We start from the raw sequence: 56,836 nt of genomic DNA on the forward strand, positions 1-56,836 counted from the left end.
CGCAACCGTTCGCTGTTAACGTCGCGCTCGTCAATCCCCTGACTACGCTCCCACAAAATGCGGCCAAATTTGCCAAAGCGTTTAAGCAGAATCACCAGATCACACTTTTGTACATCACCGCAGGTCCGCAGCCCCATCGCTTCCAGTTTTGCCGCCGAGACTTTGCCGACGCCGGGAATTTTTGCCAGCGGTAAGGTTTGCAGAAATGCCGGAACTTCTGCCGGAGTAATCACAAACTGGCCGTTGGGTTTATTCATGTCGGAGGCGATTTTGGCGAGAAACTTGACCGGCGCAACGCCCGCAGATGCCGTCAGTTGCAGCTCGTTGAAGATCGTCTGGCGGATTTCCTGGGCGATGAGGGTCGCAGAACCGTGGCAATGGACGCTATCGGTGACATCGAGATAAGCCTCATCGAGTGACAACGGTTCAATGCGCGAGGTGTAGCGCGAGAAGATTTCACGGATATGATTTGAGGCTTCTTTGTAGGCGTCAAAGCGCCCCGGGAGCAAGGTGAGATGTGGGCATAATTTGAGCGCCATCCCTGTCGGCATAGCGCTGCGTACGCCAAATTTACGCGCGGGATAATTGGCGGTGCTGATCACCCCCCGACGTTCGCGGCTGCCGCCAATAGCAATAGGGATATCGCGCAGGGCGGGATTGTCGCGCATCTCCACCGCTGCGAAAAAGCAGTCCATATCCACATGAATGATTTTACGCATTGCTCACCTCTCAACACTGGTAAAGTATACAGTGATTTCAGGGTTTGAGAAATGCGTAAAGATTCAGCATTTAACGCGTTCGCTGCGAAAGCACCTGCTGCTTATCCAGCTTTTGTACCAGCGGCTGCACCACTTTATCCCCATGCTGACCAAAGTATTGATACAGCGTATCGGACGCACTTTTGGTCAGCACCATAATCTCAATGCGCCGATTACCCGCGCTTTGCGGATTTTTGGCGTCCAGCAGCATCTGGTCCGCCATTGCGCTCACCTGCATCACTTTATCTTTCGGCATTCCGGCCTCTTCCAGCACCCGACGAGCCGAAAGCGCGCGATCGCCCGAAAGGTTCCAATTGTTGTAGATATTGTTTTTGTAGGCCATCGCGTCGGTATGCCCGGTAATAATAATTTTGTTATCGAGCGAGTCGAAAACTGGCGCGAGTTCCACCAGCAGCGTTTTAAAGAACGGCATAATCTTCGCGCTGCCACGTTCAAACATATTGCGGTTCTGGTCGTCTTTAATCAGCACGCGTAATCCCTGGGGAACAATCTCCATCTCCAGATTCGCTTCCATATGCGCATCACGGGCGATGGTGTTAATACTGGTTGCCAGCTCGCCAAGCTCGGTGGCAGATTTCTTTTTCAGCAGCGCCGTTTTCTCGTTAACGTCGCGCACTTTTTTCTCCGTCTCTTCCGGCACCGCCACGGTGGCAGGTTTTGGCGGATGAGACGGGCTGATTTTATTTAACGGCGACAGCCCGCCACCGTTAAAAATCGACTGCCCGTGCAGCGCGGCGATAATGCTTTCACGCTCGGATTTACTGACGCTGTTGACAATCCACAGCGTCATAAACAGCGCCATCATTGCCAAAGTAAAGTCGGCGAACGCCACCTTCCACGCCCCGCCGTGATGCCCGGCATGATTCTTTTTGATCTGCCGCCGGACGATGGTGGTTTTTGCCCCTCGATCGCGGCGGTTACCCGTCTTTCTCATGCTTATTCTTGCTCCAGCATCGCATTCACCCACGCGTCGAGGTTGGCGAAGGTCGGTTTGGACGCCAGATGCAGCAGCTTACGCCCGGCGTCCACCGCCAGCAGCGTCGGTTTGCCGCCTGCCTGCGCCACCAGCACGGTACGCACACATTCCAGCAAAGAATGTTCCGCCCGCGCCTGTTGTTCCATCGCGTTAGCGAGCGGGTCCATCAGGCAGTAGCAGATAAACACGCCTAAAAACGTCCCCACCAGAGCCGCCGCCACTTTCAGGCCAATCAGGGCGATAGATCCGTCAATTGACTGCATGGTAATGATGATGCCCAACACCGCCGCGCAAATACCAAATCCCGGCATCGCTTCGGCGGTACGTTGCAGCGAGCGCGATGGCGTTAACAGCGACTCTTCCGCGGTGTCCAGTTCCTGATCGAGAATGCCTTCCAGTTCATGGGCGTCAATCTTGCCCATCGCCATCAGGCGAAAGTTATCGGCAATAAAGGTCACCAGCCGCTTCTGGGTTAATACCAACGGGTATTTCTGGAAAACGGTGCTCTCTTCCGGCTGCTCAATATGCTGATCCAACATCCGCAGACCGCCGTTTTGTACCATTTCAAGCAACTCATACAGGCACATTAATAGCTGGCGCTGAAACTCCGGCCCGAGCTGTTTTTTACTGATCACGCCTTTAATTTGATGGGCAATCTCTTTCAGCACATGCTTCGGGTTCCCAATAATCATCGCCCCGAAACCAGCACCTAAAATAATAACTATCTCTGCAGGCTGCCAGATAGCAATTAATTGGCCGCCCGCTTCAAAATACCCGCCGAATACGCAGCCGAGCACCACCAGTAAACCTAATATTTTTTGCATGATTTTTTCACTTTAATTCGGATAGACAAAATCACGAATTTTCTGCGCGATCTGTTTATTCAATTGACAAATTCGGGCCTCGGTTAGCCCTAATACCAGCGCAATCTCTTTGAGATTCATCTCATGCTGGTAATACATAGAGAGGATCAGTTGCTCTTTTTCGCTTAATTGTGAAAGCGCCTGTTGCAACATTTGCTGGGTGACAAACTGATCTTCCAGCTCCCTGCCAGCAAGCGGAATGCCAGGCCCTTCACCGTTCAGTAATTCGTCGAGACTGGCGAGCGTTTCCGCCCCTTCCAGTTGCTGATATTCGAGGTAATCTCCATGCGAGATCCCTTCCACGGCCAGTTCTGACCACTCCGGCTCGTGTCCCAGTTTTTTACGCGTTTCGCGAATCAGGTCTTTCATCTGATGATATTTCTGTCGCAGCTGGCGCGGTCGCCAGTCGAGAGCGCGCAGCTCATCAAGGATCGCGCCGCGAATACGGTGCACGGCATAGCCCGCAAAACCTTCGTCCGGCAGCCCATAGCGACGAATGGCGTTGAGCAGCCCTATTAACGCCGTTTGTTCCATATCCTGACGATCAATAATGCAGTTGCACTGCGGCGCAAGGTGCCGCACCACTTTACGCACCAACGGTAAATAGGCCTGCAAGTAGTGGCTCTCCTGCTGCGGGGTTAATACCGGCGCGGCAGCAAATTCTTCTGACTCGAATACGTCCTGTAGCATGTTTATATCCGCCTGGTGATTACTGGAAGACCACTTTTTTCACCAGCAAATCCTTATACGGTGCACTCATTTTGCGACGCTGAAGATCTTTCTTTAACGCGTCAGAAATCAGTTTGCGGATGGCTGATATTTTCATGCCGCGCAAATCTTCAAATTTCATTTCCGTCAGGCATTCAACCGCAATACTTTGATACAGCGGTTCCTGATGTTTTATTTTTTCCGCTTCTTTGTCACTGGCGACCACCATCACTAATTCCGCCGACAAATAATGGTCCGCGCCGTTGTTGTCATGCAGCGTGACAATGGTTTCCGGCAACGTCACAAACACGCTTTTGCTTTCATCCAGGGTTTCCACCGCTTCCGCCCGTGCAACGGCCGTCGGTTTTCCTTTTCCGGCATAATGATGCCAGACACTCCATCCAGCTCCGGCCCCCACCACCAACGCCAGAACGGCGCTGACCACGCCCGCCACCACGATTTTCTTCATATTGCCTTTACACTTTGATCAAAACGGATTCGTTCTGTTGAAATTGAGGCGCATCATCAAGCTGTAAGGCGGCACTCACCTCTTCCTGCTGATGGCCCGACTGTTGTTGCTGCTGCGACTGCCCTTCGGAGGAAACCTGTACGTTCACCTCCATAAAATTTTGCGCCGTCAGATGCTGGCGGAGATCGTCGCTAAACTGCTGTAACGCGCGGCAAACTTCACTTTGGTTCGCGCCGATGTGCACCATCAGTTTGCCGTTGTCGAGTTGTACGGCGATCTCGAGCTTGCCAAGCGACGGTGGATCGAGACGGATGGTGGAGATCTGCTGTTGTTTGTTGAGCTGAAAGTGGATCTGATCTTTCAAAAGCATCGTCAGTTTTTCGCCCAGTTCGTCCATCGAAAGCGTGGCTGGTTTGGCGACAATCTCCTGATGATCGCTGATCAGCTCCGGCGTTTTAACCTGCAACACCGCACGCGCAATAACCGGTTCGCTGTCTGCTACTTTTTCCGTTTTACGCTCGACCTGCGGTCGCGCGGTCACTCGGGTTAGTTCAGGTTTCGGGCTAGCTGGCTGTGTTGAGACGCGCGGCTGCGTCGGCGCAATGGCATGTAAATCTTCACTGGCGTAAGTCGCCAGTCTGGCCTGCTGTTCGGGTTTCGCCTGCGGCAACTGACTGATCAGTTCCTGCAACTGCGGCGGTAACGGCGTGAGTTCCTGCTGTTGCGTCGGGCGTTGCGCCGCGTTTTGCACCACCGCTTTCGTCAATTGCTGGATAACCGGCGATGTTGCGACGTTTCGCGGCTGCGGCGTGTCCTGGTGCGGCGCGGCAGGTTGCGGAAGTAACAGCGCCATTAGCGCCTGCATTGCCACCGGATCGTTCTCCTGCGGGCGCGTCGCCTGTTGCTGACTGGTTTTAGCGCTATGAACGCGCTCCGCCACCGCCGCGACCGCCATTTTCGGCAGGGTAAACACGGGCGCGTTTTCACCGCTCACCGGCGGTAAAATATCCGCCTTCAACGAAGCGGTTTCCGCAAGCGTTCCGAGCGTGGCAAGCAATGCCGGATTCATGACTTCTCCGAAAGTAAATTAACAATTGAGTAGGCCAGTACGCCTTCCTGATGCCGCTGATGCTGTTCCATACGCGCTTTCAGCACGTCGGCACGCTGCTCGCGGCGGGCAATTAATGCGCTAAACGCGGCATGAAGTTGCGATTTCACCGCACCAAGCTGTTGCGCGTCGGTTTCCGCCGCCGCGTAATCGTGAAACTGGCGTATCAACTGCTGATGCAGTGCCGGAAGGCGTCGCCAGCGTTGCTTGTCGAGGGCTTCATTCATCGCCTCGACCAGTGCGAAAAGTTGCCTGCGTTGTTTTTCCATCGTCTTAACCCAGCTTGCCCGAAAGCCCTTCCCAGCCTTCGCGCAGGTTGCTTAAGATCAGCATCACTTCATCGATTTTCTCTGCCGACAGTTCGCCGCTGGCTTCATACAATCGGTAAACGCAGTGGTCATAGAGTCGCGAAAGGTTGACCACCAGCTCGCCGCCAGTTTCAAACTCCAGCGAACTGGTGAGCGCATTGAGAATGTCGATGCATTTATTGATGCTCTGGGCTTTCTTCTCGAAACGCCGCCCTTCAATGTGGCTTTTGGCGCGTTCCAGCTCATCCATCAGGCCAGAAAACAGCACCAGCACCAGTTCAAGCGGAGATGCCGCCGCAGTACGCGCCGCGAGATCGATCTCTTTATATTGCGAATAGCCGTCCTGTACTTGGTACATCTTTAGGGATATTCCTTCTGAGTTACGCGAATGCCGCCATGCTGGCTTTCATGGTGTATACCTCGACCAACGTGTTGGTGTACTCCTCCAGATAACGGTCGTAGTTGGCGTTATAGGTATCGGTAAGCTGATCGCCTTCGTCCTGAATTTTGCTCATCTGATCGTCAATGTTCTGCTGGCGCAGGGTGATGATGCCGTTGCTGGAGTCCGTGTAGGTGTTAATCAGGTCGTCCATCTGCGCCACCATGCTGTTGTCGCCAACGAAAATAGACGTCAGGCCGTCAGGATTTTTCTTCATTTCGTCGTTGAACTGGTCGGAATCAATCTGTAAGTGGCCGTGAGAATCAAGCGTGATGCCATAGTCAACAATCGACACACCGTTGTAGCTGGCATGGGCGATGTCATCGAGCTGGTTCGCCAGTGAACTGAGTCCGGCGTCGCCCGCAAATACCCCGGCGCTGGTACTGTCATCACCGTGAGTAGTCAGCGAATCAACCATATCAATCAAGGTGTTATAGGCATCGACAAAGGTCTGTACTTTCTCCTGGCTGGCGCTGGAATCTTCGCTGATGTTAAAGGTGGTGAGATCGCTGTCAGAATCGCTGACTTCGGTGAAAGTCATGGTGACGCCGGGGATCACATCATCAAACGTATTGCTGCTGTTGGTGATCTCTGGCCCTGTGGCGCTACCGAGATGAATAATCGCGTCCTGAGCGGAGGAAACATCCGTGGCAACGGGCGCGCTGGCGCTATCGTTGCTGGCGTCATGCCCCGTTACACTCACCGAAAACGCGCTCTGCGCCCCGGTGCTATCCGAGGTGAGCATAATGGTGGTGGTGCCGTCGGTTTTTACCAGCGCAGCCGACACGCCCGGATTGTCATCGGAGTCGTTAATCGCATTCACCAGTTCGCTGGCGTCGATAAAACCGTCGCCGTCACCGTTCTGATCCGCCGCCGCCAGGTCGATATCCATGGTGCTGTCGCCCATGGTCATTTCAAACGTCCCCGTCGCAGAAAAGGCGTCGTCGCCCATACTGAACGTGGTTTGCTGCCCCTGCGCCAGTTGCTCAACAAAAAATGAGTAGCTTCCCGCCTGTGCCTGGGAATTGGCGGAAACGGTCGCCGAGTCATTATTGCTGGTGGCGGCGAAAGTCACCGGGCCGTCGGTATCGCTGTTCAGCGCATCGACGGCGCTCTGGAAATCGCTCAACGCCGAGCTGAGCGAGTCCAGGCCGCTGCTTTCAGCGTCCAGCTCCGTTTGCTTCTCCTGCAAATTGGCTGCCTGAGTGGCGACATCTGCATAAGCGATTTCTTGCGCAATGGTTCTTGGGTTAATCATTGATGACTCCGGATAACGATGTCTGGTTATTGGCAAAAGGCGTGCCAATATTTTTTATGTGAATAATCAAGAGATTGAAAAACAGGCGGAAATGGCGTTTCCGGTCTGGCGGAAGAGTGTCTGCCGCAGAAAGCACAACACCGCCCGCAGGCGGTGTTGTTCGTGGCCGGATAAGGCATTTACGCCGCATCCGGCAATCGGTGCACGATGCCTGATGCGACGCTGACGCGTCTTATCAGGTTTACGAGTCCGCACATATTTTTATGCTTGTGCCCGTTCGTAGGCCGGATAAGGCATTTACGCCGCATCCGGCAATCGGTGCACGATGCCTGATGCGACGCTAGCGCGTCTTATCAGGCCTACGAGTCCGCACATATTTTTATGCTTGTGCCCGTTCGTAGGCCGGATAAGGCGTTCACGCTGCATCCGGCAATCGGTGCACAATGCCTGATGCGACGCTAGCGCGTCTTATCAGGCCTACGAGTCCGCACATATTTTTATGCTTGTACCCGTTTGTAGGCCCGAACTTACTGCAGCAGGCTGGAAACCATGCTGGACATGCTGTTGGACTGTTTCAGCATGGTGATGCCAGTCTGCATCAGCACTTGCTGTTTGGTCATATTGGACGCTTCCGTCGCGTAGTCGGTATCCATGATGTTACCGATAGCAACTTCGGTGTTGTCCTGCATGCTGGTCAGGTTATTAGCCGTGTCGTTCAGACGGTTGATAGACGCACCCAGCTTGGACTGGATCTGCGAAACATCATCCATCGCGGTAGAAATGCTGGTGATCATCTGGTTAGCCGAGCCAGACGCGGTAAGCTCAGTACCGCCAGACACGCCTGCGGTGCCGGTGGTGTCTGCCTGATCCGCACTAAAGGAGTTGCTGATAGCAGAAAGGTCAGTCACCAGCGTGTTCAGTTGGCTTGAAATGTTCACAGTCATGGTGTCGGAAGATTCCGCGCCCACCTGGAAGGTTACCGCGCTCTGGAACAGACCGTCAGTACCGGTGTTGCTGGTGCCGGAAACACCGAACAGGTTGGTGCCGCCGTAAGTGGTGTTTTGCAGCATGTCAGACATCTGCTGGCCCAGTTCGTCGTATTCGTCCTGCATCGCCTGCAGATCGTCGTCGCTGTAGGTGCCGTTCGCAGCCTGAGTTGACAGGTCTTTCATACGACCCAGCACGTCAGACATTTCATCGAACATGCTGTCGGCGGTTTGCAGCATCGCGGTGGCATCATTAATGTTGCTCAGCGCCACGCCCATACCGCTGGACTGTGCAGTCAGACGGTTAGCAATTTGTTTGCCCGCGGCGTCATCGGCAGAAGAGTTAATCCGGTTACCTGTCGCCAGGCGTTCCATAGATGTAGACAGAGAAGAGCTGCTTTTGCTGATTGCATTAACGGCGGCCATTGAGGCGTTATTGGTGTTAATAGATAACATGATACTGCTCCTTGGGATTAATCGTTTTCATTTCGATACCCTGTAAAAACGACACCTAAGGAGCAAACTTAAAATCGCCGTTAAAATTTTTTCGCCACATATTATCCGATGCCACTTTTAGCTAAAAAAAGCAGAAGTTAAATTCAGATAAAAAGATTATTAGCAATATCTGCCACATGGCCAGGTGTCAAAATATGTCGTTATCAATTGCTTGATATGATTAAGATTACTTTCAGTAAAATCGTTTTTTTCTCAATGTACTGATGCCAAAACTTACATTGCGTTGCAAATAGTACACATTTTACTATTGTGACGGACCCGCCATTTCGTTACATTCCACCACATAGTGATTAGGAATAATCCTATTACCATAAAATATTAATTATCACGTAAACAAATCATCTTCTCAGGGACGCATAAAACACTGTTCTATGCAGTGTGCTATCAGGAAACATTTATCCCTTGCTAAGGTAAACTCAACTATGAGTATTATTATCAACAACTGGCGGATGGACCCGTCGCTTAATGCCTTAATACATTGCGAAACGGGTGAAACACGTCGTCTCGGCGAATACCATTTTATTTTGCTGGAAACATTAGCAAAAAATGCCGATGTGGTTTTATCGCGATCTTATTTATGTGCCGAAGTATGGAAGAACCGCATTGTCGGCGGTAACAGTCTGCCGACGGCGATCCATGCGTTGCGCGTTGCTATCGATGATGATGGCAAACAACAGAACATTATCAAAACCATCCCGAAAAAAGGTTACTTGTGCAATAAAGAGTATGTGTCTTTGCCGGAGTCATCGCCTGCGGAAGAGATGATTATTACCGATCACGTACAGGAAACTGTGCCGCCTGTTCCGGAAGAAATACAGCCAACAGCACCACCTGTGACGGGAAGAAAAAAACATAAAGGACTGATGGGGTTAGCGTTAATTGCGGCAGTTATATTTGTTGGTTCGACCGTGGGCTATTCTCATATAAAAAATACGCCTGACGCCCCGCAACTGGTAAAAGAATCCGTTAATAGCCCAAGAATAAAAATATTTCATCTTAGTTCTGGAAAAGAAAATAATTCCATACCGTTACTGTCACAAACCCTCGCACCAGGGAAAGACAAACTCGATAATTTATTGTCAGCGCATAATATGACCATGACAACCTATTATAAATATGTTCGTAACCGACTGGAGAGTGATATTGTTCTGCGCAACCAGTGCAACGGTAGCTGGCAATTAACCTTTAATGTGGAAGGTTGGCAGAACAGCGATATTAATAGCGCGATGTATCAGAATTTAGAGAAGTTGTTAAATACTGTGCAGAAATGCTGACAAGTGCCAATATATGCCGGATGCGACGCTAAAGGCGTCTTATCCGGCCAACCGATAATTACCCCAATAAATTCCTCACCGTCTGGCTGGAAATTCGCGCCTGACCGTTCACCGCCTGCAATAAAATCTGATAGTTATGATTGGCGCTATCGAGCACGCCGCCGAGGTTTTCCGATGCCTGCACGGCGTTTTCCGTTTGCGGGAAGCGGGACATGCCGTCGATCAACTGCCGCGCCTTTTCCTGCTGTACCGCCATCTGCGCACGCTGCTGATTAATGTTTTCCAGCATTTGAGAAATCCCCGCCCCGCCTTGTTGCAGGCTTTGCGCAAAGCGGTCCGCCTGTGATGGTTCGGCAAAGGTTTTCAGCGGCATAAATGCTGATTTATCGCCATCGGTGCGCACGTTTAAGGTACGTTCGATGTCAGGCCACTGTTTTTCAGTGGTGGAGAAACTGATGCCATCCGCTTGCTGATGCAGCTGCACGCCCACGCGGCGCAGGGCGTTGGTCAGCCGCGTCTGGTACTGTGCGGCGCTGTCATCCTCAGACAGCATCACCGCTGAAAGCTGGGTCTGCCGCCCGTCAGAGACGCTGAACATACGCGTTCCCGGCGTGGGATTGTGCACGAGATTCGCCAGATCCGGCGAGTGAAAAGTCACCCGCGCTTCGCCCTGCAACACCGGCTGCAACTGGCGGTCCACCGCACCGCCGGAAAGCGCGGTGCGTTTGTCCAGCATCTGCATCAGCGCTGAACTCTGCGCCTGCCCGCCCTTACGCTGGCTATGACGATAATCGAGCAACTGCTGCTCCAGTTGCCCGAGGTAGTGATCCGCCTGCTGCAACGTGGTGAGCTGGTCGTTAAGCTGCACGCTGTAACGCTGCGGGCGAGTGGTAATCAGCGGCGAGGCCGGATATTCACTCGCCGTCGCCGGGAGTTTTTGCCGCACCGCCTGAGTGGGCGCAACGGTTGACGACGATACCGCAGCGCTATGCGCGCCGCCGGTGGCGAGTGACGAAGATGTAAGTCCGACCTGCATACTGTTCCTGAAAGAGTTAGAGAACGCTGAACAAATTCAACTCACTCACTTTCGAGTAAGTCTTGAGGGTAGCTTCCATTGCCACTTCCAGTCCGGTAAAGGTGATCGACGCCGGGCCGTAATCGAGATCCTGTAAAGAACCAATCAACTCATCATTAGAGGTAGAAATATCGGTCTGCGCATCGCTCAGCATCGACATGGTGTTCTGCGTCTCGCCGAGCGACGCAATCGAGGCGTTGAGATCGTCTGAGGCGATGTCCACCACATCAACGGCATTCTGAATATCGCTCTGCACTTGTGGATCTGCCGGGTCAACGTCCGGGTCTTGCAACTCCTGAGAGAGCGAATTGAGCGTGTTGAGCACGTCTAAATTGCTACCGAAGAAATCGCTCGCCGCCACGTTGGTGTCCACTTCCACGCCGTTCGACACCGTGGTCTGGCGGTGGTCGCTGTTGCCCTGATAGCTGTAGCTATCGGTCACGCCGTCGCCGTCGTCGTCCACCGCCACAATCGGCGGCTGATCGTTGATGGTGCCGCCAAACACGTAGTGCCCGTCTTCGTCCTGATAATTGAGCGCCGCCACCATTGATTCAGTGAGCGACTCAATATCCTGGCCGAGGCTTGCGAGCGAATCGGCGGTATTGGTGCCATTCGCCGCTTCCAGCAGGTCGTCGCGCACCGCCAGCAGGCTGTTGTTGACGCCATCGAGAATCGATTCCTGCTGGCTTAAGCCCGCCGACGCGGAGTCGATATTGCTCTGATACTGTTCAATCGCCGACTGCTGGCGGTTTAACTGGGTGATACGCGTGGCGGCGATCGGGTCATCCGACGGCTGCAAAATCTGCTTGCCAGTTGCCATCTGCTCGACCACATGCGCCAGATCGCCGGAGAGATTATTAAAACTTTGCGTCATCGAGACGTAGGTTTGTTGGGTGGTTACTCGCATTTTCGCGCTCCCGCTTAGCTGCACATTTCCAGCACCGAATCGAAAATCTCGGCCCCGGCGGAAATGACTTTCAGATTGGCTTCATAAATTTGTTGATAGGTGATCAGGTTCACCGCCTCTTCGTCCATGCTGACGCCGCTGACGCTACTCTGCTGGTTTTGCGCTGCGGAATAGACATTGGACGCGGCATCGACTTCTGTCTGATTTTGCTGACTGTAAATGCCGATATTGCTGATGATTGACGAGCACGCCTGCCCTACCGTCACGCTGCCAAGGTTGGCTATCTCCAGCGGTTCGGTGGAGATATTGATCAGCGCCTGCAGGTTGTCGCTGTTACCGCTTTCGTCCGGCGAACTGGAAAATGCCAGCTCGTCGGCGGTGATATCCGGGTTGACGGTCAGCGGGCCATCAGCATCGCTGGCATCATAAATAAACAGCGGCTCGCCGGGGTTACCGTTGAGATCGTAGCCCTGCGCCAGCTGGTTGTTGACCGCATCGGCGAACTGCGACGCTATGCTGTTGATGGTGTCGGTCAGCGGCGTCAACACGTCGTTTTGATAATCAAACAGTGCGCCTAATGAACCGCCGGTGTCGGTGGTCATCGTCGAGGTGGTGCCAGCGAAGGTCAGCGACATGGTTGGCGTGCCGTCGGCGTTGGTTTCCAGCGCGATGGTCGAGCTTTGCTGCCCGCTCACCAGCGGCTGGCCGTTTTGCAGCGTAACGTTGTAGTTGCCCTGGTCGTCGATATTGACCTGCACATCCATCATCCCGCTCAGTTCTTCCACCATCTGGTCGCGGGCGTCGTACAGCGCGGAGGCATTATCGCCGTTGGCTTCGGCCTGAGCGATTTGCTGGTTATAGCTGGCGATGCCGCTGGTGAGCGTGTTGATTTGCGACACCATCGCCTGCTGCTGGCTGATGATTTCCGTGCTTTGCGAGTCGACGTAATCCAGCGTGTTATCAATACGCAACGACAGCGCCCCGGCTTCGCTGATCACCTGCTCGCGCAGGGCGGAATCGTCCGGGCTGGTGGTCGCTTCGTTAAGGGCGGCGAAGAAGTTATCGAAGCCGCCGCTCAGGCTGCTGTTATCGTCGCTCAATACCGCTTCCAGTTGCGTGAGATACCCCTGCTGGGTGCTGTAATAGCCGTAATCGCTGGCGGCATACCACACCTGATTCACCTGATACTGGTTGGAGACGCGGCGAATGCTGTCGACCTGCACGCCGTTACCGGCGCTGTTCGGCGAACCGCCGCTGGCACCGATGGTGCTGATTTCCGCCACCTGGCGGGTGTAGCCCGTGGTCATGGCGTTAGCGGTGTTTTGCGCCGTGACGTTCAGCTCCACCTGCGCGGTTGATGCGCCGCTGTAGCCGATGTTAATCATGTCCATGTTGGATCCTTACCGGTAAATCGTGCCGGTTAAAAGCGGCGTTAGGTTGGGGATTCTTAAGTTCCGTAAACCGGGTGCCGAACGCCGGATACGGCGTACATACGGGCGCAAACATAAAAATATGTGCGGACTCGTAGGCCAGATAAGACGCGTCAGCGTCGCATCAGGCACCGAACGCCGGATGCGGCGTAAACGCCTTATCCGGCCTACAAACAGGCGCAAACATAAAAATATGCGCGGACTCGTAGGCCTGATAAGACGCGACAGCGTCGCATCAGGCACCAAACGCCAGAGCCTCATTTATGCTTCGGCGACAACTGCTTCACAATCATCGCCGCAATGCCAATCCCATGCTGCTGCGCCAGGGTGTTACACAACTCATCGTCATAAAACCCCTGCATCATGCGCACCGAATCGCTGTTAAACGGGTTATCTTTCGAATCGAACAGCTCGTTGGTTTTGCGCATCTCTTTGAGCATGTTGCGTAAAAAAATCGCCTCAAACTGCTCCGCGGCCTGCTTGATATCATTGGCCTGAACCTTCGGCCCCATTAACGCATCGCTGCCGTCAATCCCGCCGCTGACGTTGACTTTCATCAGATCACCTCCAGGTCGGCATCCAGCGCGCCCGCCTCATGCAGCGCCTGCAAAATCGACATAATGTCATCCGGCGTCGCGCCTAAACTGTTCAACGCATTGACCAGCGTTTTCAGGCTGCTCGACTCCGGCAAACTCACCACGCCAGGGCGCGCATGATTCACCGCGATATTGCTCTGCGGCGTAACCGCCGTGCGCCCGCCCGCAAAGGCATTCGGCTGGCTGACGTTGCTGGTTTCGTTAATCGAAACGGTCAAACTGCCGTGCGACACCGCCGCCGCGTGCAGCGCGATACCATCGCCCATCACTACCGTACCGGTGCGTGAGTTAAACACCACGCGGGCACGGATTTTCTCCGCCTGCACTTGTACATCGTCCAGTTGCGACATAAACGCCACCCGCGCGCCGGGACTGGTGGGCGCGCGCACGGTAACGTTGGTGGAACTCTGCGCCGTAGCAATACCGCCAAACGAAGCGTTAATCGCCGCCGCTATGTTGTTGGCGTCTTTAAACGACGGGCGTTTCAGGTTGAGGGTGATAGTGTCGCCCATCTGAAAATCGCTGGGGATCTCGCGCTCCACCGTTGCGCCATTGGGAATTAACCCGGCAGTCGGCGTATTAACCGTCACGCTGGAACCGCTGGCCCCGGTGGCATTCATCCCACCCACCACCACGCTTCCCTGCGCCAGGGCATAAACTTCGCCATCCGCGCCGTGCAACTGGGTCAGCAACAAAGTGCCGCCACGAATACTTTTGGCATCGCCAATCGACGAGACGGTGACATCAATGGTCTGCCCGCGCGAGTACATCGGCGGCAGCGTGGCGCTCACCGCCACCGCGGCGACGTTTTTCACCTTCGGGTCGATTTTATTCGGCAGCTGCACGCCAAACTGGCGCAGCATATTGGTGATGGTCTGGTTGGTGAATTTGACCTGGTTTTTATCGCCAGTGCCGTCAAGGCCCACCACCAGGCTGTAGCCGACCAGTTGGTTTTCGCGCACGCCCTGTACGTTGACCAGCGACTCCAGCGATTGCGCCAGCGTGACGCCAGGTAGCGCCATACTTATGGCGATAACCACGGTCTTAATCCAGTTTTGCATTGCACTCTCCGGCATTAAATCGGGAACAGAGGATGGTTAAACAGCCGCGTCAGCCAGCCTGCGGCATTGGCGTCGCTTAACGCGCCGCGTCCGGCATAGGAGATACGGGCGTCGGCGATCCGCTGGGAGGAAACCGAGTTGTCGTTCTGGATGTCGTCGGCGCGCACAAGGCCGCTTAAACGGATGTACTCATCGCCCTGGTTGAGGGTGAGCCACTTTTCGCCGCGAATTTCCAGGATGCCGTTAGGCTGCACCGCATGGACGGAAACCGTGATCTCCCCACGCAGGCTGTTCTGCTGCTGGGAAGTGGCGCTGCCGTCAAAGTCGCGATTGGCGTCGATGGAGCCGGAAAGCTTATCTTTGGTGTGACCAAAAATCGTCGGCGCGCCGATATCGACGGTGTTGCTTTTGCCGAAGTTGGTTTTCGCCTGTTTGCTCGACTGGGTCGATTCTTCGAGGATCACCGTCAGAATATCGCCCACGCGATAAGCTCGCCGATCGGCGGTCAGCGACCAGTTGTAGCCGGTTTCAAACACGCCCCCGGCACGCCCGTCTGCCGGAGGCGGCGCTTCGGTGGTTGGTGGCGCAAAGTATGCGTCGTCTTTTTTGACCAGAATGGCCTGCGATTCACACCCGCTAAGCAGGGGAAGCAGTGCCACCAGCCATAGATAATTTTTCACGTTCTGCCTGTTTAAATACAGTGAGTTATGTGCTCTTGTAGGTCGGATAAGACGCGTCAGCGTCGCATCCGACATTTCGCCTTACAGCGTCTGGCTGATGTACTGCAACATATCGTCCGCTGCCGACACCATTTTGGCGTTCATCTCGTACGCGCGTTGCACCGTAATCATCGCCACCATTTCGTTGACGATATCCACGTTCGAGCCTTCCAGCGCGTTGTCCTGCAAGGTGCCAAGCCCATCTTCGCCCGGTACACCTTCGGTCGGCTGACCGCTGGCGGCGGTTTCCAGATAAAGGTTGTCACCCTCGGCAGAAAGCCCCGCCGGGTTAGCGAAGTTAACCAGCGTCAGTTGCCCTAACTCGGTCACGTCGCTGTCACCAGGAAGAATCGCCGTCACCGTACCATCTTCGCCAAACGCAACATTGGTCGCCCCCGCCGGAACATCGATTTCCGGCTGCAACGGCAAGCCCTGCGAGTTGGTCAGTACGCCATCGGCGTTCACCTGCAAATTACCGTCGCGGGTATAAGCGATATCGCCATTGGCCTTTTGCACCTGCAAAAATCCCTGCCCCATAATGGCGACATTCATGGCGTTGTCGGTGGTTTCGACGTTGCCTTCGGTGAAGGTTTTCTGGGTGCCGACAATGCGCACGCCGCTACCGAATTGCAGCCCGGTCGGCATGATGTTGTTCTGGTCGAGCATCGCGCCCGGTGCTTCCTGGGTCTGGTAAAACAGATCCTGAAACATCACCCGGTCGCGCTTGAAGCCGGTGGTGTTAACGTTGGCGATGTTGTTGGCAATCGCGCTCATTTCAGCATCCTGCGCCGAGAGGCCGGTTTTGCTGATCCATAATGCTGCGTTCATAGTGGTAAATTCCGTGTTATTTTGGGGCCGCGGTTGCCGGATGCGGCGTGAACGCCTTATCCGGCCTACGATGTGCGATTACGAGCCGCGCAATAAGCGGTTGCCCGCGTCGCTGATATCTTCGGCGGTTTTCATCATTTTGATCTGCGCTTCAAACTGGCGGTTCATGGCGATGGACGACATCATCTCGCTCACCGCCGAGACGTTGCTGCCTTCGAGAAAACCGCCGCTGACTTTGATATTTTCATCGCGCTGAGCCGGAACGCCGTCTGCCGTTATCAGCATCCCTTCACCGTTTTTCGCCAGGTTAGCCACCGGAATATCCACCAGCTTCAGGCGGTCGATATCCATCGTCGCGGTCACGTCGCCGTCATCAGGCGTCACCGAGAGCGTGCCGTCGCTGCCAAACGAAGCAATGGCGTTCGGCGGCAGAATGATCGGTCCGTTATCCCCCAGCACCAGATTGCCGTCGATAGTCAGTTGCCCCTGGTCGTCCTGCTGAATGTTGCCGTTGCGGGTATACACTTCGTTGCCGTTTTTATCCTGCACCGCAATGTAACCCGCGCCCTGAATCGCCACGTCCAGCGGGCGTTCGGTTTTCTCCGCAACACCTGTGCTGTCGTTCACGCCGCTGGCCCCTTCCTGCGCCATATAGCGCGTGTCGAAGCCGCCGCCTTTCACCTTGTCGTTGGTCGCCATTGCCATATCGGCGCGAAAACCGTTGGTGTTGACGTTCGCCAGGTTGTTGGCGCTAATCTGCTGCTCGTACAGGGTCTGAGAAGCACCGCTCAACGCGGTATAAATCAAGCGGTCCATTACATTGCCTGGAACAGCGCGTCATCGAGCTGCGTGCTGGTGGCGATAACTTTGGTGTTGGCCTGATAGTTACGCTGGGCGGTCATCAGGTTGACTAACTCGCTGGTGATATCGACGTTAGAGCTTTCGAGCACGCCCGACGAAAGCGTGCCGCAGGTGCCGGAGCCGGGAACGCCAATCAGCGGGGTGCCGGATTCGCCGGTTTGTACCCACGCGGTGCCGCTCACCGCTTGCAGGCCGTCATCGTTGGGGAACGTCGCCAGCACCACCTGGCCCTGCAACATGCGCTCGCCGTTGCTGTAGGTGGCGTAAACTTTGCCATCGTCATCAACCTGCACACCGTTCTGAGTCGCGGAGGCGTAGCCGTTGGCGGCGTTGGTGGTGACAGAAAATTCAGAGCCATATTGCGTACAAGTGGAGTAATCAACGGTTAAGTCGATGGGTGCGGCGGCGTCGGTCTGAAACTCAATGGTCTGCGGCGTGGTTGGCGAAGTCAGCTTCCCGGTATTCGGGTCGAAGGTTAACGTCGTCGCCGGAACACCAGTCTGCTGCTGACCGTCGAAGGTGTACTGCACTTCCCAGGTGTTATCGCTGGTTTTGGTGAAGTACTGGCATACCGAGTGTTCGTTGCCTAATGAGTCATATACCGTGGTGGTGTAGCTGTCGGTATAGGAGCTGCTGTTGGTCGCGTCGAACGGTACGGTTGTACGGTCGATAGCCGCGTCGCTGGCATCGAAGTTGGCGGTAAAAGTCAGGCTGCTGCTGGCCTGCGCCGGGATATTGCCGGTTTTGATCTGGATATCTGTGACTGTACCGGTTTGCAGGGTGCCGCTGTCATCGACCGGATAGCCCTGCAAATAAGCGCCCGAGGCGTTGACGATATAGCCGTTTTTGTCGGTTTCAAACGATCCGGCGCGGGTGTAGGAAATGTTGCCCGCACTGTCGCAGGTAACAAAAAAGCCGTCGTCGTTAATCGCCAGATCCAGCGCGTTGCCGGTGGAGACCAGCGAACCGCCGCGCGAAATACTTTGCGCCGTGCCCGCTACGCTGACGCCCATCGCCTGGCTTCCGGCATACATGGCGGAAAACTGGGTGGTCATCGACTTATAGCCCACCGTTCCGGCGTTGGCGATGTTGTTACTGATCCCGTCCAGTTGTTCGTTAACGGCATTCAGCCCCGTCGCGGCAATTTCATAACTCATTGTGTCTTCCTGTTAATTCAAATTTTGACAGCGTGCCCGTTGTTTTGCCGGATGCGGCGTGAACGCCTTATCCGGCCTACAAAACAATGCAGTTTCATGTAGGCCTGATAAGCGAAGCGCATCAGGCAATTTGGCACCGGACATCACGCCACATCACTGTCGGCATCGGGTACACCAAACTGGCTAATCATGGTGAACGGCACTTCGCCTACACCTGCAACATTGAGCACCGGAGAGCTGCCGTCGAGCGGGATGCGCACATCTTCCACTTCGCCGGAGACTTCAATCGGCACCTCTTCTTCCCCGGTGTTGGTGACCACCGAGACGTCGTAATCACCCGGCGGGATACCGTAATCCGCCGGATTAATCGAGAAATCCACCTGCCCTGGCCCGACGGACGAACTGCCCTGCGGGATCAGCGACACCGTATAGTCATCGCCTGCGGCATCGGTAAAGTGGAGATCGGCGGTAGTACAGGCGTCGTCCAGCGTGGCGCGACCGTTAATGGTCTGGTCGCTCACCTGCAAAGCGGTGGTCTGCACCATAATGTCGTCGCCCACCAGGTTGCCGAGCGCCATCACCTGAATGTTGCTCATCAGCACCGCGTTGGTGTTGGCCTGCACGCTCATCTCTTCCATCATCGCCACCTGCGCCATCGACGAAAGCTGGTCGATGTATTCGGTGGCGTCGGTCGGGTCGGTCGGGTCCTGGTTTTGGATCTCGGCGACAAACAGCGTCAGAAAGGTATCGACGGGCGAGCTATCGCTGCTGCTTTGCGTGTCGCTGGCCGCCACATTGTTTCTTTCCGCCGTGGCGGTGGGCTGCGACGATTGCGCATTCAGCGCCAGGGTATTCATCAGGCTTCTCCCAGTTTCAGCAGGCTTTGCTGCATACTTTTCACGTTGTTGAGCACATCGACGTTGGTTTCAAAATCGCGCGAAGCCGACATCATGTCCGCCATCTGTTCCACCACGTTGACGTCGGGATACCAGACATCGCCGTTAGCGTCGGCGAGCGGCGAATGCGGTTCATAGCGTTTCAGCGCCCCGCCGGTTTGCAGCACGTCCTGCACCTGCACGCTGGCACCGTCAATGGCATGACGATGTGTACCCGCCAGCAAGCTGTGGTGATACACCGCCGCAAACACCGGGCTGCGCGCTTTATACGCCTGCGCCTCGCTGCTGGCGGGCGCATTGGCATTCGCCAGGTTACTGGCAACGGTATTCAGACGTAGCGTTTGCGCCGTCATCGCCGAGCCGGAAATCTGATAGATATCAGTAAATGACATGCTTATTTCCCTTCAATGGCCTCTCTGATGCCGCTGATTTGCAGATTCAGAAAGGTCAGACTGCTTTGATAATCCATACTATTTTGTGAAAACCGCGCCTGTTCGCTGTTCAGTTCCACGGTGTTGCCATCTTCCGACGGCTGCATCGGTACGCGGTACTGGACATCCACCGCCGCGTTATTTGCCCGTTGCATCTCCCTGGCAAAATCAATATCTTTAGCCTTGAAATTTGGCGTATCGACGTTCGCCAGATTCGCAGTCAGTAGCTCGGTCCTCTCAAGACGTAACTTCACTGCCTGCGGATGTACTCCCAATGCCTGCTGAAAACCGATCCCCATTTCCTGCGTCACTCCTGCTTCAATCCGCATACGCTAAGCAATTACCGTGCCATCTTTTAAGTGACTGATGAGAAAGGGTTTATGAGTTTTCAATTTTGCAGGCGGAAGTTTTATTTCCTCCTGGCGCTGGCCTTACCGGGCTACGCCGCCGTCCACCCCGTGCAGCACAGCGCGCGGGAACAAGTCAACGCCCAGGTGCTGAATGCCGCCAGCCAGCAGATTAAATCGCTGGCGCAGCAGCGGCATTGGCATGACTATCGCTACACTTTTAACGTCTACATTCCCTCGCAGATTGCGACCGCCGCGCCCTGTGCGACTACACCCGCCGTCACGCTGACTTCGCCTGCGGACATCGCCCTCAACCGGATGAGCTTCACCGTCAGTTGCCCGCAAAGCTGGCAGATGAACGTGGCGGTGCGCCCGGATGTGCGGGTGCCGGTGGTGATGGCAAAGTCAGTGATTGCCCGCGATACGCCGCTCACGGCGAATGATGTGGAACTGAAGCCTTACAACGTCAGCGCCCAGCGCCGCGATGTGTTGATGGATCTCGATGATGCGATTGGTTTAAGCAGTAAGCACGCGCTGCAACCAGGCAGGCCCATCACCAAAGAAGAACTGGTTTCGCCAGTGCTGGTCGGGCGCGATCAGCCGGTGATGATTGTTTACCAGAGCGCGGGGATCACCGCCTCAATGCCCGGCGTGGCGCTGAAAAATGGACGCAAAGGCGAAATGGTGAAAGTGCGTAACGCCAGCAGCCAGCGGGTCATCAGCGCAATGGTGTCTGAAAGCGGCGTGGTAACGACGGTAAGCGCAGAGTAATTTGCGCTGGCGATTAAAGTTTTGCCGCCTGTTAACCGCTTTACCAGAGTAACCCACCCCAATATCGAGACGAGGTTGCGATGAAAATCACCCCGACTATGCCAGGCAATCGCCCGACAGCCACAACGGCAGGCTCCAGCCAGTCGAGCAAAACCACGGCGGCCACCACCACGACGCTGAGCGCCGACGACATTACTCAGGCGGGATTACAGTCCGCCCAGCAAACGCTGAACGACCAGCAAGAGAGCGATATCAACAGCGACAACGTGGCGAAAATGCAGGCGATGCTGGCCTCCGGCAGCCTGCAAGTGGACACCGAACAGCTAGCCAGCGACATGCTGAGCTTTTTCCAGAACTAAGAGGCCGATGAAGTGAGTATCCGGTTACAACAGGTGAAGGCGCTGCTGCAGGGAATTCGTGATGACGACGCGCTGTATGATTGCCTGCGTGAACGTCTCCAGCGTCAGCGGATCTGCATGATTCGCCGCGCCAGCGAGGAGCTGCTGGCAGTAAACGAGGAGATAACGCATCACTATGAGCAGTTGCATAGACATAGCCATCAACGGCACAGCCTGCTGCAAGGGCTGGGTGTTAGAGTAAATCGTGAGGGTCTGGCGCAGGTTTTTGCCTGGCTTCCGGCAGTCCAAAAAGCGGCAGCACAACAGTTGTGGCAACGCCTTGAGCAAAAGGCGGAACGATGCAAAGCCTACAACGATAAAAACGGCGAGCTGTTGATTCGCCAGTATGAATTTATTCAGTCATTTTTAGGCAGCGAAGCAGATTTTCTCTATCAGGAATAACGACAATTCCTTCCCCCATCGCGGAAACGGATTTTCCGCCTGATTCTCAATCCTTTGTTTTTGATTACAAAAATTCCCGGCACGCTTATTGCACATTCCGCGAAGTAATAAAGACTGGAAGCCACCTATGAGTTTTATTGAATGTTACGAACCGGAATATGTGCGCAATTTTTTGGCGCAGCACCCCGGTTCGCCTTTATACGTCCGTAAGGTCTGGAAGAATGAGATTCGTCAGAGCCTGATGCTGACAGAGCCAGAAAGCTGCGAAGCGGTGCTCAACGATGCCAGGGCCTTTGATTTACAGCTCACCTACCGCCCTGTGGAAGAAAATACCGCGGAACTCTCCGCGCGCGATGCGATAGTAAACCAGGTGATTTTGAGCACCCTTACGCTACCCGGTTTAACACCAGAGCTTTCACTGTATGCCGTCGGTATCCTGCTCTCCCGCGCCAGTAAAATGCCAGGCAGGGATGGCGATACTCTTGCCCGACTGACAACGCTGCCACAGGCGCTGGCCGATCATGCGAAAAAAGGCACGCTGCAGGCACAGTTCGCCCAGCTCCCGCCCGTGCCTCAGCTGGCACGGCAGCTGGTGACGCTGCTCGGAAGTTTTGCATTTGACTGGTCGATTCTGCCGGAAAGCCCGCGCAAAGCCTCACTGCCGTTGCAGGTTACCTTACTGACGCTGCATGACGCCAACAGCGAAGCTTTGTTGCAACAGCAGCTTCAGGCGCAGTGGCAAACCACCTGGCAACAGCATTTTGCCGCCGCACCGTGGATGATGCGCAACTGGCTGATTTACCGGGTTTACCACGATGTAATTGGCCAGGCTGACGGGGCGGATTATTTCCTGCTGGTATGTGATTTTTATCTCATCCGCACGTTAATCAGTTTGTGGACGCTGGATGATTCACCGCTACGACAGGAGGATATTTTCGCCCTCTTCGCGGTGTTTGAACGCTGGCGAGAGAGTGAAAATGCGCTGCTGATTCGCCAACAAATTCAGGCTGAATGTTGTGCAGAGCCGCTGCTTTATGCGTTTTCGCTGCTACCTTGCTAACGCTTTCAGGCCGGTTTTTCCCGGCCTTATCTACTTCGTAAACATATCATGCAAACCGTCATCAAAACACTCGCCACCCACCGCGAAAAACCGTTCGTCAGCGTCGTCACGCCAACCTGGAACCGCGGTGCATTCCTGCCGTACCTGCTTTACATGTACCGCTATCAGGATTACCCGGCAGACCGCCGCGAACTGGTCATCCTCGACGACTCGCCGCAAAGCCATCAGCACATCATCGACCGCCTGACCAATGGCACGCCAGAGTCCTTCAACATCCGCTACATCCATCATCAGGAAAGACTGCCGCTGGGCAAAAAACGTAACATGCTCAATGAACTGGCTGTGGGGGAATATATCCTCTGCATGGATGACGACGACTACTACCCGGCAGATAAACTCTCCTGGACTATCGCCATGATGCAAAAACACCGGGCGCTCATCTCCGGCTCCGACCAGATCCCCATCTGGTACAGCCATATCAACCGTATCTTTCAAAGCCGCAGCTTTGGCCCGCATAACATCCTCAACGGCACCTTTTGCTATCACCGTAACTATCTGAAAAAACACCGCTACGACGATGATTGCAACCTCGGCGAAGAGAAAAGTTTCACCGACAATTTCAGCGTAAACCCGCTGCAACTGCCCGGCGAGCGCACGATTCTGTGTATCTCGCATAGTCACAACACCTTTGATAAAGATTTTATTCTCGGGGCCAGCACGCCAGTAAACGCGGCGCTTACAGATATCGTCCGCGATCCGCTGCTGCGCAATGCTTATCTGAGTCTGCATAACGCCACTCATCACCAGGCGATCAATCATCAGGCGATCGATCAGATCGTTCTGCTGAATCTGGATAAACGCCCGGATCGCTTACAGCAGATCCGTGAAGAACTGGCACTGCTGCATGTTCCGCCTGAAAAGATCACCCGCCTTGCCGCCTGTGAAGATGAAAACGGTCAACGGGGCCGCCGCCAGTCACACTTGCAGGCGCTGCGCCTGGCGCAACAGCACGGCTGGCAAAACTATCTGCTGCTGGAAGATGACGCGGTCATTCTCAAGCAGGAGAAACATATTCAGGTGCTGAACACGCTGCTGGCGAGCCTGGCGAAAATTCCCTGGCAGGCGATGATCCTCGGTGGCGAAATTTCGCAGGGAACGATGCTAAAAAGTTTGCCGGGGTTGGTGCACGCGCGGGGCTGCCGCAAAGTGTGCGCTTATCTGGTGAACAGCCGCTACTACCCGCAACTGGCGCAGCAGATGAGCAACGATGAGCACTCGCTGGAAGCCTGCTGGCAACCGCTGCTACGCGCCGACAAATGGCTGGCCTGTTATCCGAGCCTTTGTTACCAGCGACCGGGCTTTAGTGATATCGAGCAAAAAACGACCGACAACATTAGTCACTACTTCAATAAGTTACCCGTAGCCACCAAGCCATCTACATTACCCGTCGCCGACACCATCGGCTTTTTTATGGAAACCTCATTCCACTACGCACTCTACCGCCCAATCATCACCGCCCTACAGGCGCAGGGGCAGAGCTGCACGCTGGTGATCAACGACCGCGTGTTTAAACCGTTTCTTGATGAGATGCTGGAAACGCTAAAAAGCATCGACGATCCGCAGCTCAAAGGTATGCGCTTATCTGAAATGCAGGCACACAGTCAGAGGGTAAAATGCCTGGTCAGCCCCTACCACACGCCCGCGCTCAATGGCCTGGCGGCGGTGAACATCCGCGCTATGTACGGCTTAGCCAAAGAGACGTGGAACCACGCCGACTGGAATCGTTTTTATCAGCGTATTTTATGTTACAGCCACTACAGCCAGCGGGCGCTGGAACATTTCGGCAGCGCAAAAGTGGTCGGCAACCCGCGCTTCGACGCCTGGCATAACGGCACATTCGATCGTTCGTTGCCAGAAAATATCCAACCCGATTACCGTAAACCTACGGTGCTCTATGCCCCTACGTTTGGCGCATTAAGCTCCCTGCCCCACTGGGCAGAAAAATTGGGGCGCTTAAGCGGTGATGTGAACCTGATTTGCAAACTGCATCACGGCACCTGCTCGCGCCCGGAAGAAGCTGCATCGCTGGCCCTGGCGCGCAGGCATTTAAAACAGCGCACCGACTCTGCCCGCCACACGCTGGCGCTACTGACAAAGGCCGATTACGTGCTCACCGATAACAGCGGCTTTATTTTCGATGCTATCCACGTTGATAAGCGGGTGATCCTGCTCGATTTTCCGGGCATGAGTGAATTGCTCGACGGCGAGAAAAGCTACTCCACGCCGGAGAGCGCCGACCAGCAAATCCGCGAAATATTGCCGGTGGCTCATGATGTTGCGGAACTGCGTCATTTGTTGTCAGAGGCGTTTGACTGGGGTGCGATGCAGGCGCAGCTTACGGAAATTCGCCATCACTATTGCGATGCGTTTATGGATGGCAAAGCGGGAGAACGGGCGGCGATGGTGATTGTGGAAGCGCTGGCGGGCAAGGAACCGTCAGGGATATGTCGATAAAATTCGATTTTTTAAACATGTCGTTGGAATACGTTTATGCCATCGACATGTTTTGGCGATATGTCGAAAAAACGCGATTATTTAAACATATTTAACATAGCCAAACGGCAGACGGCATCATCTTCTCTCACTGCGGGAATTAAATCAGTAGGTGGCTTATGTATGTTCCCCCCTAATCACCTCAATAATCCCCGTCGTCGACACCGACGGCGTACGGGGAAAATAGACCACCTCACAGACACACGAGAAATCGTCAAACTTCCCCGCCCAGTCATCGCCCATCACCAAAATATCCGCACTGTAACCCCGCAGATACTCCGCTTTCTGCTCCAGCGATTCCTCCAGAAATACGCCATCCACGCACGCCAGCCCAGCGATAATCGCCATGCGGTCATCCTGATGGTAAACCGGCGCCCTGCCCTTTTTGGCGATATTTAAGGCGTCGGATGATACGCCGACCAGCAGCCTTTCGCCCAGCGAGCGGGCGCGTTGTAAAAGGCGCAGATGACCGACATGGAACACATCAAAGGTGCCGAAGGTGATGACCGTTTTCATGGCTATTCCGCTAATTTATGCCGCAGCCAGCACTGCACGGCAATATCGTCCACCGCTTTTTGCGTTTTCGCGGTGGTGCTTTCCTGTTGCTCGCGGCGTTTGTCGTCCAGCGTCAGGGCCACCACTTTCTCTTCGCACGCCGCCGCCGTCAGGTTTTTCTGCATTCGCGTGGCTTTGATGTTAGCCAGCGTTTTTTCCTGCTCCTGCCAGGCGATTACCTTGCGCAAAGTGCCTTTGTAGCCGCTGACGTTTTTCAGCGATTCCACCGACGCCGCCGCGCCCGCAGATGTTTTCTCCACCAGGTAGCCTAATGCCTTGATATTGTTGTCATAGCCCGCGCAAATCTGTTTTTGCTTTGCCAGCTCGACGGTTTTATCTTTGACCGATTTATCCCGCAGGCGCTGCAACTGCGCCAGGGTGTCGATGATTTGTCGCATAGTTACTGTTCTGCCTTTTTGGCACCAGGAAAGAGAATTTGCAGGCGGCTTTGCACCAGTTCGAGGGAGGCCGGTTCGCGCATCTCCTGGCGCAAAAATCGCTCGATAGCCGGGAACATTTTCACCGCTTTGTCGACGCTGGCGTCCGCGCCTGCCACGTAGCCGCCGAGCGGGATCAGCGGTTTGATCTCCATATAGGCGGCGTAGTTTTGCTTTAACGCGCGGGCGGATTGCTGATGTTCCGGGCGGGTGACCTGGTTCATGCAGCGGCTGATCGACTGGCCGATATCAATGGCCGGATAATGCCCCGCTTCTGCCAGTTTGCGGGTTAATACGATATGCCCGTCCAGCACAGCACGGGCGCAGTCAACGATCGGATCTTGCTGGTCGTCGCCTTCCGCCAGCACGGTGTAGATGGCGGTCATCGATCCTGCGCTTTCGCTGTTGCCTGCGCTCTCGACCAGTTTGGGGATCATGCCGAATGCCGATGGCGGATAGCCTTTGGTGGCGGGCGGCTCACCGAGCGAGAGGGCAATTTCCCGCTGCGCCATCGCGTAGCGGGTCAGGGAATCCACCAGCAGTAAAACGTGATGCCCGCGGTCGCGAAACCAGGCGGCGATGGAGTGACACAGTTCGGTGGCTTTCAGTCGCATCAGCGGCGATTCATCGGCGGGCGCGACGACGACGATAGACTTTGCCAGCCCGTCCTCGCCCAGCGAGTGGTCGATAAACTCTTTCACTTCGCGCCCGCGCTCGCCAATCAGCCCGACCACCACGATGTCGGCTTTGGTCTGGCGGGTGATCATCCCCAGCAGCACGCTTTTCCCGACGCCGCTGCCCGCCATTAGCCCGACGCGCTGGCCTTTGCCGATGGTCAGCAGGCCGTTGATGGCTTTCACGCCCACGTCTAACGGTTCGTCCACCGAACGGCGGGTTAAGGGATTGACCGAGGGCGGCAGCGGCGGCAGAAGGTCGTTGCCGTTCAGGCGGCCTTTGCCATCCAGCGGTTCGCCGAGGCCATTCACCACGCGGCCTAACCAGCTTTCGCCAATCAGGATGTCGTGGGCTTTTTCTTCCGGGAAGACGCGTGCGCCTGCCATCAGGCCGACCGGTTGTTTAAACGGCATTAGGTAGGTGATGTCGCGATTAAAGCCCACGGCCTGCGCGTCTATAAGCGTGTGATTGGCGCTTTCGATGCGGCACAGTTGTCCGGTCATTAGCGGGCAGCCGACACTCTCCAGCAGGATGCCGTTAAGGCGCACCAGCCGCCCGGCGACGCGGGCCAGCGGGATCGACTCCAGCGAGCGCAGCGCGTTATCGAAAGCGGAAAAATCACTCACCCTGCGACTCCGGCGTCAGCGTCTCTTTCAGCGCGGTCATGCACTGTTCAAGGCGGTGCTCGCAGCCGATATCCAGTTCGGATTTGTCGGTAATCACCCGGCATTCGCCCGGCGGCAGATCCGGCGAAGGCGTCAGCCCCCATTCACTGACCTTTTCCGGTACCGCGTCGCGCAGGCGGTTAAACTCTTCCGTGCTCAGCATCACCTGTAATGTTTCCGGCATTGCCGGGAAGGCCGCCAGCGCCTCTTCCACCAGCGCCAGTAACTGCGTGGGTTGCAGCGCCAGTTCACAGCGGATCACCTGGCGAGTGACTTTTTCCACCAGTTGCAGCAAATCTTCCCGCTGTTTACGTTCGATATGGGCGAGGAAGTCGTTCACTTTCCCGGTGATGGCTTCCAGCGGCTGCGCTGCCTCAACAAACTGTTTGCGCCCTTCCTGCTGCCCGACGAGGCTGCCTTCGGTGTAGCCCTGGCGTCGCCCCTCGGCAAAACCTTGCTGATGACCTTCGCTAAAGCCCTGTTCCTGGCCTTCGGTCATTCCCTGAGCAAACCCTTTTTGCAGCCCTTCCTGAAAACCGTCCATCAACTGGCGCTGGTAATCGGCAGCGCTGATGCTGGCGGTGAGCGGTTCTCCGGTCACCGCACGCTGGCGCGGCGGAAAACGGTGCAGGCGATAGCGCCCGCGCAGTGTTTCAATGGTCATGGGTTACTCCGCCGTCTGTTCCGCAAAGAGCTGTAGCTGAAACTCTCCAGCCTCTTCCAGTTCACGGGCGATACCCATGATTTCGCGGCGAATCTGTTCGATACGGCTGACCGGCACCGGCCCCAGACGCGCGGTGATCGCTTCCAGTTGCTGCGCCTGACGTTTTGGCATTACCGCGTAAATGGAGCGGCGCAGCAGGGCTTCGGTGCCTTTCAGCGCCACCGCCCAGTCTTCCATCGGCACTTCGTCGAGCAGGCGCCGACGCACCTCTTCGTTCTGGCGGCTGAGGATAAAGAAGTCGTACATTTCATCCTGGAGTTGCTCCAGCACCTCTTCGTCGCGTTCGCGCATCTGGTCGAGGATCACCTGCTGGTTACCCTGGAAGCGGTTGACGATATCCGCCGCCTGTTTGATGCCTTTTACCTTCGAGCCGTGTTCCGAAAGCACCGACAGGCCACGTTCGATCAGGCGATCCAGTTCATCCACCACATCGCGGTTAACGTCGTTGAGTTTTGCCACCCGGTAGAGAATTTCGTTTTGCACCGATTCGTTGAGATAAGAGAGCACGGTTGCCGAGATTTCCGGCGTCAGAAACGCGAGGAATACCGCCTGCAATTGCAAATGCTCTTCGGAGATCAGCATCGCCAACTGGCGCGGTTCCACCCATTGCAGGCGCGCCATCCGCGAGCGGATCTCATCGCCGTAGATGCCGTTGATCACGCTGCTGGCGATCTCGGTGCCCAGCGCTTTGTTGAGAATACCCTGCAACATGGATCGCGATGCGCCGTTGATCCCGCTCTGTTCGCGGAACTCATCAAAGAAGTTATTGATCACTTTGCGCGCCATGCTGGTTTTGACGCCGGAAAGCCGCGCCATGTTTTCGCTCAGGCGCACCACTTCTTCGCGGCTGAGTTTTTGCATCACCGTCGCCGCTGCCTCTTCGCCCAGACACAGCAGCAGGATCGCCGCCTGTTCCAGGTAGCTGTTGCTCTTATTTATTGTCAATTCGCTCATTGCTGGTAATCCATTGTCTGAGAACTTCGGCAACGCGATCGGTGTCGCTCATGGCCAGTTTTTGCAGGAACTCGAGTTTTACTTCGAGGCCGGAACTCTGGGACGGCAGGCTGTCATCGCCTGGCAGCGACGGCAGATCGACGTTTTTACGCTCCTCTTCCGGCATGGCGATCCACGGTTCGCTGACGGTTTCCGGTTCTGGTGTGATAACCGGCGCACGCACCGCCGTCAGGCGTTTCATTACCGGGCGCACCACAAAGAACAGCAACAACAGCGCCAGCAGGCCGCAGCCAATCAGGCGTACCCAGGCCAGAACGCTGTCATCTTTCCAAAGCGGAATGACGGGTTCGATCGGCACCGCCTGCGGGACAAAGTTAAGCAGTGAAAGCGTCAGGTTGTCCCCACGTTGCGCGTCGATACCGGCAGCATTGTTCAGCAGCGCGGTAAGCTGTGTGGTCTGCTCCGGCTTCCAGTTTTTCAGCGCTGGAGCGTTTTGATTGAGCACCACCGCCACGTTGAGGCGTTTCACCGCAAAGCCGGGATGCTGAATATGCTGGACGCTGCGGTCGTAAGAGTAATCGCGCTTGCTTTCGCTGTGTTTGGATAACGCTTCCGGTGAGCGATTTTCTTCCGTACCGTTGGTCATTTGATTCGCCGCAACGGGCGGGCGGTTGCTGAGCGAACCGGGCACGCCCATCGCCACCTGATTGGTGTCGCTGTCCAGCACGCTCTCTTCGCGGTTGATTTTCGGCGCGTCGCCGTAGTGTTCCTGGGTTTCGTCGATGGTGCTGAGATCGAGATCCGGCATCACGCTGACGCGGTAATTTCCCGTACCAACCAGCGAATCCAGAACGTTCACCACGCTGGCGCGGGTTTTGTCCTGGATATCTTTGAGGATCTGATCGCGTTTACGGGTAGCGGCAGAAACCGCTTCGCCCGCGCCAATGCCGTCGGTCAGCAGATTTCCCACCTGATCGACGACGCTAACTTTGCTGGCGTGCAGCCCCGGAATACTGCCGGACACCAGATGCACGATGGCGTTCACCTGGTCCATATTCAGCTTCGCGCCGTAGTGCAGACGCACCACCACCGAGGCACTGTTTTGCGGCTCATCGCTGACCACAAACGAGCTCTCTTCGTTGAGCGCCAGATGCACCCGCGCGCTCTCTACCGCGTCCAGCGACATAATGCTCTGCGCCAGTTCCCCTTCGAGGCTGCGTTTGTAGCGCACGTTCTGCACGAACTGGCTGCTGCCGAGCACTTCGTCTTTGTCCATTAGCTCGTAGCCGCTGGGCAATATCGCCTGCACGCCTTTCGCGGCAAGGGTCATGCGCGTTTTCGACAGTTCATCTTCCGGCACCAGAATCTGCCCGCTCTGCGGGTCGATGCGGTAGGTGAGCTTTTCGCCGTCCAGCACGGTGACAATCTGCGAAACGGGCAGATTTTCCTGGCGTCCGTAGAGCGAGACATAGCCGCGATTGCCGGTCCACAGCACGCTGACGATAATCGCCGTCGCCGCCACGGCAAGCCCCACTCCCGCCATCAACGCCCAGCGTTTGTTATCTGCAAGACGCAGTCGAAACGCCGGAAACGCCTGGGTCAACTTTTTGATCAGTTCATTCATAGTGTTAGATCGACATACTCATCAGATCGTTAAATCCGGTGGCGATTTTGTTGCGCACCTGCACCAGCGCGGAGAAAGAGAGCGACGCCTGCTGGCTGGCAATCATCGCACCTGCCAGGTCATCACTTTTGCCCGTGTCGATAGCCGTTTGCTGCTGTTCTGCCACCTGCTGGAACTGATCAACGTGCCCAAGCGCACCGTACATAATGCGGTTAAATGAAACGTCCGGGTCGGTGGAACTGAAGGTCATGGCGGGCAGCACCGGTGCCTGGGCGTTGGCCTGCATCCGCTGCACGTCCTGCATGATTTGCGCCTGCATGGTGCTGTTGATTGTGGTAATGCTCATCTTTAACTTCCGGGTCAGGAGAAAACTTCGATACCTTGCTTGCGCATGGAGGCCAGTCGATAGCGCAGTGCGCGCGGGGTAATGCCTAACAGGTCGGCAATTTTGCTGCGGTTGCCCTGATATTTACGCATCAGGTCGGCAATATATTGATACTGCGCGCTTCGTCCGTGCTGACCTAAATCGCTGGTTTCGGCAATGTGTACGGCGGGCTGAACAGGCCATTGCAGCTCGCTGCGGTCGGCAACGTCAGTTTCCGGCAGGCCTAAGGCGTCCGGGTAAATCACGCCGTCGCGATTTAAAATCATTCCCCGCTGAATGGCGTTCTCCAGCTGGCGCACGTTGCCGGGCCAGCGGTAATTCAGCAGCGCACGGCGGGTAGATTCTGAAAGGGTGATATTTTTCACCAGCACCGTGGAGTATTTTTTAATAAATGACTCGGCCAGCGGAATAATATCGTTCAGACGTTCGCGTAGCGGCGGCATGGTAATAGGAATCACCGCCAGACGATAATAGAGATCTTCACGAAAACTCCCGGCGGCGACTTCCTGCTCAAGGTTTTTATTGGTGCAGGCAATCAGGCGAAAATTGAGTTTAATTTGTCGGTTGCTGCCTAATCGCTCAACCTGTTGCTCCTGCAATACGCGTAATATTTTGGCCTGTAACGCCAGCGGCATATCGCCAATTTCATCGAGCAATAAGGTACCGTTATTTGCCAGTTCCATTTTTCCTGGCACACTGGCAATTGCGCCGGTAAATGCGCCTTTGTCGTAGCCAAATAAGGTCGCTTCCAGCATATTTTCCGGGATCGCTGCGCAGTTCACGCCGATATAGGGCGCGCTATCATTTTCACCAAAGGCGACGGTGTGAATATATTTCGCCACGCATTCTTTGCCCGCGCCGGTTTCACCCTGAATCAGGACCGGCACGTTAAATGCGGCGACACGCTTTGCCAGAGTAAAAGCGTTAATGCTGGAAGCGGCAGTTGCAATAAGTTCAGACATAGGGTGAACGATATAAGTAGCGACAGAAAACAGGATGTTCTGAAGCGTATCACCGGCGGGATTAACAAGTTTGAATTAAACGATAATAAAAATATTATTTGTTGATGAACAATGAGTTACCCATGTAGGCCGGATAAGGCGTTTACGCCGCATCCGGCAATCGTGCACCGATGCCTGATGCGACGCTGCGCGTCTTATCAGGCCTACAGTTTGTGCAATGTTTTATGACGATGCCCGATATCTCGCCCTTTAATAATTTAATTATTTTTTCACCCTATTAATAATTTGCCCCTTTCACCCCCCCTCTATTTAATACCTTTCCTTGTGTCACTGCCGGAATTGCGTGCACAAAAACGCCCATACCATTACAGCAGAGAAAGTAAGCCATGCTGAAGTACAGTAAAACGCCAGGCATCTTTAAATTAGAAGGTAATCGGCTCGGACGCCCCTACCATCGCCTGCCGACCCTGTTTACGGGGAATTTTGACGTGATTGATTCGCATCTTGGCAGCTACTTTCTTAAAAAGCATCGCAGCAATATCACCTTAAAAAAGATTGGCTGCGAAATGGATATTATTAATAAAAACGCTGAACTAATGATTTCCCAGGTCGGGCATCTGGCGTTTGATATCGATCGCTCCTTGCTGTTAATGCTGCTGGGCAATTTTTATGGTCTGGAGTCGTCTCTGGAAGAGGCGAAGGCGCATAACGGGCTGCCGACCAAAACCGAAACGCGTTTAAAAAATCGTCTGGCGCTGGATATTTGCACGCTGATTTTTAATCTACAAACCTCCGGTATTGCGCTGAAGTTAAAGCTGGACAGCAGCACGGTGATTACCCACTGGGCGTATCAATTAACCTTTACCCTTGCGGGCGATGAAGAGAGCAGTTTTCGTATTTTGCTCGACGACGCCCACACCGATTTTATTTTGAATCTGATCCGCCACAGCGAGCACAGTAAACCGCAGCAGGTGGCGAAATCGGTTAATAAACCGGCCCTGATTAAAGAAATCATCCGCTCCCTGCCGCTGACCCTGAACGTCAAAATCGCCGAGCTATCGATGAATGTCGCCGATCTGGCGCAGATAAAAGCCGGGGATATTTTACCCATATCACTGGGAGAAACATTCCCGGTGGCGATTGGGCAATCTGAATTATTTAGCGCCCTGATTGTGGAAGACAAAGACAAACTGTTTTTGTCGGAGCTGGCGGGCAAAAATGAGAATAGCCATGAGTAAGCAAGAAGATATTTTAGCTGAGGATTTTGGCCTGACCGATGACGTTGCGCCTGTCGCGAAATCCGCCGACGCCGCAACGCGGATCACCCGCCAGGAAGACCGCTTTTCCGACTCGATGACGCTGCTGAAACGCATTCCGGTGACCTTAACGCTGGAAGTGTCATCGGTGGAAATTATGTTAGCCGACCTGCTTAACATCGACGACGACACGGTGATTGAACTGGATAAACTCGCCGGGGAGCCGCTGGATATCAAAGTGAATAATATCCTGCTGGGCAAAGCGGAAGTGGTGGTGGTTAACGAGAAGTACGGCCTGCGCGTGCTGGAATTTAACACCCGCGACATCAACGAACTGGCACCATGAAACGCCGCATTCAACTGACGCTGGGCCTTGGGCTGCTGGCGCTTGCGCCGCTGGCGTTGGCCCAGGGTGGCGATATTGCGCTGCTTAACGTGGTGACCCACGGCAACACTCAGGAGTACAGCGTCAAAATCCAGGTACTGATTCTGATGACCCTCGTCGGTTTGCTGCCGACGATGGTGCTGATGATGACCTGTTTTACGCGCTTTATTATCGTGCTGTCGCTGCTGCGCCAGGCGCTGGGGCTGCAACAAACGCCGCCAAACCGTATTCTGATTGGCATTGCGCTCTCCCTCACTATGCTGGTGATGCGCCCTATCTGGCTCAATATTTACGACCATGCGGTGGTGCCGTTTGAAAATGATCAGATAACCCTGACCGATGCGTTAAGCACCGCCGCGACGCCGCTCAAACGCTTTATGCTGGCGCAGACTGATAAAAAAGCGATGGCGCAAATCATGACCATCGGCGGCGCGAAGGGCAATGCCGCTGACCAGGATCTCACGATTGTGGTGCCTGCCTATGTGTTGAGCGAGCTGAAAACGGCCTTCCAGATTGGCTTTATGATTTACATCCCGTTTCTGGTTATCGACCTGATTGTCGCCAGCGTACTGATGGCGATGGGGATGATGATGCTGTCGCCGCTGATTGTTTCGCTGCCGTTTAAACTGATGCTGTTTGTGCTGATCGACGGCTGGTCGCTGACCATCGGTACGCTCACCACCAGCATTCGCGGGCTGGGGCTGGGCTGATTATGTTGACCGTAGACGTAGCCGCCGACATTGTCGCCAGCGGCATTAAAGTAGTGATTTTGCTGGTTTCGGTGCTGGTGGTGCCGAGTTTACTGGTCGGCCTGCTGGTGAGCGTGTTCCAGGCGGTGACGCAGATTAACGAACAGACCCTGAGCTTTTTGCCGAGGCTGATTGTCACGCTGGTGGTGCTGGGGGTGTGCGGCAAATGGATGATTATCCAGTTGCATGATCTGTGCATTCATCTGTTTACCCAGGCCGCCCTGCTGGTTCATTAAGATGCGCACAAGCGACGTTACACAACTGACGGATATGGCGCTGGGACTGTGGTTTCCCTTCGTGCGCATTATGGCGTTTCTGCGCTATGTGCCGGTGCTGGATAACAGCGCCCTGACCGTGCGCGTGCGGATTATTTTGTCGCTGGCGCTGGCAATCATCATCACGCCGTTGATCCCCCATCCCATTCCCCACGATCTGCTTTCGCTCAACAGCCTGATCCTGACGGTGGAACAAATTCTATGGGGCATGTTGTTCGGGCTGATGTTTCAGTTTCTGTTTCTGGCGCTGCAGCTGGCCGGGCAAATTCTCTCGTTCAATATGGGGATGAGCATGGCGGTGATGAACGACCCGAGCAGCGGCGCATCGACCACCGTGCTGGCGGAGCTTATCAACGTCTACGCGATCCTGCTGTTTTTTGCCATGGACGGGCATCTGCTGCTGGTAAGCGTGCTGTATAAGGGCTTCACTTACTGGCCGATTGGCAACGCGCTGCATCCACAAACCCTGCGCACTATCACGCTGGCCTTTAGCTGGGTGCTGGCATCCGCATCGCTGTTGGCGCTGCCGACCACTTTTATCATGCTGATTGTGCAGGGCTGCTTTGGCCTGCTCAACCGCATTGCGCCACCGCTGAACCTTTTTTCGCTCGGCTTTCCCATCAACATGCTGGCGGGGCTGGTCTGTTTTGCCACCCTGCTCTACAACCTGCCGGATCACTATCTGCATCTGGCGAATTTCGTCCTGCAACAACTCGACGCGCTGAAAGGTCACTATGGCGGATAGCAGCAGCGAACAAAAAACAGAGAAACCCTCGGCGCAAAAGCTGCGTAAAGCGCGCGAAGAGGGGCAACTGCCGCGCTCGAAGGATATGGGGCTGGCGGCGAGCCTGTTTGCGGCGTTTGTGGTGATTTCCAGCAGCTTCCCGTGGTATGCCGATTTTGTGCGCGAGAGTTTTATCAGCGTGCATCAGTACGCGCAGGAGATTAATAACCAGGAAGTGATCGGCCAGTTTCTGCGCCATCACCTGTTAATTCTTGGCAAGTTTATTCTCACCTTGCTGCCGATGCCCGCCGCCGCGCTGCTCTCTTCGCTGGTGCCGGGCGGCTGGCTGTTTCTGCCGAAAAAAATCCTCCCGGATTTCAGCAAAATCAGTCCGTTAAAAGGCATTGGGCGACTGTTTTCCAGTGAACACCTGGCGGAAACGGGAAAGATGACGGTGAAGTCGGTGGTGGTGCTGGTGATGCTATGGATTAGCCTGCGCAATAACTTTCTCGCCTTTCTTGGCCTGCAGGCACTGCCGTTCAAACTGGCGATGAATGAGGGTTTATCGCTCTACGCCAGCGTGATGCGCAACTTTGTCATCCTGTTTATCTTCTTTGCGCTGATCGACGTGCCGCTGGCGAAAGCCCTGTTTACCAAAGGGCTGAAGATGACTAAGCAGGAGCTGAAAGAAGAGTACAAAAATCAGGAAGGTAAGCCGGAAGTGAAGGCGCGCGTGCGGCGGCTGCAACGGCAGTTGGCGATGGGGCAAATCCGCAAAGTGGTGCCGAAAGCCAACGTGGTGATCACCAACCCGACCCACTACGCCGTGGCGTTGCAGTATGACTCGTCGCGTGCCGCCGCGCCGTTTGTGGTGGCGAAAGGCACCGATGAAATCGCCCTCTATATACGCCAGGTCGCCACGGAGAATCAGGTGGAAGTGGTCGAGTTCCCGCGGCTGGCGCGCTCGGTTTACTACACCACCCAAGTGAACCAGCAAATTCCTTTTCAGCTTTACCGGGCCATCGCCCACGTTCTGACCTACGTCCTGCAAATGAAACACTGGCGCGAGGGCGCGCAGCCGCGTCCGGCCCTGAACAGACATATTTCCATTCCCAAAGAGGTGCTTAAACTGGATGGCGAAAACAACTAAATCGTTCCTCGCGCTACTGCGCGGCGGCAATCTCGGCGTGCCGCTGGTGATCCTGTGTATTCTGGCGATGGTTATTCTGCCGCTGCCGCCTGCGCTGCTGGATATTCTGTTCACCTTCAACATTGTGCTGGCGGTGATGGTGCTGCTGGTGGCGGTGTCGGCGAAACGACCGCTGGAATTCAGCCTGTTCCCGACCATTTTGCTGATCACCACCTTAATGCGCCTGACGCTTAACGTTGCTTCTACGCGCGTGGTGCTGCTGCATGGGCATCTCGGCGCGGGTGCGGCGGGTAAGGTGATTGAATCGTTTGGTCAGGTGGTGATTGGCGGCAACTTTGTCGTCGGCTTTGTGGTGTTTATCATCCTGATGATCATCAACTTTATCGTCGTCACCAAAGGGGCCGAGCGTATTTCCGAGGTTTCTGCCCGCTTTACTCTGGACGCGATGCCCGGCAAACAGATGGCGATTGACGCCGATCTTAACGCCGGATTGATCAACCAGGCGCAGGCGCAAACCCGGCGTAAAGATGTTGCCAGCGAGGCCGATTTCTACGGCGCAATGGACGGGGCATCGAAGTTTGTGCGCGGGGACGCCATCGCCGGGATGATGATTCTGGCGATCAACCTGATCGGCGGTGTCTGCATCGGGATCTTTAAATACAACCTGAGCGCCGATGCCGCCTTCCAGCAGTATGTGCTGATGACCATTGGTGACGGCCTGGTGGCGCAGATCCCTTCCCTGCTGCTCTCCACCGCGGCGGCGATAATCGTCACCCGCGTCAGCGACAACGGCGATATTGCCCATGACGTGCGCCACCAGCTGCTGGCAAGCCCGTCTGTGCTCTTCACCGCTACCGGAATTATGTTCGTGCTGGCGGTGGTGCCGGGAATGCCGCACCTGCCGTTTTTGCTGTTCAGCGCCCTGCTGGGTTTTACCGGCTGGCGGATGAGCAAACAGCCGCAGGCGGCGGAGGCGGAAGAGAAAAGCCTCGAAACGCTGACCCGCACCATCACTGAAACCAGCGAGCAACAGGTCAGTTGGGAAACGATACCGCTGATCGAGCCCATCAGCTTAAGCCTCGGCTACAAGCTGGTGGCACTGGTCGATAAAGCACAGGGCAACCCGCTCACCCAACGGATTCGCGGCGTGCGGCAGGTGATATCCGACGGTAACGGCGTGCTGCTGCCGGAGATCCGCATTCGGGAAAACTTCCGCCTCAAGCCCAGCCAGTACGCCATTTTCATCAACGGTATTAAGGCCGATGAAGCGGATATTCCGGCGGATAAACTGATGGCGCTGCCCTCCAGCGAAACCTACGGCGAGATAGACGGCGTATTGGGGAACGACCCGGCGTACGGGATGCCGGTGACCTGGATTCAGCCCGCGCAGAAGGCGAAGGCGCTGAATATGGGGTATCAGGTGATCGACAGCGCCAGCGTGATTGCTACCCATGTAAATAAGATTGTGCGCAGCTATATTCCTGATTTGTTTAACTATGACGACATCACGCAGTTGCATAACCGTTTGTCGTCGATGGCACCGCGGCTGGCGGAAGATTTGAGCGCGGCGCTGAATTACAGCCAGTTGCTGAAAGTGTACCGTGCGCTGCTGACCGAAGGCGTTTCCCTGCGCGATATCGTCACCATCGCCACCGTGCTGGTCGCCAGTAGCACGGTGACCAAAGATCATATTCTGCTGGCAGCTGATGTGCGCCTGGCGCTGCGGCGCAGCATTACCCATCCGTTCGTTCGCAAGCAGGAGCTGACGGTGTATACGCTGAATAATGAGCTGGAAAATCTGCTCACCAATGTGGTGAATCAGGCGCAACAGGGCGGCAAAGTGATGCTCGACAGCGTGCCGGTAGACCCGAATATGCTCAACCAGTTCCAGAGTACGATGCCGCAGGTGAAGGAGCAGATGAAAGCGGCGGGGAAAGACCCGGTGCTGCTGGTGCCACCGCAGCTGCGCCCTTTGCTGGCGCGTTATGCAAGGTTGTTTGCGCCGGGGCTGCATGTGCTGTCGTATAACGAAGTGCCGGATGAGCTGGAGTTGAAGATTATGGGGGCGTTGATGTAGGCATCCGGCATCGGTGCACAACTGCCGGATGCGGCGTAAACGCCTTATCCGTCCTACTGTTAAGGCACGATTCGTAGGCCGGATAAGCGTAAGCGCATCCGGCACCGGCGCACAATTATAAAATGATACGCTCCCCGGCACTAAAATCCGTTATGTCTCCCGCCCAATCAATGGGATATAACCCTCGCGCCACATCGCGATGGAACGTTGAGAATGGCCAATCACTCACTTGCTTTACCCAGCCATGTTTTACTGGATTTATATAAATATAATCAACATGATGGCGATAGTCTTTGGTATTGCGGATGGCGTGCTCCCAAAAACGTGGTTGCCAGATATTTTTCAATCCACAAGCATGGGTGAATTGCTTTTTAATCTCCCGCCAGCGAGAGGAAAAATCATCATCGCTTTCAGGTAATGTCCAGATACAGTGCATATGCTCCGGCAAAACTACCCAGGCATTAATTTCAAAAGGTCTGGCTCGCTTAACTTTAATAATGGCGTTACGGAGCGTCTGGTACTGGGTAGTCAAAAGTTGGCTTCGACGATTCCGTAAATTCACCGTGAAAAACCATGTTCCCCCCTTGAGGTAATAACGACGATATTCAGACATAGCGACTCCTTTTTCTCAACGGTAAGAAGAAAAGGAAAGGTCGGCAATGAGGTTGTTTTATATCGGGAAAGCGGCTCGCAAAAATGCACAGATTTGTAGGCCGGATAAGCGTAAGCGCATCCGGCATCAGCGCACAACTGCCGGATGCGGCGTGAATGCCTTATCCGTCCTACAAAATCGTCTCTTCCGTCAAAATCCGTCGCGCGCCCAAAAAATGGTCCTGCCAGAAAGGTTCGGCTAATCGGCTTATCCGAATGGTTTCGCCGGTACGTGGCGACTCGATAAATTGCCCATCGCCCAAATACACGCCCATATGATCGGCTATCTCGCGGCTGTGGATATGGAAAAACAGCAAATCTCCCCGGCGCAGGTCGTTATTCGCCACAATCGTTGCCCGATGGTAGTGATACATCTCATTGGCCGTGCGCGGGAGCTTCGCCTCAAGGATCTTGTTGTAGGCATAAAAAACCAACCCGCTACAGTCGAAGCCTTGATCGGGCCGCGTGCCGCCCCAGACGTAAGGCTTGCCAATCTGCTGCTCCAGGCGGTGAATCGCCACTTCGGTGATGTTATGCAGGTGATTGCTGCTTAAAAAGTGGTTGTTTTCCGCCAGCGCCTGCCAGCGTCTGTCACTCGCCTTGAGCGGCGCAGGAAACCATTCTGGATGCTGTTTTATCTGCTCCCGGTTGTGCTGGCGTAGCGCCCTTCTGCTTTCGGTATTGCCTTCCACAATATAGCTGGCCTGCTTTTTCAGATGGGTTTGGTACTGTTTTAATAAACGCGCACGGTTTTGCATCCGCTGGCGGGCGGCGTAGCTGAAAGAGATATGTGATGTGGTGGCGCTGGCAAGTAAAGGAAGCAAAAGGGACAAAGAAAACACGCCCAGGCGCAGCAATCTGTCGTGAGAGAACAAATACATGAAGGATATAAACCGGCTGAATGAAGATGAGAATATTAGAGGAAAGGAAGGAGAAGCGGGATTATTAATTGCTTATTTGCATATTACTATCGAGGTTTCATAACCTTAGGAAATAAGAAATAAACCCGCTTTACATGCGCTTTTCGGACTTTTGAAAATCGCCACTTATGCTAAATTTGTAAACCCAGCGCCGACAGGCTTGCGTAAAACTCTTTTGGTGATAATGTGAGCCTTCCAAATCCAGACTATTCCGATTTGGGATCTATTTTGCCGTCCTGGCGTGTATAACCGTTTTATCAAGGAATAAGCAGTATGCGTAAAATCGCATTAATTCTTGCGATGTTGTTGATCCCGTGCGTTTCATTTGCCGGTTTGCTGGGCAGCAGTAGCTCTACCACGCCAGTGAGCAAAGAGTATAAGCAGCAGTTGATGGGATCCCCTGTCTACATCCAGATCTTCAAGGAAGAACGTACGCTCGATCTCTACGTCAAAATGGGCGAGCAATATCAACTGCTCGACAGTTATAAAATCTGTAAATATTCCGGCGGGTTAGGACCAAAACAGCGTCAGGGCGATTTTAAAAGTCCGGAAGGGTTTTATAGCGTTCAGCGTAATCAGTTAAAACCAGACAGCCGTTACTACAAAGCGATTAATATTGGTTTCCCCAATGCCTATGACCGTGCGCATGGTTATGAAGGGAAATACCTGATGATCCACGGCGATTGTGTTTCCATCGGCTGCTACGCAATGACCAATCAGGGTATTGATGAGATCTTCCAGTTCGTTACTGGTGCACTGGTGTTTGGTCAGTCAAGTGTGCAGGTGAGCATTTACCCATTTCGCATGACCGACGCCAACATGCAGCGTCATAAGTATTCCAATTTTAAGGACTTCTGGGAGCAACTGAAGCCGGGCTATGACTACTTTGAACAGACCCGTAAGCCGCCGACCGTTTCAGTGGTCAATGGTCGTTACGTGGTCAGCAAGCCGTTAAGCCACGAAGTTGTGCAGCCACAACTGGCATCAAACTACACGCTCCCCGAGGCAAAATAAGCGCCATTCGCCTGGCATAATCTTTTGCCAGGTTTCATTGCCCGTCAGCGGCTGTGTCGCAATCACCGTGACCACATCATTCGGTGTGGTCTGCGAGCTGAAGTCGATTTCCACATCCTGATCCAGCAGCGTTGCCACGCCAAACGGCGCGCGGCGGGTGATCCAGTGCAGATTGGTCGAGCAATACGCCATTACATAGCGCCCATCCGAAAGCAGCATGTTGAAAACGCCCTTCTGCCGCAGTTCGTCCGCCAGTGAGGCGATATATTTAAACACTGCTGCCATGTTGCCCGGCGTGCGCGGGTAACGCTGCGTTAATTTATGCAGCAGCCAGCAAAAGGCTTTTTCGCTGTCGGTTTCACCTACCGGGCGGAAGTTGCCGGTTTCCAGTGATTTGTAGCCCGTCAATTGCCCGTTATGGGCGTACGTCCAGTTGCGTCCCCATAACTCGCGGGTAAATGGGTGAGTATTTTCCAGCGCCACCTCGCCCCGATTAGCCTGGCGAATATGAGCCACAACCGAACAGGATTTTATCGGGTAGTCCTGAACAAGTTTGGCGATGGGGGAATTAAAGCTGGGTTGTGGATCTTTAAATGTGCGACAGCCTTTACCTTCGTAAAAGGTAATGCCCCAGCCATCTTTATGTGGCCCGGTTCCACCACCACGCTGCACAAGCCCGGTGAAACTAAAGCAGATATCGGTAGGGACGTTGGCGCTCATCCCGAGCAATTCGCACATCGGTAACCTCCACAACAGCGGGAGCGCATGGCCCCCGGCGAAGATTGATTTAAGAATTTTCAGGTCGGATGCGGCGTAAACGCATTATTCGGCCTACGGTTCGTATACAGATTTGTAGGCATGATAAGACGCGCCAGCGTCGCATCAGGCATCAGAGCACAAATGCCGGATGCGGCATAAACGCATTATTCGGCCTACGCCAGACTTACTTAACCATCTCTTTTTCAATCAACTGGATCAGGATATGGATCACTTTAATGTGGATCTCCTGAATGCGGTCGGCATAACCAAAGTGCGGAACGCGAATTTCGATATCCGCCGTGCCAGCCATTTTACCGCCGTCTTTACCAGTCAGGGTGATCACTTTCATCCCCTTCTCACGCGCCGCCGCAATCGCTTTGATCACGTTTGCAGAGTTACCAGAGGTGGAGATCCCCAGCAGCACATCGCCTTCGCGTCCTACTGCTTCAACGTAGCGGGAGAAAATATCGTTAAAGCCAAAATCGTTGCCAACACAGGTGATGTGGCTGACATCTGAAATGGCAATCGCCGGATAGCCCGGACGGTTTTCACGGTAGCGACCGGTCAACTCTTCGGCAAAGTGCATGGCGTCGCAATGGGAGCCGCCGTTGCCACAGGAAAGCACCTTGCCACCGGCTTTAAAGCTGTCTGCTAACAGGACCGCCGCGCGCTGAATGGCGTGAATATTGGCGTCATCTTTTAAAAAGTTAGCCAGCGTTTCCGCCGCTTCGTTCAGTTCGTTACGAATAAGATCCTGGTACATGAGGATATCCTTCAGCATAAATGAATTAGACAAAATGCAGTGTACCGGATACCACCAAAAGCGAGAAGACCAGCGCGGTGGAATGACCAGGACTTTTTGACCCGAAGTGCGGATAAAAACAGCAACAATGTGAGCTTCGTTGTAATTATATTGTAAACACATTGCTAAATATTTTTACATCCACTACAACCATATCATCACAAGTGGTCGGACCTCCTACAAGTAAGGGGCTTTTCGTTATGATGATTTTGAGTATTCTCGCTACGGTTGTCCTGCTCGGCGCGTTGTTCTATCACCGCGTGAGCTTATTTATCAGCAGTCTGATTTTGCTCGCCTGGACAGCCGCCCTCGGCGTTGCTGGTCTGTGGTCGGCGTGGGTACTGGTGCCTCTGGCCATTATCCTTGTGCCGTTTAACTTTGCGCCTATGCGTAAGTCGATGATTTCCGCGCCGGTATTTCGCGCTTTCCGTAAAGTGATGCCGCCGATGTCGCGCACTGAGAAAGAAGCGATCGACGCAGGCACCACATGGTGGGAAGGCGATTTGTTCCAGGGCAAGCCGGACTGGAAAAAGCTGCACAACTATCCGCAGCCGCGCCTGACTGCCGAAGAGCAAGCGTTTCTCGACGGCCCGGTAGAAGAAGCCTGCCGGATGGCGAATGATTTCCAGATTACTCATGAGCTGGCGGATCTACCGCCGGAGTTGTGGGCGTACCTTAAAGAGCATCGCTTCTTCGCGATGATCATCAAAAAAGAGTACGGCGGGCTGGAGTTCTCGGCTTATGCCCAGTCTCGTGTGCTGCAAAAACTCTCTGGCGTGAGCGGGATCCTGGCGATTACCGTCGGCGTGCCAAACTCATTAGGCCCGGGCGAGCTGTTGCAACATTACGGCACTGACGAGCAGAAAAATCACTATCTGCCGCGTCTGGCGCGTGGTCAGGAGATCCCTTGCTTTGCACTGACCAGCCCGGAAGCGGGTTCCGATGCGGGCGCGATTCCGGACACCGGGATTGTCTGCATGGGTGAGTGGCAGGGCCAGCAGGTGCTGGGGATGCGTCTGACCTGGAACAAACGCTACATTACGCTCGCGCCAATTGCGACCGTGCTTGGTCTGGCGTTTAAACTCTCCGACCCGGACAAATTGCTGGGTGGCGCAGAAGATTTAGGTATTACCTGTGCGCTGATCCCGACCACCACGCCGGGCGTGGAAATTGGTCGTCGCCACTTCCCGCTGAACGTACCGTTCCAGAACGGACCGACGCGCGGTAAAGATGTCTTCGTGCCGATCGATTACATCATCGGCGGGCCGAAAATGGCCGGGCAAGGCTGGCGGATGCTGGTGGAGTGTCTCTCGGTAGGCCGCGGCATCACCCTGCCTTCCAACTCAACCGGCGGCGTGAAATCAGTAGCGCTGGCAACGGGCGCGTATGCGCACATTCGCCGTCAGTTCAAAATCTCTATCGGTAAGATGGAAGGGATTGAAGAGCCGCTGGCGCGTATTGCCGGTAATGCCTATGTGATGGATGCTGCGGCATCGCTGATTACCTACGGCATTATGCTCGGCGAAAAACCTGCCGTGCTGTCGGCTATCGTTAAGTATCACTGTACCCACCGCGGGCAGCAGTCGATTATTGATGCGATGGATATTACCGGCGGTAAAGGCATTATGCTCGGGCAGAGCAACTTCCTGGCGCGTGCTTACCAGGGCGCACCGATTGCCATCACCGTTGAAGGGGCTAACATTCTGACCCGCAGCATGATGATCTTCGGCCAGGGGGCGATTCGTTGCCATCCGTACGTGCTGGAAGAAATGGAAGCGGCGAAGAATAATGACGTCAACGCGTTCGATAAACTGCTGTTCAAACATATCGGCCACGTCGGCAGTAACAAAGTTCGCAGCTTCTGGCTGGGCCTGACGCGCGGTTTAACCAGCAGCACGCCAACCGGCGATGCCACTAAACGCTACTATCAGCACCTGAACCGCCTGAGCGCCAACCTCGCCCTGCTTTCTGATGTCTCGATGGCGGTGCTGGGCGGCAGCCTGAAACGTCGCGAGCGCATCTCGGCCCGTCTGGGTGATATTTTAAGCCAGCTCTACCTCGCCTCTGCCGTGCTGAAGCGTTATGACGACGAAGGCCGTAATGAAGCCGACCTGCCGCTGGTGCACTGGGGCGTACAGGATGCGCTGTATCAGGCAGAACAGGCGATGGATGATTTACTGCAAAACTTCCCGAACCGCGTGGTTGCCGGGCTGCTGAATGTGGTGATCTTCCCGACCGGACGTCATTATCTGGCACCTTCTGACAAGCTGGATCATAAGGTGGCGAAGATTTTACAAGTGCCGAACGCCACCCGTTCCCGCATTGGTCGCGGTCAGTACCTGACCCCGAGCGAGCATAACCCGGTTGGCTTGCTGGAAGAGGCGCTGGTGGATGTGATTGCCGCCGACCCGATTCATCAGCGGATCTGTAAAGAGCTGGGTAAAAACCTGCCATTTACCCGTCTGGATGAACTGGCGCACAACGCGCTGGCGAAGGGGCTGATTGATAAAGATGAAGCCGCTATTCTGGTGAAAGCTGAAGAAAGCCGTCTGCGTAGTATTAACGTTGATGACTTTGATCCGGAAGAGCTGGCGACGAAGCCGGTAAAGTTGCCGGAGAAAGTGCGGAAAGTTGAAGCCGCGTAATTGAATAACGGAGCCGAAAGGCTCCGTTTTTACATTGATGACAAACCTAATATTGCCTGATGCGCTACGCTTATCAGGCCTACGAAGACCATGCAATCTATTGAAGCCGGATGTGGCGTTAACTATCTCTGTAACGGAGCCTTTCGGCTCCGTTTTTTTATCGGCTAATTATTTAAAATTAAAGCCATCCGGATGGTTTTCCAGGCTGCCGGTCAACGCCGCGAACAGCACCGTTTTGCCATCAATCGAAAGCGCATCATTCACATTCAGCCAGGTGAGTTTCTCTTGCGACGTTTTCTCATCAATAGTCGAGAACAGCCCCGTCATCTGATTAGATTTCTCGGACCACATCACAGCGATACGTTGCGAGCCACAGTCATGCGGTTTGCACGCGCTCATCACCTGATACGTCTCATCTCCCAATGTCACGATTTGTGCGGGAGTATACGTACCGCCTTTCATCACCCAGGCAGGCAGCTTATGCCCTTGCACCATCTGAGTAAACGCAGCTTTGGTGGTTTCGCCCTTTGCCAGGCTGCTAATAGTTAAATCATCCTGCGCCATTGCACTGGTGGCGATGACCAGTGCGGCGATTGTCGTTATTGCCTTAAACATCATTCCTCCCGAGCTTATCCTGCCCATGTTATTAACCTCCTAAAGCCTGGCGATAACACGATAATTTGCAAATCAGATATTTCCAATATCAGCATTTGTTATCAATTTATTCCGCAGTAAGGTAATAGCCTGATAAGGTGTTAAAGTTATAAAACCCTTCGCATAAAGGAGTTGTACACCGTGCCTGGTTTGAAGATTACGCTTTTGCAGCAACCGTTGGTGTGGATGGATGGTCCTGCCAACCTGCGTCATTTTGATCGTCAACTGGAAGGTATTACCGGGCGCGATGTGATCGTTCTACCGGAGATGTTTACCAGCGGCTTTGCCATGGAAGCGGCAGCTTCGTCGCTAGCACAAGATGACGTAGTGAACTGGATGACAGCCAAAGCGCAGCAGTGCAATGCGCTGATTGCAGGCAGTGTTGCATTACAAACGGAGTCTGGTTCGGTTAACCGCTTTTTGCTGGTTGAGCCGGGCGGCACGGTACATTTTTATGATAAGCGTCATCTGTTCCGAATGGCAGATGAGCATCTGCATTATAAAGCGGGCAATGCGCGAGTGATTGTGGAATGGCGCGGCTGGCGTATTTTGCCGCTGGTGTGCTACGACTTACGTTTTCCGGTGTGGTCGCGCAATCTCAACGATTACGACCTCGCCCTGTACGTCGCCAACTGGCCTGCTCCGCGCTCTCTGCACTGGCAGGCATTGCTGACGGCCCGCGCGATTGAGAATCAGGCGTATGTGGCGGGATGTAATCGCGTCGGCAGCGATGGCAACGGCTGCCATTATCGCGGTGACAGCCGGGTGATTAATCCACAGGGCGAGATTATCGCTACTGCCGACGCGCATCAGGCAACGCGCATTGATGCGGAGCTGTCGATGGTGGTGTTAAGGGAATATCGCGAAAAGTTTCCGGCATGGCAGGATGCGGATGAGTTTAGGTTGCTGTGAGTGGGCGTTGTGTTTAAGGCCGGGGAGAGTTGGGGTAAGACTACGAAAGTCCGCTCCCCGCAAGCAACTAACTGAGGTAGTTAATCATGGCTGAACACGATATTACGCCAGAAGTCACCATTTCCAAAACACAGCGCCACTATCAGGTGGGCTATGTCAGCGTCTGCCACCAGAACCGTAAAACAGGCATGACCACGCATTATTCACAGCATCCCAGCCAGCACCTTAAAGGCGACTGGCTGGCTGAGGCGGGATTTGAAACCGGGACGGGTGTCACGGCGAAGATCTCGAAGGGATGTTTGATCCTGATCGCTGAGAGCAACGAAGTACAGGAACTGCGGAAGGAACTTTATCTGGTTAAACAGGTGGTTAAGGGGATGAAGAGCGGGATATCTGGCGTACTGCGTGAAGTCTAAAAATAAATCCGGGAGGAATTAAATCCTCCCGGATTTAATAAATCAAAGTATATATGCAATCATTTTTTTATTAAGACTTTCTGAATCTAGATTCATAATACTCGACAATTTAATCATCATATTTAAAATGTCGTTATTTATTCTCTTATCTTCTTCAATTATAATATCGATCACAGTATCCAACGCCAAGCCATATTCATTGAATTCAATAAATTCAATAACTTCATCAATCTCCGCTTGCGTGAAACATGTTTTCAACATATCTATTAACTCAAATAATTTAGCTTCTATTTCTTTATATTTCATATCCATTAGCGAGGATTCCTGGGAACGTTTGTTGGAAAACCGGATACAATTTCACCATTTTTTTCTTGAACTACTCTAATATCAATACCGTCTCGTGTTCCATTTGTAACCGTTCTTCCTCCACGTCCTGTCGTAGATATCAGTGAAGGATCTGTGGCTATATCTGAAACTTCGTGCATTATTTTGTCATCAGACCATCCCGCCGGAAATTCACTTTTACCGGGATGCCCTGTGCCAGGGCGATGACCTCCACCTGTCGCATCACCATCTAAAATATGTCTACGGCGTTGAGGGCTGGCAAGATCTACATAATTATCTGAATCATTACTTTCGGGCGTTTTGCACAACCCAAGCGGGTCTATATATTTAAGCGGATTAGGCGCATTAGCATATAAGTTCAGCCCACCCGCCAGCCCTATCGGATCCTGGCTGATAAACCTCCCGCACTCCGGCGCATAATATCTGAACAGATTGTAATGCAGTCCTGTTTCTTCGTCAAAGTACTGCCCCGGCAGCCGCAGCGGCTGCTCAAAGTACGCCCCGCTGTTGCTGATGTCGCCCCGGTTTTCGCCAAAACCCGCCTGGTAGCCTGCCCACACCAGCGTCCCGTCCGACGCGGTCACCTCCTGTACCGTGCCCGTCAGGTCCGTATGGTAATACCAGATTTTTTGACTCTCTCCGCGCCCCGTGATGGCGGCCACCGGCGTGTACGGCTGTTCCGCGTCGTACAGGTATGTCCGCTTTCCCTGCCACGTTGTCTCCTGCAACAGCCGGAACCCTTCCCACACAAACGTCGTCCGGCTTCGTTCTCCCCGGTCGGCATGGAGATTGCTGGTCGCCTTGCTGATGCGCCTGCCCAGCGCATCATACTGATACCGCGTCTCGCTGTTGCTGCTGATGACCCGCGTTAACTGGCCCTGCGCGTTCCACTCCAGCTGCTGGTCCCTGCGCTCTGTCAGTTCGCCCCATTCGTTATAGCGGTAACGGTCACGCCCGTAGCCCGGCAGGCGGTTATCCATCACCGCTCCCTGATATTCATCCGTCAGCAGGTTGCCGGCTTTATCGTAATAATAATGGTCATGGTCGTACATCTGCCCCGTGCGGCTGGTCAGCCAGCCGCTGCGGTCATAGCTGAACACCAGGCAACCGCGCAGTTTGTCATTGATGCCGCCGACTTCACCGTCTGCGTTCCAGATATAGTCCCGCGCCGTCACGCTGTCTCTGTGTGACGGGTGTGTGGCTGTCTGCTGTGGGTTCTGGCTGCCGCCTGGCAGGCTGCGCTGCCAGCTTAACCGGTTGTCGGCGTTGTAGCCGCTGAACGTCGCCAGTTTCCCCTGTGTGCGCATCACCTGACGGTGCAGGCTGTCACGTTCATATTCACTGACCGTGATACCGTCCAGCGCTGTCTGGAGCAGGTGCCCGCTGCCGTAATAGAGATGGCTGAGGTGCTGCCCGTCCGGCAGGGTAATATCGGTGGGATTGCCCAGCGCGTCACGCCGGTACTTTATGCTGCCGTGCACGCTGTGCTCTGCCGTCAGCCATCCGCTGCGGTCATACGCAAAGCGCACTCTGTCCGCCTGCATGTGGTGCAGCCGTTCCCCTTCTTCCGTGGGGGTGAGCGTCACTTCCGTTATCTGGTCAAGACGGTTGTAGCTGAAGGTCCGTGTACTGTGCTGCGTGTCACTGCGCAACAGGCGGCCCAGCGCGTCACGCTCCTGCCGCTCATTACGCATCCCGCCTTCTGTGCCCTGCGTCTGGATGATGACCGGATACCCGCCCGCATTCAGCACAAAAATCCGTATCAGGCCGTCCGGGCGCTGTTCTCCCGTCAGCCGTCCGTCGCCGTCGTAGCTGAACCGGTAAAGCGCCCCGTTGCCGTTGCTCAGGCTGGCAATCCATCCCTCCGCGGTATAATGCCAGCGCGTCTCCCGTTTCTCTTCATCCGTATGGAGCGCCAGCAGCCCGCGCGGCGTATACTGCCAGGACTGTACGCTGCCCGTGATGCGACGGTGGCTGCTCAGTAACCCCAGCGCGTTCCAGGTGTAACGGTCCTGCTGTTTACCGGGGTGGCTGACCGTCTCCGGCAGCCCCAGACGGTTATAGCTGATGCGTACCGTTTTCCCTTCCGCGTCCGTCACCGCCGTCAGATTGCCGTCTTCATCGTATTCATAACCCGTGGCGCGCCCCGAACAGTCGGTGTAACGCCTCAGTTGGCCGCGCGCATCATGCACCAGTGCAACCAGGCCGCCCCGCGCATCCGTGCGGCTGACCGCCAGCCCCTGTTCATCATACCCGTACCGCGTGACGCGCCCTTCCGGGTCCGTCTCCCGTATCACCTGCCCGTGTTCGTTGTAATCCGCCTTCCATATGTGGTCGTCATCCAGCGCCCGGCGCGTGATTTCATCAAAACTGCCGTTCCACTGCGTCTGCGTCACCCGGCCTGCCGCGTCCGTCTCTTTCACCACCCGGCTCAGGGTGTCGTATTCCAGCGTTACCCTGCGTTCGCCGGGGAGTTCCACCGCTACGGGAAAATGGTTTTCGTTGTACGTGAAGCGGTACATTCCGCCGCCCGGCGTCCGGTGAGCAGTCACATACGTATCTTCATCAAACCACCACTGCCACTTCTGCTCCGGCCTGCCGGTTACCACCGTCTGCCCACCAGCAAAATCATAGTGGAACCGGTAATCCTCGCCGTCGCTGGTCGAGTGCTCCACCACTCTGGGAAACCCCTCAATCTCTTCCCAGCGGTAGGTACAGGTAAAGCCCGTCGCGTTGCGGTGCTCTGTCATCAGGCCATTTTCATAGGCAAACTGGCGTACCGTCACACCGGCCCCGTTCACCACGCCAGTCAGTTGCCCGTTATCGTCGTAGCGATATTCCACCAGGTTACCGGGACGCCCGCCTTTCACCAGTTCAATATGCGAAAGTCTTTCCCCTGCCGGCGTCACTGTGCGGTGCAGTAACAGATGGTGCCCGCTGCTGGAAGCCACCCGCACCAGCCTGCCGTTCTCACGCCCGAAAGCAATTCGCTGCCGGTACGGTGTCTCCATAAAAAGTAATGGCGCGACGCCGTGGTCATCAAACTCATCAAACACGTAGTAGCTGCGGTCGGAGTAATGCAGCACATAGCGTCCGTCATGCAGGCGGCTAAGGTAAAACTGCTCTTCGGGGTCAAATATCTGGTGACCCGGTGTCAGCATCGCTTTCGGATAACTTAACTCCCGACCTTGTCCGCCAATCAGAGTGATATGTTCCTCATCAGCTCGCAGGGTTATTTCCCAGTTCAGCCGCCATCCTCTGCCCAGCAATCCTTCAGTTTCCAGGTGGCTGGCATAAAAGCGCGAACAGGTAACAGGCAGACGACCCGGCAGGGTGAAATCCGTTTCCGGCAGCAGAATTTTTTGCCCTGTAGTGACATCCACCGGGTTACTGAACAACCCCATAGCGACCTCGGAAACGGCCATCCCGGTAATTTCGCCGCCAATAAATTTGGCCGCGCATTTTGTGCCAAATTTCGACCCCATCTTTGCCGCCTGGCGTGCGGCTCCGGCAAGTCCGCCAAGCATTCCGGCGACCACATACAGCACATCCACCACCTGACGCAGCCAGTCAGGGATTTCCGGGCTGATTTCCAGTACCGTTTGTGTACCACCGCCGAGAAAGACATTGGGGGAGCCGTCCTCAATCACTGCATCACACTCAGTGTGGTCATCCTTGCGGGCAGCTGGCTGGCTGTTGATGTAGATGTTGCCGGAACCCTGGGCAATGCGGATTTCCGGGGAATGGTCTTCGCATATCACCGTACTCAGTACGGCGCGGGCGGCCGGGCGACTGTTGGTGCTGACATTATCAGAACCGGTCAGAATTTTTCCCACTGTGGAATGTATCGAGCGCCCGATGGCTTCTCCCAGTTGCAGGACTCCGGAAGCTATCTGATCAGCCAGAAAACTCAAAATCAGCCCAGCCAAAAAGCCGCAGGTAACAAAAGCAAAGCTGGCGACGGCAATAATGGCGATACCTATGATGGCCCCTATCAAAAACCCGGCAAGGGCGCTGGTGTGGTAGATGGGATCATCCACCCGTGCGGCTTCATACATGACAAAACCTCCCTGTTTTTTTAGCTTTTAGCAGGCTGAAAACTGGTCAACCATGCAGTCCATAGCTGGTCGGTGTGCTCATCAAAAGGACGCTGACTGGTCAGCGTCAACACCAGTACCTTTGCTGGCCCGGTGATAAACCCGGCCTGACGCTGGTACACTTCTGTTTTTCCAGAACGATGAGTTGCGAGAATCTGTTCACCTGTCATGGCAGCTTCGCCAGTTCCCGCCAGTGCCGTTCCCCGCGAAAGTACCCGGTGCTGGCCCAGTTTTTTTTTCATCAAAGCTATCTGGCGGTCAATATAGGTGGTCAGGTTTTCATCGGACCTGAGCGTATCGCGGGAAATATTCAGACTGGGAGTTGCCCTCTCATTGCCCGATGGGACGAAGATATTGACGGTGCGATCAAGAAAAGTTTCAGGCAGGGCAAAGCTGCCCTCCTGAATACGGTAAAGGCTGGTCATAGATAAAATCCTTTTATTATTTTTTATTCAGAAGCATCCGGAGTGGATAACGGGGCAATATCATCCGCAGTAATGGCTTTTCCGCCATCCGGGTTCATATCAATGCCACTGCCAATGAGTTGCATAACATCGCTGGTGTGCAGTAAAAGTTGTTTTCCGCAAAACTCAATCGAGCCATCCTTGTGTAATACAAGCGCTGCATTGCCGCAACGAAGGGTAAATTGATCGCCAACATCCAGACGATATGTCGTTCCGACATTGATGGTTTGAGCCAGTTTGACGGAAAGACCATCATTTTTTGTGATGGTGGCATTACGGTCTTCTCCCACGCTGATGGTTTCATTTTTGACAATGGTTTTTGTGCGATCGACCATGATCGTGTGGGTTTCATTGTTTTTTACCGTAGTATTCAGGTCTTTTTCCGCGTGGAACTTCACTTCTTCCGCACCAGTTTTATCGTCAAAACGCAGCATATTTCCGTTAGTCGGCCCTCCCTGCAATGAGTGGCTGAATATCCCACTCTGCGACGCCATGCCCGGCAGCCCCCACGGCGGCATCGTGTCCTGGTTATAGGTGCGCCCCACGATGATGGGCAAATCCGGATCGCCGTTTTTGAAATCCACCAGTACTTCCTGGCCAATACGCGGGATCTGGATCATGCCAAATCCTTTCCCTGCCCACGGATAGCTGACACGGACCCAGCAGGAGCTGTTTTCGTCATTGTTACCGTAACGATCCCAGCCAAACTGCACCTTCACCCGGCCATATTTATCCGTCCAGATTTCCTGCCCCGCCGGGCCGGTGACGATGGCGCTCTGCGGGCCTTTGGTGTGGGGTTTGCTCAGGGTTCGCTGTGGGCGGTAAACTTCGCTGGTGGGGTGCAGTTCAAACGTGGTGACATAGGTAAAATGCTGATCCTGGCCGCTGTGCTGCGCATTGTCCCGTAAAAACAGCGTGGTCTGTACCAGCAGGTATTCCTGATTAATTTCTGCCGTCGGGTGATTCATCAACGTAAAGGTGTACCCGGTCATGAGGGTGCGGATATGACCTGCCCCATGTGCCCGGCTGCCGGGGCTGCGCTGCGCTTCCATACGAATGCGCGTCAGCATCTCGCCTTCGCCCGTAGTGAAGTAATCACCAGGCCATTCATAATGCTCGTATTCAGCATGACCGGTATCACGCGGACTGGCCACGGTACTTTTAAGTAGCGAACGCGGCTTCATAAAATCAAAATCGTCCATCACCCACTTTCCAGTACGCAGCCTCTCACTGGCCGTAATGGTGTGGATAAATTCCTTATCCAGTTTCAGCCCTTCCTGGTGCCACTCCACCAGCGGCGAGTCAGGGCACGCTTTATGACCATTGATGGCATCCGCCAGCACCAGCGTGTGGCTGTTCTCGCTGTGCTCAAACCACCAGTAAATCCCCCATTCCTGCATCAGGCGCTGGATGAAATCGAAGTCGGTTTCACCATACTGCACCTGCCAGGCGCGGGGTGGATAATTTTCCACCAGCCGCTTTTCCACCGGAAAGGAATATTCATCCAGTACTTCATCGAGAATATCCACCACGGTTTTGTTCTGGAACGCTTTGTAGTCGCTGGTGTGGGTCAGCAGCTTCAGCCACGGCTCAATGCGTAATTCATACGTTACCGAACGGCCCTCATGACCGACCACCCTCGCCGCCGTCACCAGCCCGCTGATATACCGTTTTCCGCCACCGTCCAGTTCGATACTGACGCACAGGTCTTTGCCCACCATGGGCTGAAGCGGCAGGTTAGCAGCGGGGGAAACGTACCCCAGGTTCAGGGCGTCCGGCGTTTTAAGCTGTACTGTGTAGGAAAACAGATTCCCAAGCCCTTCCGAACCATTCATGCCTGCAAACAAAAGCATCTGCGGCGGCACCGCACTACCACTTACTGTGACGTTATGCGCGCCCGGTCCACCGGCAGAAATCGACGCCGCCGCATCCTGAACTGCACCAGCCATATCCGATATCCCTGCTGCTGCAGCGGCAGCCTGCGCAGCAGCTACTGCGGCTTTAACCAGACCTGACGGTTCCGGCAACGCACCAAACAGGTCCGCCACTGCCTGTTCTGCCATCTCCTCGGCGGCACCAGATACATCGGTTGCGGCTGAACCTGTGCTCATACCGCCACTTTCGCCAGCTATTGGTGGTGTGGTGATGACGGGTCCACCGTTTCCAACTGGTTTATTACCCGTAGATACAAAACTCATGATATTTGCTCCTTTAATACCGGATTAAAATCTAGCCCCTGGTGGCCAAAAAAATATAAGTAATAACTCTCCATTGCCCGTCTTTATAATGAAACCAACATGTCAGATTCAAATCTCCCTGCAAATTCCAGAACATTTCCTTAATAGGAACATCTTGAAATTCAGGATCTGTTATGCGATAAGTTTGATTCAAGCCGATATAATACTCACCAACAAATTTATATCGTGGCCTCACGAACTCATGAGCAGGCGGCCCATATTTCTTCATAAAAAAGATGTCATTACTTCCATCATGTATATCATTTTCTTCATAATATTTGGTGGATTGAGCAACTGCAGAAGGCTTGAAAACATTTATTGTAGTTATGTAAGTTATTGAAAGGAAAATCACTATAATACAGAAAAATTTCATTTGGTTATATTCAATAAAGTAAATTTAGTTTCAGGCATTATGACATTCAACGTTATAGTTGCGTTTTTAAGGTATCGTTCCCGAAGTTCCATTCCCACGTTCATCAACCCACTAATATCTCCAACATACGGAGACGAAGAATCATAATCATCATCTAAGTAACCAAGTACATGTCCGGCTTCATGAGGTATATTTACTTGCAACGTATTGTTACAGTTAATACATTTCGCTACTTTTTCCAGGTCCGCTGAATCAACATGAACCGTACTGTTTTTAAAATCAACATATGTTCTTAAATCAGCACCAGGCAAAACCTTTATTGCAATAACCAACCAGTCTTCATTCTGAGATGCAGAAATTATTCTTACATCAAAAGGCAAAGCTTTACCCTGAAATTTTTTAGCGAACTCAGATTCACCGGAAACAGAATAAGTTATTTTTCCATTCCATGCCTGCTGAACAGATAAATATATCGCTCGCATAAAAACAGCTTTTTCCCATATAGTCCAGTCAGCTGTAACGGTATTATCCTTATACCACTCATACTTCCATCTTATCACAGCCGTAATCGAACCAGTATTTTGATTTAATAAATACGCCCGCCTACCATCCTTATGTATAATGATATCGCCATCAATATTTGTTTTTTCATAGTATTCGGCCAGCAAACTATTCTCATCATATTTAAGCTTGGTCATTTCACTCTCATTAAATACTAATTGTTTGTATCGAAAATATTTTCTGGAAAAATATAATTTTATATATTATGAGTATTGCCCCATCAGTCGCAGCGCATCCACATACCGTCCTTCTCTGCAGGGCAAGATTACGAAAGCCCGCTCCCCGCAAGGACTAACGCGAGATAGTTTCTGTCCATGGCTGCTTTTCGCATCTTACGTCTTAACCCTGCCTTGGTTTCACCATACTGCACCTGCCAGGCGCGGGGTGGATAATTTTCCACCAGCCGCTTTTCCACCGGAAAAGAATATTCATCCAGTACTTCATCGAGAATCTCCACCACGGTTTTGTTCTGGAACGCCTTATAGTCGCTGGTGTGGGTCAGCAGCTTCAGCCACGGCTCAATGCGTAATTCATACGTTACCGAACGGCCCTCATGGCCGACTACCCTCGCCGCCGTCACCAGCCCGCTGATATACCGTTTTCCGCCACCGTCCAGTTCGATACTGACGCACAGGTCTTTGCCCACCATGGGCTGAAGCGGCAGGTTGGCTGCGGGGGAAACGTACCCCAGGTTCAGGGCATCCGGCGTTTTAAGCTGTACTGTGTAGGAAAACAGATTCCCAAGCCCTTCCGAACCATTCATGCCTGCAAACAAAAGCATCTGCGGCGGCACCGCACTACCACTTACTGTGACGTTATGCGCCCCCGGACCACCGGCTGCAATCGACGCCGCCGCATCCTGAACTGCACCAGCCATATCCGATATCCCTGCTGCTGCAGCGGCAGCCTGCGCAGCAGCTACTGCGGCTTTAACCAGACCTGACGGTTCCGGCAACGCACCAAACAGGTCCGCCGCGGCCTGTTCTGCCATCTGCTCGGCTGCATCAGCTACATCGGTTGCGGCTGAACCAGGGCTTATACCACCACTTTCTCTGGCTATAAGTGGCGTGGAGATAGCTGGCCCACCGTTACTGCCAGATTTATTACCCGTAGATACAAAACTCATGATATTTATTCCTTTAATATCGGATTAGAATTTAGCGCCCGGCTGCCAGAAAAAATAAGAAATAACCCGCCACTGTCCATCTTTATA

General features: G+C 54.2%; 58 protein-coding genes and 3 pseudogenes (2 of these 61 only partly in view). 17 read left to right on the plus strand and 44 right to left on the minus strand.

What is annotated here, in order from left to right:
* From dinB to lafA, 10 genes are all read right to left on the minus strand, one after another.
* Positions 1–719, minus strand: partial view of a DNA polymerase IV gene (gene dinB, locus D9741_RS20765; RefSeq protein ID WP_130218404.1) — the 5' portion only. The gene continues 337 nt to the left of window position 1, outside the view; 719 of the gene's 1,056 nt are visible here — the first part of the coding sequence; the start codon lies at positions 717–719; the stop codon falls past the left edge of the window.
* Positions 720–789: 70 nt separating this feature from the next.
* On the minus strand, positions 790–1,713 hold the full coding sequence (gene lafU, locus D9741_RS20770) for a putative lateral flagellar export/assembly protein LafU (RefSeq protein ID WP_130218406.1): 924 nt from the start codon (positions 1,711–1,713) through the stop codon (positions 790–792).
* A 2-nt stretch (positions 1,714–1,715) separates the two neighbouring features.
* Positions 1,716–2,579 (minus strand): flagellar motor stator protein MotA, encoded by an 864-nt coding sequence (motA, locus tag D9741_RS20775; RefSeq protein ID WP_064530473.1) that lies wholly within the window; start codon positions 2,577–2,579, stop codon positions 1,716–1,718.
* A 12-nt stretch (positions 2,580–2,591) separates the two neighbouring features.
* The gene (locus D9741_RS20780) at positions 2,592–3,308 is read right to left on the minus strand and encodes a FliA/WhiG family RNA polymerase sigma factor (protein ID WP_130218408.1); all 717 of its coding nucleotides are present in this window, start codon (positions 3,306–3,308) and stop codon (positions 2,592–2,594) included.
* A 19-nt stretch (positions 3,309–3,327) separates the two neighbouring features.
* Positions 3,328–3,795, minus strand: a complete 468-nt coding sequence (locus D9741_RS20785; protein WP_130218410.1) for a flagellar basal body-associated FliL family protein — start codon at positions 3,793–3,795, stop codon at positions 3,328–3,330.
* Between the two features lie 7 nt (positions 3,796–3,802).
* On the minus strand, positions 3,803–4,864 hold the full coding sequence (locus tag D9741_RS20790; RefSeq protein WP_130218412.1) for a flagellar hook-length control protein FliK: 1,062 nt from the start codon (positions 4,862–4,864) through the stop codon (positions 3,803–3,805).
* Entirely contained in the window at positions 4,861–5,172 is a 312-nt protein-coding gene (locus D9741_RS20795; RefSeq protein ID WP_130218414.1) for a flagellar protein FliT, read from the minus strand. The genes D9741_RS20790 and D9741_RS20795 overlap by 4 nt, the downstream gene beginning before the upstream one ends.
* Positions 5,173–5,176: 4 nt before the next feature.
* Positions 5,177–5,569, minus strand: a complete 393-nt coding sequence (gene fliS, locus D9741_RS20800) for a flagellar export chaperone FliS (RefSeq protein ID WP_000285319.1) — start codon at positions 5,567–5,569, stop codon at positions 5,177–5,179.
* Positions 5,570–5,591: 22 nt separating this feature from the next.
* Entirely contained in the window at positions 5,592–6,908 is a 1,317-nt protein-coding gene (gene fliD / locus D9741_RS20805; protein WP_130218416.1) for a flagellar filament capping protein FliD, read from the minus strand.
* 527 nt (positions 6,909–7,435) lie between these two features.
* Positions 7,436–8,350, minus strand: coding sequence for a lateral flagellin LafA (gene lafA / locus D9741_RS20815; protein ID WP_000949083.1), 915 nt, complete (start codon positions 8,348–8,350; stop codon positions 7,436–7,438).
* A gap of 482 nt (positions 8,351–8,832) precedes the next feature.
* On the opposite strand from lafA, the gene D9741_RS20820 reads away from it, so the two are divergent.
* A complete protein-coding gene (locus D9741_RS20820; RefSeq protein ID WP_130218421.1) occupies positions 8,833–9,684 on the plus strand; it encodes a winged helix-turn-helix domain-containing protein in 852 nt (283 codons plus the stop codon).
* 58 nt (positions 9,685–9,742) lie between these two features.
* On the opposite strand, the gene D9741_RS20825 is transcribed toward D9741_RS20820, so the two are convergent.
* The 12 genes from D9741_RS20825 to D9741_RS20880 form a co-directional block, all read right to left on the minus strand.
* Entirely contained in the window at positions 9,743–10,720 is a 978-nt protein-coding gene (locus tag D9741_RS20825) for a flagellar hook-associated protein (protein WP_130218423.1), read from the minus strand.
* Positions 10,721–10,736: 16 nt separating this feature from the next.
* Positions 10,737–11,666 carry a flagellar hook-associated protein FlgL gene (gene flgL, locus D9741_RS20830; RefSeq protein WP_130218425.1) on the minus strand — a complete coding sequence of 310 codons (930 nt, stop codon included), beginning with the start codon at positions 11,664–11,666 and terminating at the stop codon, positions 10,737–10,739.
* A gap of 14 nt (positions 11,667–11,680) precedes the next feature.
* Positions 11,681–13,057 carry a flagellar hook-associated protein FlgK gene (gene flgK / locus D9741_RS20835; RefSeq protein ID WP_130218427.1) on the minus strand — a complete coding sequence of 459 codons (1,377 nt, stop codon included), beginning with the start codon at positions 13,055–13,057 and terminating at the stop codon, positions 11,681–11,683.
* A 296-nt stretch (positions 13,058–13,353) separates the two neighbouring features.
* On the minus strand, positions 13,354–13,653 hold the full coding sequence (locus tag D9741_RS20840; protein ID WP_042017176.1) for a rod-binding protein: 300 nt from the start codon (positions 13,651–13,653) through the stop codon (positions 13,354–13,356).
* Positions 13,653–14,753, minus strand: coding sequence for a flagellar basal body P-ring protein FlgI (locus D9741_RS20845; protein WP_130218429.1), 1,101 nt, complete (start codon positions 14,751–14,753; stop codon positions 13,653–13,655). Before D9741_RS20845 ends, D9741_RS20840 begins: the two co-directional genes overlap by 1 nt.
* A 14-nt stretch (positions 14,754–14,767) precedes the next feature.
* Positions 14,768–15,433 (minus strand): flagellar basal body L-ring protein FlgH, encoded by a 666-nt coding sequence (gene flgH / locus D9741_RS20850; RefSeq protein ID WP_000800871.1) that lies wholly within the window; start codon positions 15,431–15,433, stop codon positions 14,768–14,770.
* Between the two features lie 81 nt (positions 15,434–15,514).
* A complete protein-coding gene (gene flgG / locus D9741_RS20855; RefSeq protein WP_000990540.1) occupies positions 15,515–16,300 on the minus strand; it encodes a flagellar basal-body rod protein FlgG in 786 nt (261 codons plus the stop codon).
* 78 nt (positions 16,301–16,378) lie between these two features.
* A complete protein-coding gene (locus D9741_RS20860; RefSeq protein WP_000375449.1) occupies positions 16,379–17,116 on the minus strand; it encodes a flagellar basal body rod protein FlgF in 738 nt (245 codons plus the stop codon).
* Complete coding sequence (gene flgE / locus D9741_RS20865; RefSeq protein ID WP_130218431.1) at positions 17,116–18,318, minus strand: flagellar hook protein FlgE; 1,203 nt, start codon at positions 18,316–18,318, stop codon at positions 17,116–17,118. The genes D9741_RS20860 and flgE overlap by 1 nt, the downstream gene beginning before the upstream one ends.
* 143 nt (positions 18,319–18,461) lie before the next feature.
* Positions 18,462–19,175 carry a flagellar hook capping FlgD N-terminal domain-containing protein gene (locus tag D9741_RS20870; RefSeq protein WP_130218433.1) on the minus strand — a complete coding sequence of 238 codons (714 nt, stop codon included), beginning with the start codon at positions 19,173–19,175 and terminating at the stop codon, positions 18,462–18,464.
* Positions 19,175–19,606 carry a flagellar basal body rod protein FlgC gene (gene flgC / locus D9741_RS20875; protein ID WP_000010947.1) on the minus strand — a complete coding sequence of 144 codons (432 nt, stop codon included), beginning with the start codon at positions 19,604–19,606 and terminating at the stop codon, positions 19,175–19,177. Before flgC ends, D9741_RS20870 begins: the two co-directional genes overlap by 1 nt.
* Before the next feature lie 2 nt (positions 19,607–19,608).
* Positions 19,609–19,944, minus strand: coding sequence for a flagellar basal body protein (locus D9741_RS20880; protein WP_130218435.1), 336 nt, complete (start codon positions 19,942–19,944; stop codon positions 19,609–19,611).
* 81 nt (positions 19,945–20,025) lie between these two features.
* On the opposite strand from D9741_RS20880, the gene flgA reads away from it, so the two are divergent.
* The 5 genes from flgA (at position 20,026) to D9741_RS20905 (ending at position 25,137) form a co-directional block, all read left to right on the plus strand.
* Complete coding sequence (gene flgA, locus D9741_RS20885) at positions 20,026–20,763, plus strand: flagellar basal body P-ring formation chaperone FlgA (RefSeq protein ID WP_130218437.1); 738 nt, start codon at positions 20,026–20,028, stop codon at positions 20,761–20,763.
* A gap of 80 nt (positions 20,764–20,843) precedes the next feature.
* Positions 20,844–21,122, plus strand: a complete 279-nt coding sequence (gene flgM / locus D9741_RS20890) for a flagellar biosynthesis anti-sigma factor FlgM (RefSeq protein ID WP_130218439.1) — start codon at positions 20,844–20,846, stop codon at positions 21,120–21,122.
* A 12-nt stretch (positions 21,123–21,134) separates the two neighbouring features.
* Positions 21,135–21,563 carry a flagellar protein FlgN gene (locus tag D9741_RS20895; protein WP_130218441.1) on the plus strand — a complete coding sequence of 143 codons (429 nt, stop codon included), beginning with the start codon at positions 21,135–21,137 and terminating at the stop codon, positions 21,561–21,563.
* 127 nt (positions 21,564–21,690) lie between these two features.
* Positions 21,691–22,623, plus strand: a complete 933-nt coding sequence (locus D9741_RS20900) for a lysine-N-methylase (RefSeq protein WP_130218443.1) — start codon at positions 21,691–21,693, stop codon at positions 22,621–22,623.
* A 48-nt stretch (positions 22,624–22,671) separates the two neighbouring features.
* Positions 22,672–25,137 carry a glycosyltransferase gene (locus tag D9741_RS20905; protein WP_130218446.1) on the plus strand — a complete coding sequence of 822 codons (2,466 nt, stop codon included), beginning with the start codon at positions 22,672–22,674 and terminating at the stop codon, positions 25,135–25,137.
* Positions 25,138–25,293: 156 nt separating this feature from the next.
* On the opposite strand, the gene D9741_RS20910 is transcribed toward D9741_RS20905, so the two are convergent.
* Genes D9741_RS20910 through D9741_RS20945 form a run of 8 tightly spaced genes read right to left on the minus strand, consistent with a single transcriptional unit; the run spans position 25,294 to position 32,157 of the window.
* Entirely contained in the window at positions 25,294–25,692 is a 399-nt protein-coding gene (locus D9741_RS20910) for an adenylyltransferase/cytidyltransferase family protein (protein WP_130218449.1), read from the minus strand.
* Between the two features lie 2 nt (positions 25,693–25,694).
* Positions 25,695–26,129: a flagellar export protein FliJ gene (fliJ, locus tag D9741_RS20915; RefSeq protein WP_130218452.1), complete on the minus strand. Its 435-nt coding sequence runs from the start codon at positions 26,127–26,129 to the stop codon at positions 25,695–25,697.
* Between the two features lie 2 nt (positions 26,130–26,131).
* A complete protein-coding gene (fliI, locus tag D9741_RS20920; RefSeq protein WP_130218454.1) occupies positions 26,132–27,469 on the minus strand; it encodes a flagellar protein export ATPase FliI in 1,338 nt (445 codons plus the stop codon).
* A complete protein-coding gene (gene fliH, locus D9741_RS20925; RefSeq protein ID WP_130218456.1) occupies positions 27,462–28,172 on the minus strand; it encodes a flagellar assembly protein FliH in 711 nt (236 codons plus the stop codon). The genes fliI and fliH overlap by 8 nt, the downstream gene beginning before the upstream one ends.
* Before the next feature lie 3 nt (positions 28,173–28,175).
* The gene (locus D9741_RS20930) at positions 28,176–29,186 is read right to left on the minus strand and encodes a flagellar motor switch protein FliG (protein ID WP_130218458.1); all 1,011 of its coding nucleotides are present in this window, start codon (positions 29,184–29,186) and stop codon (positions 28,176–28,178) included.
* Complete coding sequence (gene fliF / locus D9741_RS20935; RefSeq protein WP_130218460.1) at positions 29,164–30,810, minus strand: flagellar basal-body MS-ring/collar protein FliF; 1,647 nt, start codon at positions 30,808–30,810, stop codon at positions 29,164–29,166. Before fliF ends, D9741_RS20930 begins: the two co-directional genes overlap by 23 nt.
* Positions 30,811–30,814: 4 nt before the next feature.
* Positions 30,815–31,156 (minus strand): flagellar hook-basal body complex protein FliE, encoded by a 342-nt coding sequence (locus D9741_RS20940; RefSeq protein WP_089521203.1) that lies wholly within the window; start codon positions 31,154–31,156, stop codon positions 30,815–30,817.
* Positions 31,157–31,170: 14 nt separating this feature from the next.
* Complete coding sequence (locus D9741_RS20945) at positions 31,171–32,157, minus strand: sigma-54 dependent transcriptional regulator (protein WP_130218462.1); 987 nt, start codon at positions 32,155–32,157, stop codon at positions 31,171–31,173.
* Positions 32,158–32,543: 386 nt separating this feature from the next.
* Here D9741_RS20945 and D9741_RS20950 point away from each other — a divergent pair, with 386 nt between their 5' ends.
* Genes D9741_RS20950 through flhA form a run of 7 tightly spaced genes read left to right on the plus strand, consistent with a single transcriptional unit; the run spans position 32,544 to position 38,773 of the window.
* Positions 32,544–33,395 carry a FliM/FliN family flagellar motor switch protein gene (locus D9741_RS20950; RefSeq protein WP_130218464.1) on the plus strand — a complete coding sequence of 284 codons (852 nt, stop codon included), beginning with the start codon at positions 32,544–32,546 and terminating at the stop codon, positions 33,393–33,395.
* The gene (locus tag D9741_RS20955) at positions 33,388–33,759 is read left to right on the plus strand and encodes a FliM/FliN family flagellar motor switch protein (protein WP_130218466.1); all 372 of its coding nucleotides are present in this window, start codon (positions 33,388–33,390) and stop codon (positions 33,757–33,759) included. Before D9741_RS20950 ends, D9741_RS20955 begins: the two co-directional genes overlap by 8 nt.
* A complete protein-coding gene (gene fliP / locus D9741_RS20960) occupies positions 33,756–34,508 on the plus strand; it encodes a flagellar type III secretion system pore protein FliP (RefSeq protein WP_130218468.1) in 753 nt (250 codons plus the stop codon). The genes D9741_RS20955 and fliP overlap by 4 nt, the downstream gene beginning before the upstream one ends.
* Before the next feature lie 2 nt (positions 34,509–34,510).
* Entirely contained in the window at positions 34,511–34,783 is a 273-nt protein-coding gene (locus tag D9741_RS20965; RefSeq protein ID WP_000958542.1) for a flagellar biosynthetic protein FliQ, read from the plus strand.
* Between the two features lies 1 nt (position 34,784).
* Positions 34,785–35,567, plus strand: a complete 783-nt coding sequence (gene fliR, locus D9741_RS20970; protein WP_130218470.1) for a flagellar biosynthetic protein FliR — start codon at positions 34,785–34,787, stop codon at positions 35,565–35,567.
* Positions 35,557–36,696 carry a flagellar type III secretion system protein FlhB gene (locus D9741_RS20975; RefSeq protein WP_130218472.1) on the plus strand — a complete coding sequence of 380 codons (1,140 nt, stop codon included), beginning with the start codon at positions 35,557–35,559 and terminating at the stop codon, positions 36,694–36,696. Before fliR ends, D9741_RS20975 begins: the two co-directional genes overlap by 11 nt.
* On the plus strand, positions 36,680–38,773 hold the full coding sequence (gene flhA / locus D9741_RS20980; protein ID WP_130218474.1) for a flagellar biosynthesis protein FlhA: 2,094 nt from the start codon (positions 36,680–36,682) through the stop codon (positions 38,771–38,773). The genes D9741_RS20975 and flhA overlap by 17 nt, the downstream gene beginning before the upstream one ends.
* Positions 38,774–38,888: 115 nt before the next feature.
* On the opposite strand, the gene rayT is transcribed toward flhA, so the two are convergent.
* Both rayT and D9741_RS20990 read right to left on the minus strand, forming a co-directional pair.
* The gene (gene rayT, locus D9741_RS20985; protein WP_130218476.1) at positions 38,889–39,386 is read right to left on the minus strand and encodes an REP-associated tyrosine transposase RayT; all 498 of its coding nucleotides are present in this window, start codon (positions 39,384–39,386) and stop codon (positions 38,889–38,891) included.
* A gap of 169 nt (positions 39,387–39,555) precedes the next feature.
* A complete protein-coding gene (locus tag D9741_RS20990; protein WP_130218478.1) occupies positions 39,556–40,305 on the minus strand; it encodes a C40 family peptidase in 750 nt (249 codons plus the stop codon).
* Between the two features lie 312 nt (positions 40,306–40,617).
* Here D9741_RS20990 and dpaA point away from each other — a divergent pair, with 312 nt between their 5' ends.
* Positions 40,618–41,358: a peptidoglycan meso-diaminopimelic acid protein amidase gene (gene dpaA, locus D9741_RS20995; RefSeq protein WP_001225684.1), complete on the plus strand. Its 741-nt coding sequence runs from the start codon at positions 40,618–40,620 to the stop codon at positions 41,356–41,358.
* Here dpaA and D9741_RS21000 read toward each other — a convergent pair.
* Positions 41,329–42,096, minus strand: coding sequence for a class II glutamine amidotransferase (locus D9741_RS21000; RefSeq protein WP_000333380.1), 768 nt, complete (start codon positions 42,094–42,096; stop codon positions 41,329–41,331). The two genes, dpaA and D9741_RS21000, sit on opposite strands and share 30 nt — an antisense overlap.
* Positions 42,097–42,301: 205 nt before the next feature.
* Positions 42,302–42,880, minus strand: coding sequence for a D-sedoheptulose 7-phosphate isomerase (gene lpcA, locus D9741_RS21005; RefSeq protein ID WP_016159301.1), 579 nt, complete (start codon positions 42,878–42,880; stop codon positions 42,302–42,304).
* A gap of 239 nt (positions 42,881–43,119) precedes the next feature.
* Here lpcA and fadE point away from each other — a divergent pair, with 239 nt between their 5' ends.
* Positions 43,120–45,564: an acyl-CoA dehydrogenase FadE gene (gene fadE / locus D9741_RS21010; protein WP_130218480.1), complete on the plus strand. Its 2,445-nt coding sequence runs from the start codon at positions 43,120–43,122 to the stop codon at positions 45,562–45,564.
* 168 nt (positions 45,565–45,732) lie between these two features.
* Here fadE and ivy read toward each other — a convergent pair whose 3' ends face one another.
* Positions 45,733–46,179 (minus strand): Ivy family C-type lysozyme inhibitor, encoded by a 447-nt coding sequence (ivy, locus tag D9741_RS21015; RefSeq protein WP_205712859.1) that lies wholly within the window; start codon positions 46,177–46,179, stop codon positions 45,733–45,735.
* Between the two features lie 180 nt (positions 46,180–46,359).
* On the opposite strand from ivy, the gene yafV reads away from it, so the two are divergent.
* Together yafV and D9741_RS21025 are read left to right on the plus strand one after the other, a co-directional pair.
* The gene (yafV, locus tag D9741_RS21020; RefSeq protein WP_130218484.1) at positions 46,360–47,130 is read left to right on the plus strand and encodes a 2-oxoglutaramate amidase; all 771 of its coding nucleotides are present in this window, start codon (positions 46,360–46,362) and stop codon (positions 47,128–47,130) included.
* A gap of 86 nt (positions 47,131–47,216) precedes the next feature.
* Positions 47,217–47,546, plus strand: a complete 330-nt coding sequence (locus D9741_RS21025) for a SymE family type I addiction module toxin (RefSeq protein WP_130218486.1) — start codon at positions 47,217–47,219, stop codon at positions 47,544–47,546.
* Positions 47,547–47,588: 42 nt separating this feature from the next.
* Here the strand turns inward: D9741_RS21025 and D9741_RS21030 are convergent, their stop codons facing one another.
* The 9 genes and pseudogenes from D9741_RS21030 to D9741_RS21065 all read right to left on the minus strand — a co-directional run.
* Positions 47,589–47,858 (minus strand): MafI family immunity protein, encoded by a 270-nt coding sequence (locus D9741_RS21030; RefSeq protein WP_130218488.1) that lies wholly within the window; start codon positions 47,856–47,858, stop codon positions 47,589–47,591.
* Positions 47,858–51,949, minus strand: coding sequence for an RHS repeat-associated core domain-containing protein (locus D9741_RS21035; RefSeq protein WP_130218490.1), 4,092 nt, complete (start codon positions 51,947–51,949; stop codon positions 47,858–47,860). Before D9741_RS21035 ends, D9741_RS21030 begins: the two co-directional genes overlap by 1 nt.
* Before the next feature lie 20 nt (positions 51,950–51,969).
* Positions 51,970–52,413, minus strand: coding sequence for a DcrB-related protein (locus tag D9741_RS21040; protein WP_130218492.1), 444 nt, complete (start codon positions 52,411–52,413; stop codon positions 51,970–51,972).
* A 23-nt stretch (positions 52,414–52,436) separates the two neighbouring features.
* On the minus strand, positions 52,437–54,650 hold the full coding sequence (tssI, locus tag D9741_RS21045) for a type VI secretion system tip protein TssI/VgrG (protein ID WP_130218494.1): 2,214 nt from the start codon (positions 54,648–54,650) through the stop codon (positions 52,437–52,439).
* Positions 54,651–54,674: 24 nt separating this feature from the next.
* Positions 54,675–55,062, minus strand: a pseudogene (locus D9741_RS21050) (hypothetical protein).
* Positions 55,059–55,760, minus strand: coding sequence for a hypothetical protein (locus D9741_RS21055; protein ID WP_167850736.1), 702 nt, complete (start codon positions 55,758–55,760; stop codon positions 55,059–55,061). The pseudogene D9741_RS21050 and the gene D9741_RS21055 overlap by 4 nt, the downstream one beginning before the upstream one ends.
* Before the next feature lie 128 nt (positions 55,761–55,888).
* A pseudogene (locus tag D9741_RS23675) lies at positions 55,889–55,975 on the minus strand (hypothetical protein); the annotation flags it as partial.
* Positions 55,976–55,981: 6 nt separating this feature from the next.
* Positions 55,982–56,749: pseudogene (locus D9741_RS23850) on the minus strand (type VI secretion system Vgr family protein); the annotation flags it as partial.
* Positions 56,750–56,773: 24 nt separating this feature from the next.
* Positions 56,774–56,836, minus strand: the final stretch of a protein-coding gene (locus tag D9741_RS21065) for a hypothetical protein (protein WP_089621603.1). It continues 309 nt past the right edge of the window; 63 of the gene's 372 nt are visible here — the last part of the coding sequence; its start codon lies beyond the right edge, outside the window; the stop codon is at positions 56,774–56,776.

Origin of the sequence: Escherichia sp. E14V7, assembly GCF_004212225.1 — a bacterium.
In the GTDB taxonomy this organism is placed as follows: Bacteria; Pseudomonadota; Gammaproteobacteria; order Enterobacterales; family Enterobacteriaceae; genus Escherichia.

Coding starts and splice junctions, on each gene's coding strand:
- fliS (WP_000285319.1), bottom strand. CDS start 5,569: ATGTACCAAGTACAGGACGGCTATTCGCAATATAAAGAGATCGATCTC.
- dpaA (WP_001225684.1), top strand. CDS start 40,618: ATGCGTAAAATCGCATTAATTCTTGCGATGTTGTTGATCCCGTGCGTT.
- flgM (WP_130218439.1), top strand. CDS start 20,844: ATGAAAATCACCCCGACTATGCCAGGCAATCGCCCGACAGCCACAACG.
- fliP (WP_130218468.1), top strand. CDS start 33,756: ATGAAACGCCGCATTCAACTGACGCTGGGCCTTGGGCTGCTGGCGCTT.
- D9741_RS21000 (WP_000333380.1), bottom strand. CDS start 42,096: ATGTGCGAATTGCTCGGGATGAGCGCCAACGTCCCTACCGATATCTGC.
- fadE (WP_130218480.1), top strand. CDS start 43,120: ATGATGATTTTGAGTATTCTCGCTACGGTTGTCCTGCTCGGCGCGTTG.
- lpcA (WP_016159301.1), bottom strand. CDS start 42,880: ATGTACCAGGATCTTATTCGTAACGAACTGAACGAAGCGGCGGAAACG.
- D9741_RS20785 (WP_130218410.1), bottom strand. CDS start 3,795: ATGAAGAAAATCGTGGTGGCGGGCGTGGTCAGCGCCGTTCTGGCGTTG.
- D9741_RS20795 (WP_130218414.1), bottom strand. CDS start 5,172: ATGGAAAAACAACGCAGGCAACTTTTCGCACTGGTCGAGGCGATGAAT.
- D9741_RS20965 (WP_000958542.1), top strand. CDS start 34,511: ATGTTGACCGTAGACGTAGCCGCCGACATTGTCGCCAGCGGCATTAAA.
- flgG (WP_000990540.1), bottom strand. CDS start 16,300: ATGAACGCAGCATTATGGATCAGCAAAACCGGCCTCTCGGCGCAGGAT.
- D9741_RS20955 (WP_130218466.1), top strand. CDS start 33,388: ATGAGTAAGCAAGAAGATATTTTAGCTGAGGATTTTGGCCTGACCGAT.
- D9741_RS20900 (WP_130218443.1), top strand. CDS start 21,691: ATGAGTTTTATTGAATGTTACGAACCGGAATATGTGCGCAATTTTTTG.
- flgC (WP_000010947.1), bottom strand. CDS start 19,606: ATGTCATTTACTGATATCTATCAGATTTCCGGCTCGGCGATGACGGCG.
- D9741_RS20950 (WP_130218464.1), top strand. CDS start 32,544: ATGCTGAAGTACAGTAAAACGCCAGGCATCTTTAAATTAGAAGGTAAT.
- D9741_RS20945 (WP_130218462.1), bottom strand. CDS start 32,157: ATGTCTGAACTTATTGCAACTGCCGCTTCCAGCATTAACGCTTTTACT.
- flgA (WP_130218437.1), top strand. CDS start 20,026: ATGAGTTTTCAATTTTGCAGGCGGAAGTTTTATTTCCTCCTGGCGCTG.
- D9741_RS20990 (WP_130218478.1), bottom strand. CDS start 40,305: ATGTATTTGTTCTCTCACGACAGATTGCTGCGCCTGGGCGTGTTTTCT.
- flhA (WP_130218474.1), top strand. CDS start 36,680: ATGGCGAAAACAACTAAATCGTTCCTCGCGCTACTGCGCGGCGGCAAT.
- D9741_RS20910 (WP_130218449.1), bottom strand. CDS start 25,692: ATGAAAACGGTCATCACCTTCGGCACCTTTGATGTGTTCCATGTCGGT.
- fliF (WP_130218460.1), bottom strand. CDS start 30,810: ATGAATGAACTGATCAAAAAGTTGACCCAGGCGTTTCCGGCGTTTCGA.
- lafU (WP_130218406.1), bottom strand. CDS start 1,713: ATGAGAAAGACGGGTAACCGCCGCGATCGAGGGGCAAAAACCACCATC.
- D9741_RS21055 (WP_167850736.1), bottom strand. CDS start 55,760: ATGACCAAGCTTAAATATGATGAGAATAGTTTGCTGGCCGAATACTAT.
- lafA (WP_000949083.1), bottom strand. CDS start 8,350: ATGTTATCTATTAACACCAATAACGCCTCAATGGCCGCCGTTAATGCA.
- D9741_RS20870 (WP_130218433.1), bottom strand. CDS start 19,175: ATGAATACCCTGGCGCTGAATGCGCAATCGTCGCAGCCCACCGCCACG.
- flgE (WP_130218431.1), bottom strand. CDS start 18,318: ATGAGTTATGAAATTGCCGCGACGGGGCTGAATGCCGTTAACGAACAA.
- fliR (WP_130218470.1), top strand. CDS start 34,785: ATGCGCACAAGCGACGTTACACAACTGACGGATATGGCGCTGGGACTG.
- D9741_RS21025 (WP_130218486.1), top strand. CDS start 47,217: ATGGCTGAACACGATATTACGCCAGAAGTCACCATTTCCAAAACACAG.
- D9741_RS21035 (WP_130218490.1), bottom strand. CDS start 51,949: ATGTATGAAGCCGCACGGGTGGATGATCCCATCTACCACACCAGCGCC.
- fliH (WP_130218456.1), bottom strand. CDS start 28,172: ATGACCATTGAAACACTGCGCGGGCGCTATCGCCTGCACCGTTTTCCG.
- D9741_RS20840 (WP_042017176.1), bottom strand. CDS start 13,653: ATGAAAGTCAACGTCAGCGGCGGGATTGACGGCAGCGATGCGTTAATG.
- ivy (WP_205712859.1), bottom strand. CDS start 46,179: ATGTTTAAGGCAATAACGACAATCGCCGCACTGGTCATCGCCACCAGT.
- tssI (WP_130218494.1), bottom strand. CDS start 54,650: ATGAGTTTTGTATCTACGGGTAATAAACCAGTTGGAAACGGTGGACCC.
- D9741_RS21040 (WP_130218492.1), bottom strand. CDS start 52,413: ATGACCAGCCTTTACCGTATTCAGGAGGGCAGCTTTGCCCTGCCTGAA.
- fliD (WP_130218416.1), bottom strand. CDS start 6,908: ATGATTAACCCAAGAACCATTGCGCAAGAAATCGCTTATGCAGATGTC.
- D9741_RS20860 (WP_000375449.1), bottom strand. CDS start 17,116: ATGGACCGCTTGATTTATACCGCGTTGAGCGGTGCTTCTCAGACCCTG.
- D9741_RS20820 (WP_130218421.1), top strand. CDS start 8,833: ATGAGTATTATTATCAACAACTGGCGGATGGACCCGTCGCTTAATGCC.
- D9741_RS20975 (WP_130218472.1), top strand. CDS start 35,557: ATGGCGGATAGCAGCAGCGAACAAAAAACAGAGAAACCCTCGGCGCAA.
- D9741_RS20930 (WP_130218458.1), bottom strand. CDS start 29,186: ATGAGCGAATTGACAATAAATAAGAGCAACAGCTACCTGGAACAGGCG.
- flgK (WP_130218427.1), bottom strand. CDS start 13,057: ATGGACATGATTAACATCGGCTACAGCGGCGCATCAACCGCGCAGGTG.
- fliJ (WP_130218452.1), bottom strand. CDS start 26,129: ATGCGACAAATCATCGACACCCTGGCGCAGTTGCAGCGCCTGCGGGAT.
- D9741_RS21030 (WP_130218488.1), bottom strand. CDS start 47,858: ATGGATATGAAATATAAAGAAATAGAAGCTAAATTATTTGAGTTAATA.
- D9741_RS20825 (WP_130218423.1), bottom strand. CDS start 10,720: ATGCAGGTCGGACTTACATCTTCGTCACTCGCCACCGGCGGCGCGCAT.
- motA (WP_064530473.1), bottom strand. CDS start 2,579: ATGCAAAAAATATTAGGTTTACTGGTGGTGCTCGGCTGCGTATTCGGC.
- D9741_RS20790 (WP_130218412.1), bottom strand. CDS start 4,864: ATGAATCCGGCATTGCTTGCCACGCTCGGAACGCTTGCGGAAACCGCT.
- D9741_RS20845 (WP_130218429.1), bottom strand. CDS start 14,753: ATGCAAAACTGGATTAAGACCGTGGTTATCGCCATAAGTATGGCGCTA.
- D9741_RS20905 (WP_130218446.1), top strand. CDS start 22,672: ATGCAAACCGTCATCAAAACACTCGCCACCCACCGCGAAAAACCGTTC.
- rayT (WP_130218476.1), bottom strand. CDS start 39,386: ATGTCTGAATATCGTCGTTATTACCTCAAGGGGGGAACATGGTTTTTC.
- D9741_RS20780 (WP_130218408.1), bottom strand. CDS start 3,308: ATGCTACAGGACGTATTCGAGTCAGAAGAATTTGCTGCCGCGCCGGTA.
- D9741_RS20940 (WP_089521203.1), bottom strand. CDS start 31,156: ATGAGCATTACCACAATCAACAGCACCATGCAGGCGCAAATCATGCAG.
- D9741_RS20880 (WP_130218435.1), bottom strand. CDS start 19,944: ATGGGGATCGGTTTTCAGCAGGCATTGGGAGTACATCCGCAGGCAGTG.
- flgL (WP_130218425.1), bottom strand. CDS start 11,666: ATGCGAGTAACCACCCAACAAACCTACGTCTCGATGACGCAAAGTTTT.